Here is a 57,427-nt window from a genome sequence, read left to right as displayed (position 1 = left end):
CCGCTGCCCACGCAGAAACCGGTTCTCGGGACCCTGCGGAGCACGGCACTCCCCTACGCACAGCACCGAATCGCGAAACGCAGTGCACAGCAGCGCCGAGTGCCCGATCTTGTCCACCAAGTCCTCGAGGACCCCCTCAGCGGCCAGCAGCAGCGGGTCCGTCAAACGGATCTGCAGATCCATTTCGATGATCCGCGGGCCGAGACTGTAGTAGCCGTTGCGCACCGCGGTGAGCAGTCCCGCTTCGTGCAAGATCTTGAGGTAGCGGTACCCGGTGGACCTGGAGGTTTCCAGCGCCTCGATGATGTCGGCCGTCGACCATACGGGCTCTGTTTCGCTGAACAGCCGCAAAACGTGCAGCATCTTGGCCAGGCTGCTCGCGCTGTCCGCAGTCCGTGATTCGGTCACGATATCGACAATATCCCACCATGTGAGATACTGCCAATTTCACCTTCCGGCGGACCCAGGCAGACGCGAAGGCCTGGAGCAGCGTCCCGCTCCGTCCAGGCACCCCGCACCAGCCTCCGAGGTTACGCGCGCGGGACCGCCATGTACTTGTACTCGAGGAATTCGTCGATCCCTGCCCGTCCACCCTCGCGGCCCAGCCCCGAGGCTTTGATGCCGCCGAAGGGCGCCGCCGGATTGGAGACGATGCCGGTGTCCAAGCCGACCATGCCGCCCTCGAGTGCTTCACCCACCCGGAAGCCGCGGTCCACGTCCTTGAGTGAACAGGTCGCCAGCGAGTCCCCACGGCGTGTCATTGGCCAGCCGGACAGCCTCTTCCTCCGTGTCGAACGGGACAACCGGAGCTACCGGCCCGAAGATTTCTTCGGTCATGAGGTTCGCCTCCGTGGAGACGTCCGAAAGGACAGTCGGAGCGTAGAAGTAACCAGAGCCTTCCGGGCGGCTGCCGCCGCGGACGACCTTCGCGCCTTTGCCCACGGCGTCGTCAACAAGAGCCTGGACCTTCCGCAGAGCCTTCTCCTCGGCGAGCGGTCCGACCTCGGTGCCTGGCTCGGCGCCGTCACCGACCGTCAGTGCACCCAGCCGGGCGGCGAGACGGCGGGCGAAATCGTCTGCGACGGAGCGCTGAACATAGATCCGGTTCGCGGCAGTGCATGCCTCTCCCATCTTGCGCATCTTCGCCGCGACCGCGCCTTCGACAGCGCGGTCCAGGTCCTCGTCTTCGAAGACGAGGAACGGTGCGTTGCCACCGAGCTCCATCGAGGAGCGCATCACGTGCTGGGAAGCCTGTTCGAGCAAACGGACACCCACCTGGGTCGATCCGGTGAAACTGATCTTGCGCGCGATGCCGCTCGACATCCACGGCGACACCACAGAGGACGGCTTGGTCGTGCACACGACGTTGAGGACGCCCGCCGGAAGGCCAGCCTCGACCAGAATGTCGACGAGCGCCAGAGAGGAGAGCGGGGTCAGGTTGGCGGCCGGCGCGGCCGTACTAAGTCATGCCGCGAGGTTGATCGCGCCTCGACCGCCAGCACGCCGCCGCGCGGCAGCACGGGGATCCGCCAGTTGCCAAGGTCCTGGGATCACCGTGTTGCCAGCGATAGGACCGCCTTGCAGCTCGGCGTCGGTGTAAGAACACGTTCTCGATGACGGTGCCTGCGCGTCAGCCTCCTACTGCCGCGAACGCCCCCTTCTGCCGAATGGCGGATGGGGACTGTTCCATGATCGGCACCTCCTCGCGGGCGTCGCCAGCTTCAGCGCGCAGCCGCGCCAGTTGCCTCAGCTTGCGCATGACGTCGGACACATCGTCGTAGATCCGGGCGATGCCCTTCATCTTTGCCCCAGCCGCGCCGGCGAGTCACCTCGGGGACGCCGTCCTCGGTGAGCCAGGTGGTGTGGGAGTGGCAGCCTTCGTGGAAGGTGAACCAGGGCAAGATCGCCAGCACGTGATCACGAGCACTCGGGTTGTCGGTGTGGACGCGTTCGAGGCTGGCCGCCAGTAACACTGCCGGAAGTTCGCCCGCCCCCATGGATGCCCTCCGGGGTCCGAAGACGAACAGATACGCGTGGCCGTCGAGCAACAGCTCGTAGAACACCGCGATGCTCGGTGGCAGCTCCACCCATCGGGTGTCCGCTGGGGGCCTTGGTCCGGCCCTTACCGTCCTGCCGCACCCTCGACGTCGCCGCGACGAGGGAACAGGGATGACTGCCTCGGTCTCGGCAATCGGCTTGCCGTACTCCTTGAGTACACCGCCCACCTCCTTCAGTGGCGCCTGGATGCCAATCGCCTTCTTCTGGGCGTCGTACTGCTGCCCGGCCAACTCGCCCCATCGGCCAACCGGTGTAGAACGTACAAACGTTACGTGTTCGGGCAGAACTGCGGCTGTCCAACACAGCCGGGCGCAGTACTGCGACAACGGCTTCACGACGTCCACGAGCCTTCAGCCGCGTGGACCGCCAGTATCGCGGCACTCAAGCACTGTTGTGGGCCAACGCCCAGACGTAGTACCACTTGTCCTCGCGAAGAGCGCGGGCGTTGTTGTCGGCCGCTGCGTTGATGACGCCCCACACGCCGCCGCTGACGCCGAGGGCCGTGATCGCTGCCTGCAAGGCTGGGCCGTAGACCGCGACGAGGATCGCCGCGACCGATCCGAGGGCCGCGCCGCTGGCGGCCACCGCACGCTTGCGCCGGACCTTCGTCATCTCGGCACGGGCCGCCCGGACCTCGTCGTTGATCCGCAGTCCCAGTTTGAGCATCTCCCTCTCCGATTGGGTGTCGTTGAGGGAATCGTCCAATTCCAACAGGCTCCGCCGGAGGAAGTCGCGGAAAGCCGAGTACGAACCGAACTCCTCGATTGTGATCTTGCTGAAGTCTCGCAAGTCGACGCCGGCAAGAAAAGGAAGTTCGGTTTGCAGGACAGGGCGGACGAACTGGCTCTTGATCGGCTCCGCCCCGGAGGCATCGATGGCCCGGCCATCCCTGACCAGGTAGTCGATGGCTTTCACCTGCTCTGGACGGACACTGCGCGGGATCTCCTTCATGCGCCCGTCACGAGACCGCCGGAGTTTGGCGGTCGAGTAACTAGGCAGGTACCAAGCCAATCCCGCCTTGAGCAGCGGTTTGGCATCAATGATCCATTGCCCGAGACCGGGCAGGTCCGGGCAGAACATCCCGTACGTCTCCGACCGGGAAGCGCGGTTTTCCCACTCCCTTGCATCCGAGATGGCGCCTATGTCGACCTCTACGCCGAAGGCCGGGGCATGCTTGCGCGGCCCCGTTGCGCCCCTCAGCCTGGAACGGGGCATTGTGAGGTCGTGGAATTGCCCAGTCCAATCATGAGAAAGTAGCAGGGTGTCGGAAACAAGCGTTGCCTGCTTGGTGATCCGAGCGAAGCTGGCAGTGCAGTCGGAAATCGACAGACCGACATGGAAACGGGATCGAGACAACTCCTCCTGCCGGACCAAGCCCTTGGCCTGATCGTTCCAGAGGAAATTCCCGTATTCCCTCGCGACATCTTCCAGACTTGGGAAGTTGACACGGAAGAAGCGCTTCATGAGATCCGCGACTACCTCGTCCTGGACGACTCGTCGGCGACCGAACATGCATTGCATCATACCGAACCGCGCCGGCGCCCGCACCCGCCGCCAGAAGGACGCGGACCAGCTCCAGCCGCTGCTCGGAGATCCAGTGATCCCAGCAATCGCAGGGCAACGCACATCCCGACACACGAACCCGTACGGCGGGGCAGTCGTGCGGGTCGGCCGCACCTTGCGGTTCTCGTCGTCGGGACCCATTCCAGGATCGGCGCGTGTCCAGCGTTGCAGATCAGCAGGTTGTTGCGCCGTGCCATCGGTCACCGAATGAGATGGCGAAGGTGTTGAGTACGGCTTCCAGCGCATCTGTCCATCGGGCGCGGCCTGTGCCGGTCAGGCGAAGGCTGCAGGTCACGGTACAGAAACTTCATCGCCTGCCTGCTCAGTCGGGAAAAACCCGCGAGCGCGAATCGCTCGCCGATAGCGGGCGTTGAGCGGTTCGATCGCGTTGCTGAACAAATCATGCGTCGGATCTCGATGTCGTAGTCGAGAAACGGCAGTCCCACATCGAACAGGGAGTTCCGGCGATCTTCGCCGCAGCCTGGGTGCTCGCGTCTGCAATTCGGCACGATCTAGTGACCGCACACCGCTACGGGCTCGCCTCCGAAGGAGCGAACTCCAGGATGGTGTTCAGACCGCAGGAACGTACTCTCATGCCGCTTATCGGGTTGTCAACGAACACCGCGTTCGCCAACCTCCGGACGAGAACCTGTTCCACTTCAGCACTGCTGTCGGCCGCCCCGCGACTGGCGACATGGTGGTCCCTCGGCCTTGGTAACCGACAGATCGAAGCCACTCCAGCCGACGGGCGGGCAGCTCTCCACCGGCTGACCACGTGAGTCCCGCTGATGTCGATACCCGCCCTCCCCTCCGCACACCCGCTTCGTCCGGAGGAACCCATGACGGACCACGACGCACCCGAGCAAGGACTGACGCCAGCACAGAGAATCCTCCGCGCGCGCATCGCCGCGAACGCGTCGTGGGCTCGGACCCCAGATCGAACTCGACGAACCGCACCCGCACGAAAAGCAGCGCTTGACCGCTTCGAGAAGCTCGTCGACCCGACGGGAGAACTCAGCATCGACGATCGGACGAAACGAGCAGCACACGCGAGGAAGGAACACTTCCAACGGCTGGCGCTGCTCAGTTCGCGTGCACGCCGTCGCGGATCCTCCAACTACCCGAATTCACAATGACTTCCTCACCGGTGCGATGGCACGCGTGGGCGGCATGCGCGAACTATCCAGAGCTTGACTGGCATTCCACGGAACCCAGTGACGTCGCAGCATGTCGGCAAATCTGCCTCTCGTGCCCGGTCCGAACGGCGTGCCTCGACGAAGCACTGGACGATGCGACCCTTGGGGACTTCGCGGAGGGCTCACCCCTGACGAGCGCGAACTCATCACCGGTCCGGACCGCGTTCGCATCCTTCCCCCGCACGGGACCAACGCGCGCTACGCGAAGCACCGCTGCCGCTGCGGCGTTCGCCGGAAAGCCGGTCCGCTTCCTCCCCGGCGGTCAACGATCCCGCTGCCCCTCTTTCTTCAGGTGCGTCCGGAAGAACCCGTCGACCTTGCGCCAGAAATAGCCGTCGTGGATCGAGTCGTAACCGTGCGGCTGCCCCGGCAGGACGACGAACTCGTGTTCTTTCCCGGCCCGGATCAATGCCTCGGCCATCTTGATGCTGTCGGTCCAGGTGGCGTGGTCGATCGTCCCGCAGACGAGCATGAATTCCGCCGCCAGCTGCCCGGCCAGCGGGTATACTTCAGCTCGGCGATACGCTTCGGCGTCGTCCTGCGGGAAGCCCAGATAGCATTCGTAGAGCACCGAGGAGTACGGGTCGAATCCCGGCGCGGAAGACACCGCGGCGGCGTAGACGTCCGGCCGTTCCGCGGCGAGGCGGAATGCGGAATATCCGCCCCAGCTGTGCCCGACCACCCCGGCCTTCGCGTCGGAAAGGAAGGCGTGCCGCGCTTTCAGCTGCTCGACCGCGGCTGCGTGATCGGGTACCAGGCCGCGGGCCCAGTCACGGTGCACCACGTCGTGGAACGCCTTCGAACGCTCCGGAGTGCCTCGCCCGTCGACCACGAAAGCGACGTAGCCCAGTTGCGCGAGCGCATGCGGAGCCCGGCTGAACGGGCTGTCGAAAGAATGCGGCGCGACCGAGATCTGCGGGCCGCCGTAAACGTATTCGATCAGCGGATATCGCTGGGACTCGTCGAAGCCGGCCGGGAAGTACAGGGTCCCCCACAGTTCGGTTTCCCCGTCCGCGGCGATGACGGTGAACTCCCGCGGCGGGGTCCACTCCAGGTGCGAGGTGTCCGCTGCCGAAAGCTCGCACAGCAGCGAACCGTCCGCTTTGCGCAAGACGCTGCGGGGGGCTTCGGCGGGGGTCGACCAGGTGTCCACGAACGCCGAGCCGTCCGGCGCGAACATCATCCCGTGCACCCCTGGCTGCTCGGACAGCTGCTCGACCGGGCCGCCCGCCAGCGGCACCCGCGCGAGATGCAGGTCGTAGGGCCGCTCCTGGTCTTGATGTGCGGTGAAGTAGACGTACTCGTCGTCGACCCGGTGCACGTAGTCGACCGGCAGCTCCCCCTCGGTCAGCGGCCGGAGCAGAGTGCCTTCGAGGTCGTAGAGGTACAGGTGTTTCCAGCCGGAACGTTCGGACAGCCACAGCAGCCGGGTGCCGTCCGGAGTCAGGAAGAGACCGATCTTCCTGCCGAAGTACACGTCGTGGTGAATGCGCAGGAAGGTCTCGCTCTCCTCGCTGAACAACGGCCTGGTCGCGCCGGTCTTCGCGTCGGCGAGCAGCACGTCGGCCCGCCGGCAGTCCCGGCTCAGCACGAACACCACCAGACGGTCGCCGCTGGGCAGCCAGGCCGCGTGCACCGGGTAGGTGTCGGTCGTGTCGCCGAGGTCCAGCTGCACCGGTGCGCGGCCGTAGATGTCGAGCACATGCAAGGCAGTGCGCTCGAGATGCCCGCCTGCCTGAGCGTGGTAGCGACGGACCACTTCGTCCTCGCGTTTCAAGTTGTGCAGTTGCGGAGACTGGTGCACGCCGCGGTTGTCGACCCGGTAGACGGCCAGGCGCGACCCGTCCGGGGACCAGTTGCACACCGGGAAGGCGAGGCCCAGCACTGCCAGCTGCGGGTCCACCAGGTCGAAGCAGTACTCGTGCTCGGGGGTGCCGTCGGTGGTCAGCGGAACCGACCGGTTGTCGGCCGTCGAGCGCAGCACGACGTTGCCCCCCGCGGTCGACGCGAACGCCGTGCCGTCCGGCGACGCCAGTTCCCGCGCCTTCACCGGATCAACCAGCGGCACGCTGCGGAAGAACTCCCGCGGGGTCTGCCGGACGCTGTCGGCGCTCCCCTGGTGGATGTCCGACGGGCGCTCGCCGGGCGCCTTGGCGACCTCGCCGCGATCCAGATCGACGAGCACCTGGACCCCGCCGACCGTGCCGGCCACCGTGCGCGGACCGGCGAAACCGATGTGCTCGAACGGCAACCCGCGTCCGGGCGGGGTCTGGCCGGTGGCCTCGCGGACGGCCTCGCGCAGTGCCTCGACGTCGGCGATCAGCGGCCGGTTGTCCCCCGTCGCCAAGTCGACCAGACGACCGGTGCGGTCTTCGGCCGTGCCGTCGAGGTAGGCGAGCGCCGTGCCGTCCGGAGACCAGGCGGGCAGGATCGCGCCTCCGTGGACGAATTCCGCGGTACCGTTGATGAACCGATCGAATCCGGCGTGGCCAGCAGTCATCGGGAGGTGCTCCTCTGCGATCGGGCGAAGCGGATCAGACCGGGAAGGTGGTCGGGACGGTCGCCGCCTTCCGCGCGGCGGCGAACTGCGGGCCTACCGCGGCGAAGAAGGATTCGAGATCGCCGTCCGCGGTCAGCTGATCGTCCGCTTCCTCGCCGTTCTTGCTGCGCGCGTAGGCCGTCAGCGCCACCCGCCAGTCGCCGCGCAGCCGCACGTCCGCCCGCGGCGCCGGAACGAGCGCGAACGCCGAGCCGTCCGGGCCGAGCCGCAGTTGCCAGTACACGGTCGCACCGTCGTCCGGGCCGCCGTCGAGTTCGTAAGCGAGCACGTACTCCCGCGACAGCTCCCGGGCCGCGGCCGCCACCTCCGCCGAACTCGCCAGCAGTTCGTTCATCGTGTCGACGTGTTCCTGGGACATGAACTCCACCGCGACCTCCTGCGCACGCCTTGGTTACCGGAAATTCTCACGCCCCGCCCGGCCCGGGCGCAGCCGACGATTGCCGAACGTTCGCGCCCCCGCGGAGCTACAACTGTCGCGCGACCGCCGGGGCCGCGCGGCTCACCTCGCCGAGCGCTCCGCGATGAACCGATCGACGTTGTCCTCGACCGCGTCCAGCGGCAGCGTGCCCGCGCCGAGGACCACCTCGTGGAAATCGCGGACGTCGAAGCCGGCGGCGAGCGCGGTCTTGGCGCGGTCGCGAAGTTCCCGCAGTTTCAGGCAGCCGAGCCGGTAGCCGAGCGCCTGCCCCGGGATGTCGGTCGAGTAGCGCAGCGTCTCGGTGCGGATCTGCTCCGCCGATTCCATGGTGGTCGCCGCCATGTACTCGCGGGCCTTCTCCAGCGTCCAGCCGAGCAGGTTGAGGCCGGTGTCCAGCACCAGCCGCTGGGCGACGAACCGCTGGTGCTGATACGCCCCGTACCGGTCCCACGGATCGTCGTACACGCCCATCTCGAAGCCGAGCGTCGCCGCGTATTCGGCCCACCCTTCCGAATACGCGGGCAGCATCATGGGCGCGAACTGCGCGCGGATCGGGTGCAGCCGCGCGTCCTCGGCCTGCCGGGCCAGGTGGAAGTGGTGGCCCGGCACCAGCTCGTGCAGGATCAGCGCGGCGGCGTTGATCTGCGACCGGGTGTCCAGCCCGGAACCGTTGTACCGGTAGCGGCCGGTCGGGTTCCCCGGGGTCGGCGGCTCGTACATCCCGTAAGACAGGCTCGGTTCGAGCGCCGGGTCGATCCGCTCGACGCCGTAAGGCGCGCGCGGCAGGACGGAGAACCATTGCCCGACGACCGGCTCCACGGCGCCGATGTGCCGCAGGTACGTGCTGGCGACGTCCTCGGCGGAGACGGCGTGGAACCGCGGATCCTTTTCGAGGAACCGCCGGTACTCCGCTTCGCCGCCGTCGAACCCCGCTTCGGCACGGACCTTCGCCATCTGCTCGGTGAGTTCCCCGACCTGTTCGAGCCCGAGCCGGTGCACCTCCTCCGGCTCGATGTCGAAGGTCGCGGAGCTGCGCACCAAATGCCGGTAGGCCGCTTCGCCGCCCGGATACTGCCCGAGGCCGACTTCGTCGACAGCGGTGTCTTCGGCCGGGCCGGCCAAGTAACCGAGGAGGTCGTCGAAGGCGGCCCGCAACTCGTCGGCGACGAGGCGGTCCAGCCCGTCGCGCAGCCGGCCGCGCTGGGCAGCGGACAACTGCCGTGTGCGGGCTTCGTCGATACGCACCCACTCTTCGGCCGCCGCGCGATGGCCCCGCACGGCGGCGACGAAACCGGGCAGTGCGGGCCTCGGCAGCCCCCAGCCGGCTCCGGCCTGTTCGGCCGTCTTGTCCTGGGCCGTGCGCACCCAACCGGCCGTGTCGGCGACCAGCGACAGGAACCGGTCCACATCGGACCCGTCGGCGAAAACGAACGACCGGAGGACCTGCTGGCCGTAGATGGACAGCTCGTAGGTCTGGTAAGGCGCGACCGGGAAGGACCACCACCACGAGTCCTCCGCGCGTGCCCATTCCCGGGCGATGTGCCGCAGCAGGGCCGCGGTGTCCCGGTCGGCCGCGGTGCTGTGCGTCAAGTCGAGGTTGTTCAGTCCGGCGAGGATGCGCGTGCCGACGGCGGCTTCCCGCGCGGCTTCGTCGAGTGTGCCTCGCGGCAGGTGTTCGACCGGCGCGCCGGTCCGCAGTGCGTAGTACGGCTCTGTCGTCAGCACATGCGTCCACGCGGCATCGGCCAGCTCCGCGACCGCCGAGGGCTCCTGCCCGCCGTCTCCTTGCGCCATTTCAGGCTCCTTTTCCGTCGATGTTCCGGAATCGCCGTTGTCGTTCAGGCCGTCCGCTCGTAGAGCGTGATCACCCGGACGAGAGCCGGGCGTCCGTCCGGGCCGGTGCCGTAGAACTGGACCGGAACCGAAGCACCCGGACCGCCGAGGTCCATGAGGAAGCGATTCCGCTCGCCGTCGACACAGCGCAACGGCAGGGGTTCGGGCTTGCTCGCCGGGCTGCCCATCACCTTCTCCCATTCGGCCAGCTTCGGTTCAGGCGTCACCTGGAGGCAGAGCCGGCCGTCGTGCACGTCCACCGAAACCTGCCCGTGCGGGGCCTGGTACCGGCCGATGAACCGCTCGGAGTCGATCTCGACCGTGGTCGCCGCCGCGGGCACCGGCTCCGGGCCGCGCACGTCGAAGCACTCTTCGAGCACCTCCGCGCACAGCGTGGAATGCAGCTGAGGCCCGGTCGCACTGTTGGTGAGCACCGCCAGTACCGCCTTCTGCCCGGGGAGGACGAAAAGGTTCGACGCCATGCCGAGGTTCCCGCCGCCGTGCGACAGCACCGGGTCGGGGCCGCCGCGGACGATCGCCCAGCCGAGCCCGTAGTTGCGGTACATCGGGAAGCATCCCCAGAAGTCGTCGAACTGCGGCTCGCGCATCCGGTCGAGCGCCGCCCGGCTCAGGATCCGGCTCCCGTCGGGGGCGGTGCCGTCGAAATGCATCCGCCCGAACCGGATCAGGGCTTCGACGTCGAGCCACAGCCGGGACCCCGCCGGGCCGTTCTCCGGGCCGAGCCGCAGCCGGGGCACCCGCGTCACCTCTCCGGTGTCCGGGTCGACGGTGTGCCCCGCGGCGGCCGAGCGCAGGACCATCTCGTCGGCGTCGGCGGTCGCGTTGAGACCGAGCGGCTCGAGAATGCGGGTGCGCAACGCGGCGTCGTAGCTCTGCCCGGTGCGCACCTCCACCAGCCGTCCGAGCGTGCTCATCCCCATGTTGCTGTAGGACCACCGCTCGCCGGGCTCTCCGACGATCGGCAACGCACCGATCTCCGGCATCAGCCGCTCGAGCGCGTCCTCGCCGGGAACCAGGTCCGGCATGTAGTTGGCGGGCAGGCCGGACGAATGGTTCAGCAACATCCGCACGGTGATCGCCGCGAACCGCCCGGGATTCGTGTGCCGGAAATCGGGCAGGTACGTCCGGACTGGTGCGTCGAGGTCGAGCAGCCCCTCGTCGACGAGGGTCATCGCCAGGGACGCGGTGAACACCTTCGTGATGGAACCGGCCGCGAACAACGTGTCCGGGCGCACCGGGGCGCCAGTCGCCGCGTTGGCCGTCCCGGTCTCGGCGCGGACCAGCGTGCCGTCGTGCCACAGCGCGGCGGACGCGCCCGCGACGGAAAACTTCCCGGCCAGCGCGGAAAGCCGGTCGGCGAGTGCCTTCGAGGTCATCATCGCCCGACGATAGGACGGCGCGGGCGCCGTCCGCACTCGACGCGAGTCAGTCCTCGCCCGGCGATGATTCGACAGCTGTCGCGCGTCGAACGCCGCGCCGGGCCGCATACTCGTCGCGACCGGCGAATACCCGTGCGCCGCGGCAATCTGGTACTGCTTGTCCGGCCAGGCCGGCACGGACGAGAACTGGCGGCCGATCGTCCATAAAGGACACTCCGGTCGATGAAATGCCCGATTGGCACCAGAATGGCCATTCTTTCAAGACTGTGAGGGGCACCCTGAGGGAATCAGATTCCCTCAGGGTTCCCCTCACGGACGACTCGGCGGCTGCCTTCGGAGAGAACGCCGGCAGCCCGCGTCCGCTACGCCCAAGCGCTCATGACGTGCTTGATCCGGGTGTAGTCCTCCAGGCCGTACAGCGAGAGATCCTTGCCGTAGCCGGAATGTTTGAACCCGCCGTGCGGCATCTCGGCCACGAACGGAATGTGCGTGTTGAGCCACACCACGCCGAAGTCGAGTTTCGCCGACATTCGCATGGCGGTCGAGTGGTCCCGGGTCCACACCGAGGACGCCAGGCCGAACTCGACGTCATTGGCGAGTCTTGTCGCCTCGGCCTCGCTGTCGAACGGCTGGACGCTGATCACCGGGCCGAAGATCTCCTCCTGGATCGCCTCGTCGTCCTGGCGCAGGCCGGAGACGACCGTGGGAGCGTAGAAATACCCGACGTCTCCCACGCGATGGCCGCCGTGGTGGACGACGGCATGAGGCGGGAGGCGTTCGACGTAGCCGGCGACCCTGGCGAGCTGGTCCGCACTGGCGAGCGGGCCGTAGAAGCTGTCGGACCGCCCCGGCCCGGTGGGCGTCGCCGCCGCTCGTTCCGTCAGCGCCGTCACGAACTCGTCGTGGACTTCGCGGGCGACGAGCACCCGGCTCGCGGCCGTGCAGTCCTGGCCCGCGTTGAAATACCCGGCTTCGGCGATCGCGCGGGCCGCGGCGGGGAGGTCGGCATCGGCGAACACGACCGCCGGGGCCTTGCCCCCTAGTTCCAGGTGCACCCGCTTGACGCCGGCCGCGGCCGCCTCGGCCACCTGTTTGCCCGCTCGGACGGAACCGGTGATCGAAACCATGTCCGGACGCGGGTGGGCGACCAGGGCACGCCCGGTATCCCGGTCGCCGAGGACGACGTTGAACACCCCTGCGGGGAGGAACTCGGCCGCGATCCCGGCAAGCAACGCCGTGCTGCCCGGCGTGGTGTCGGACGGCTTGAGCACCACGGTGTTCCCCGCGGCGAGCGCGGGCGCGATCTTCCAGACCGCCATCATCAGCGGGTAGTTCCACGGGGTCACCTGTGCGCACACCCCGACCGGCTCGCGCCGGACGAACGAGGTGTGGCCGGGCAGGTACTCCCCCGCGGCCCGGCCTTCCAGCACCCGCGCCGCGCCGGCGAAGAACCGGAGCTGGTCGACGCACGGTCCCAGCTCTTCGGTCAGCGTTGTCGCGAACGGCTTTCCGGTGTCCGCGCACTCCGCCTCGGTCAGCTCGTGCGCGCGGGATTCCACGGCGCCGGCGATGTCCAGCAGCGCTCGTTGCCGGGTCGCCGGCGTGCTCCACCGCCAAGTCTCGAAAGCCTTCGCGGCCGCGTCCATCGCCGCGTCGACGTCGGCCGGGCCCGAGAGCGGCGCGGTGGCGTGGATCCGCCCGGTGGCGGGATCCACAATGGACAGTTCACGGCCGTCGAGCGCGTCGGCGGGCTCGCCGTCAATGACGTTGCGGATCGTGCGCAAGCGGGTCACGAGATGCCTTTCGGGTCACGGGGCTTCCTCTCGTTATCGCACATCGCCGGAGCTGACGCAAGGGAGATAGCCCTTGTCATAGTCAATCTTATTGATTAGCGTTTGCGGGCAGCTGACCTGCGCCGAAAGGACTCTCCCGTGCCCCAGCTGGACAACGACCTGACTCTGCACCGGCTGGCCGAGCTGGTCTCGGCCGAGACGCCGTCCGCGCACGCGGAGGGACTGCTGCGGTGCTACCGGCTCCTGCGGGAATGGGGGGATCCGCTCTTCGGCCGCCCGGCGGAGATCGTGACCGTACGCGGCACGCCGCACCTGTTCTGGCGCCCCGTCCGCGAGCCCGCCGTGCTGCTGCTCGGGCACGCGGACACGGTCTGGCCGCTGGGCACCCTGGCGGACCGCCCCTTCCGGGCGGCGGACGGCCGGGCCACCGGACCGGGCGTGTTCGACATGAAGGCCGGCCTGGTCCTGGCACTGGACGCGCTCGCGCTGGCAGCCGACACCGCGCACGTCGGGATGCTCGTGACCGGCGACGAGGAGATCGGGTCACCGACTTCCCGGGCGCTGATCGAGAAAGCCGCGGCGGAGGCGGCCGCGGTCCTCGTGCTGGAACCGAGCCTTGGCGGCGCGGTGAAAACGGCCCGGAAGGGCGGGGCCTTCTACAGCGTGGACATCACGGGGCGGGCATCCCATGCGGGGCTCGAGCCCGAGTCCGGGATCAACGCGCTGCTGGAACTGGCCCACCAGACGCTGGCCGTGCACCGGCTCGGCGATCCGGCCAAGGGAACCACCGTGACGCCGACTGTCGCGACCGCGGGCACGGTCACGAACGCCGTGCCCGCCGCGGCGTCGCTGCGCGTCGACGTGCGGGCTTGGGAAAAAGCCGAGCTGGACCGGGTGCACCGCAGGCTCGGCGAGCTGACGCCGGTCGTGCCCGGCGCGTCGATCACGCTCAGCGGGGAAATCAACCGCATGCCGCTGGAACAACAATCGTCGCGGGACCTGCTCGCCCTTGCCCGCCGGATCGCGGAGCGCCAAGGGCTGGGCGACGTCGCCGAAGCCGCGGCCGGCGGCGCTTCCGACGGGAATTTCACCGCGGCGCTGGGCATTCCGACGCTCGACGGCCTCGGGCCGGACGGCGACGGCGCGCACGCCCGGCACGAATGGGCCGACCTGGCCTCACTCGGCCGCCGGGCCCGCCTCGTCGCCGGACTGCTCGACGCCCTCGCCGATCCCCTCCCGCCGGCGGCGTGACCGCTCCGCCCGCAGCTCGATCGCGTCGAGCATCATCTCCAGGCCGGTGTCGAACGCCACCGGCGAGCTGAGGCTCGGCAGCAGATCGGCATGCGCGGCGATGGCCGGGTACTGCTCCGGGTCGAGGTGGCGGTATTCGACCTGCCACGCCAGCTCGTCCCTCTTCCGGACCTCGGGGTCGAGCGCCTGGAAAGCCGCTTCCAGGCTGGCGACCGAGCGGACGAAGTTGCCCAGCGCGCGCTGGACCACGACCGCTTCGGCGGGTTCGAGCCCGGCCCGGTGCAAAGCGTCCAAAGTGAACTCGACGTTCGAGAACTCCACCGGCCGCCGGGTCGTGCGCATGACCATCTCCTGTGCGAACGACGCGTAGCGCACGTAATGCTCGCGCACCCGCTGGGAAATCGTCCACAGGTCGGCCCGCCAATCGTCCGTCGGGCTCACCGTGCCGCCGTAGGAGCGGGCGCGCAGTCCGTCGACCAGTTCGAGGAACAGCTCGTCCTTGTCGCGGAAGTAGCGGTACACCGAGGTCGGGTGCGCGTCCAGTTCGGCGCCGATGGCCTGGAAGGTGAGCCCGCCGAGGCCGTCTCGCAGCGCGATCGTCTCCGCGGCCTCCAGGATCGCCTCGCGGCTGAGGCTGTCCCGAGGCCGGCGCGCGCGGCCCGTCTTCGGCGGTTGCTTGCCTTGCCGTGTACCTGCCATCCACCCCTCCTCGTTGTGCGCCGCATTCTCGCACGCCGTCCCGGCCGTCGCGGCAGAGCTGTAGTCAATAACGATGACTATAACCGTGCCCATACCCCTTGCAAACCTTCTGACGTGCCCTTACAGTTCCTCCACATCGCGCTGCCGTCGTCCGGCACCTGCGCGCTCAGTCAGTTCAGGGGGCCGAAAAGAAAGGCCGCAACATGACGACCCGGATCACCTCGCGACACCGCGCCTGCCTGGCGGGCGCCGCGTCGGCCGTCGCCTTGCTCGCGACGGCGTGCACGAGCGGCGGACTGCCAGGGGCGAACGCGAACGGGACGGGCCCGGCGGTCCCGGTCCGCCAGGGCGGCGCCATTGTGATCGGAGCCGAGCAGGAACCCGACTGCGCGGACTGGATTTCGACCTGCGCGGGGTCCATTTGGGGCACCTACCTGATGGACGTGCCGACGATTCCCCGTGCGTTCGTGCCCCGCAAGACCGGCGGTGCCTGGGGCCCGGTCCCCTCCCCCGTACTCGCCGGCGAACCCGCCGTCGCCACCGCGGGGACACAGCAGAAGGTCACCTACCGGATCAACCCGGCCGCGGTCTGGTCGGACAAGGAACCGATCACTTCCCAGGACCTGAAGTACACCGCGCTGCAGATCCGCGACGGCAAAGACGTGCTCGACAAGACCGGGTACGACCGGATCGCGTCCGTCGACACCCCCGATCCGAAGACCGCCGTGGTGACCTTCAACGGCCCCTACGCCAACTGGCGCGCGCTTTTCAGCGACACCGTGGGGATCCTCCCGAGCCACCTGCTCGCCGGCAAGGACCGCGACGCGCTCATGAAGGACGGCTACAGCTTCAGCGGCGGCCCGTGGAAGATCGATTCCTGGAAGCGCGGCAGCTCGGTCACCCTGGTGCCGAACCCGAACTACTGGGGCGAGAAACCGAAGCTGGACAAGGTGACCTTCCAGTTCACCGCCGACACCGCGGCCGCGTTCCAGGCCTTCAAGAGCGGCCAGCTCGACGCGCTGTACCCGACTCCGCAGCTCGATTCGGTCGACCAGATCAAGAACGGCGTGCCAGGCGCTCGCTCCACAGTGGACCCGCAGTCGGGCAACCTGGAAGCGCTCTGGATGAACAACGGCAAGTTCCCCTTCGACTCGGCCGTGTTCCGTCAGGCGGTGTCCTACTCCGTCGACCGGGACGCGATCGTCAAGCGGCTCTACGGCGCGCTCGGCGTCACCAAGTCCGCGCAGAGCTTCCTCACACCGATCCTGCCGCAGTACAGCGGCGCCGACTTCAGCCAGTACCGCCTCGACCTCGCCAAGGTCGCCAGCCTGATGCAGGGGGACGGCTGGGCGAAAGGCCCCGACGGCATCTGGGCCAAGAACGGCAAGCGCGCGGCGTTCTCCGTCGCGTCGCTCGCCGGGAACAAGCGGCGCGAGCTGACCGAGCAGATCCTGCAGCAACAGCTCAAAACCGCCGGGTTCGAGCTCACCATCGCCAATACCACCGCGGCGGAGCTGTTCAGCAAGGCCGCCCCGAGCGGCAATTACCAGCTCGGCCTGTGGACGCTGGTGGACACCTTCCCGCAGCCCTCGCTGGGCCAGTCGTTCAGCACCGCCACGATTCCCTCCGCGGCCAACGGGAATTCGGGGCTGAACCTGGCCCGGATCAGCTCCCCCGAACTGGACCGCGCGCTGGGCACGCTGGACACGAGCCTCGACCAGGGCGCCCGGATCGCCGCGGCCAAGCAGGGCGACCGGATCCTGGCCCGCGACGCGAACTCGCTTCCGCTGAGCGCGATCCCGAACGTCCTGCTCTGGAACACCAAGATCGGCGGCCCGCTGTCCATCAACCCCAGCAGCGGTCCCTGGTGGAACCTCGAGCAGTGGGGTCTCGCCTCCTGAGCCGCCGGAACTTGTCACAGGCCAAGGAGGTCTGATGCTCACGTACGCATTGCGGCGCCTGCTGTACTCCGTGCCCGTCGTGCTCGTCGCGTCCTTCCTGCTCTTCTGGGGGGTGCGGATCGCTTTCGACCCGCTGGCGAAGCTGCGCGCGATCCCGGACCCGGGAGTGGTCGCCCGCGAAACCGCACGGCTCGGTCTCGACCGGCCGGTGCCGGTGCAGTACTGGTTGTGGCTCAAGGCATTCGTCTCCGGCGACTGGGGGATCAGCACCCGCACCGGCGGCGACGTCCGGGGCATGGTCTTCCCCGCGCTCGGGACGACGGCGCAGCTGGTGGTCTGGGGCGCGTTGTTCGCCGCACTGGTCGCGCTGGCCGTCGGCGCCTATTCCGCGGTGCGCCAGTACTCGGCCGGGGACATCGCGCTGACCGGGCTGTCCTACCTCGGCGTCGCGATGCCGCCGTTCTGGCTCGGGCTGATCCTCATCCAGCTGCTGGCCGCCTGGCCGCAGCAGCAGTTCGGCACGGCCGACCCGCCGCTGTACTTCGTCGGCCTGCACTCGGTGTCCGGCGGCGGCGTGGCCGACTACCTGCGCCATCTGGTGCTGCCGGTGCTGACCCTCACGGTCAGCCTGGTAGCCAACTGGAGCAGGTTCACCCGCGCGACGATGCTCGAAACGCTCGCCAGCGACTACGTGCGGACTGCCCGGGCGAAAGGCGTCCCGCGGGGACAGGTGGTCATCCGGCACGCCCTGCGCACCTCGCTCGGCCCGTTCGTGACCGTCGCCGCGGTCGACGCGGGCGTCCTGTTCGGCGGCCTTGTCGTCACCGAACAGGTCTTCGCGATCCAGGGCATGGGGCGGCTGTTCCTGGACTCGCTGCTCGCCGGGGACGTGTTCGTCCTGGTGCCGTGGATGCTCGTGATCGCGGTCGCGGTCATCGGATTCAACCTGCTCGCCGACATTTCCTACGCGCTGCTCGACCCCCGGGTGAGGTTGCGATGACCCGTTCTCCGTCCCGCTCGCAATGGCAACTGGCCCGTCGCCGGTTCGTGCGGCACAAGCTCGCCGTGACCGGCCTGAGCGTGCTGGCCGTCCTTCTCGTCTGCTGCTTCGGCGCGGACTGGATCGCACCGTTCGCGCGCAACGCCCAGGACCTGGCGCTCGGTCCCGCCGGGCCGTCCGGCGCACACTGGCTCGGCACCGACGAACTGGGCCGGGACTACCTCAGCGAACTCCTGTACGCCGGCCGGATCTCGCTGGCGATCGGGGTGTCGGTCGCGCTGCTGGCGACCCTGCTCGGCACCGCGCTCGGCGCGCTGGCCGGCTACTTCGGGGGCTGGGTCGACGAGGTCGTCATGCGGGTCACCGACCTGTTCCTGGTCGTCCCGGCGATCGTCGTGCTCGCTCTCGCGCTGCAGGGGTTCGGCAAGTCTCCCGTCACGATCGTGCTCGTGCTCTCCGCGCTGTTCTGGACCTATGTCGCGCGGGTCGTGCGCGGACAGGTGCTTTCTTTGCGGGAGAAGGAATACATCGCCGCGGCGATCGTGCTCGGCGCGCGCCGGCGGCGCGTCGTGGTGCGGCACATCCTGCCCAACCTCACCGGCGTCATCGCGGTCAACACCTCGCTCGGCGCGGCCACCGCGGTGATCATCGAGTCGACGCTCAGCTTCCTCGGCTACGGCGTCCAGCCGCCCGAAACCAGCTGGGGCAACATGCTGAGCCAGGCATCCGGCCTGATCGGCACGGACAAGGTGTACCTGCTCTATTTCCCCGGCCTGTTCATCCTGCTCACCGCGCTCGCCATCAACTTCGTCGGCGACGGCCTTCGCGACGCGTTCGACCCCCAAGGAGCCACGCCGTGACCCTGCTCGAAGTCGACGACCTCACCGTGCGCTTCCCCACCGACGACGGCCTCGTCACCGCCGTCGCCGGGCTCTCCTTCCGGATCGAACCCGGGCAGACGCTCGGCGTCGTCGGCGAATCCGGTTCCGGCAAGAGCATCACGTCGATGGCGGTGCTCGGCATCCTGCCGCGCCGGGCTCAGGTCAGCGGGTCGATCCGGTTGCGCGGCCGGGAACTGCTCGGGCTCTCCGAACGGGAACTGCGCCCGGTGCGGGGCAACCGGATCGCGATGATCTTCCAGGACGCGCTCGCCGCGCTCAACCCGGTCCGCACGGTCGGCGAGCAGATCGCCGAAGCCATCCGCGTCCACGACTCCCGCCCGAACCGCGCCGAACTGCGGCGGCGCGCGGTCGACCTGCTCGACGTCGTCGGCATCCCCTCTCCGGCCGACCGGGCCCGGCAGTACCCGCACGAACTCTCCGGGGGCATGCGCCAGCGCGTGATGATCGCGATGAGCATCGCCAACGAACCGGAGCTGCTCATCGCCGACGAACCCACCACCGCGCTCGACGTGACGGTCCAGGCCCAGATCATGGACGTCGTCGAACGGATCCAAGACCGCACCGACGCGGCGATCCTGCTGGTCACCCACGACCTCGGCGTCGTCGCCGGCGTCGCCGACCGCGTGCTGGTGATGTACGCGGGCACGAAGGTCGAAGAAGGGCCGGTCGAGCCGATCTTCTACGAGACCGCGCATCCCTACACCCGGGGCCTGCTCGCCTCGCTCCCCCGCCTGAACCGGAGCGAGCGCGGCGAGCTCTACCGGATCCCCGGGCAGCCGCCGAGCCCGCTGCACCGGCCCGCCGGGTGCGCCTTCCACCCCCGCTGCCGCTATGCGCGGCCAGGCCAGTGCGACGTCGACGTCCCCCCGCCCGCAGAGGTCGGCGACGCGCACACCGCGTCGTGCCTGCGGGTCCATGAACTCGATGAACCGGGCGAGGTGCCGGCATGACCATCCTCGACGTACACGACCTGGTCAAGGAATACCCGGTCCGCTCCGGGCTCCGGCGCAGGCAGACCGGCTCGGTGCAAGCGGTGTCCGGGATCGGGTTCACCCTCGATCGCGGCCGGACGCTCGGCCTGGTCGGCGAAACCGGGTGCGGGAAAAGCACGCTCGCGGGCTGCCTGGTGCGGCTGATCGAACCGACCGCGGGCCGGGTCCTGCTCGACGACGAGGACTTCACCGCGCTCGGCCCGGAGGCGCTGCGGGCGGCGCGGCGCAGGATCCAGATGGTCTTCCAGGACCCCTACGCCTCGCTCAATCCGCGGATGACCGTCCGCTCGATCATCGGCGAAGCCCTGGAGATCCACGGCCTGCACCGCGGCCGGGAACACCAGCGCGTCCAGGAGCTGCTGGAGCTGGTCGGGCTCGACCCGGACCACGCCGGCCGCTTCCCGCACGAGTTCTCCGGCGGCCAGCGCCAGCGCATCGGCATCGCCAGGGCGCTCGCCGTCGACCCGGACGTCATCGTGCTGGACGAACCGGTCAGCGCACTCGACGTGAGCATCCAGGCCGGGGTGCTGAACCTGCTGGAACGGCTGCAGGACCAGCTCGGGCTGGCCTACCTGCTCATCGCGCACGACCTTGCCGTCGTGCGGCACGTCAGCGACGACGTGGCCGTGATGTACCTGGGCCGGATCGTCGAACAGGCGCCGGCGGACGAGCTTTACGAACGCCCGCAGCACCCCTACACCCAGGCGCTGCTGTCCGCGGTGCCGGTGCCCGACCCGCGGGCGGAGCGGGCCAGGACGCGCCTGGTGCTCTCCGGGGACCTGCCCAGCCCGGCGAACCCGCCGTCCGGCTGCCGCTTCCGGACCCGGTGCTGGAAAGCCACCCAGGTCTGCGCGGACGAAGCACCGCAGCTGCGGACCGACGACCGCGGCCACCAGGTCGCCTGCCACCACAAGGAGTTGCGTCATGTCATCTGAGCCCGCCACCGGCTGGAGGACCCGGTTCGAGGTCCCGATCCGGGTGAGCAGCACCCGCTGCCCGGGCGCCACCGGAGTCGAACTCCTCCTGGAGATCGGGAAAACCGGCCGCGAAGTGTCCTTTTGGGACCCCGCGACCGGCGCGATCACCCCCGTCGGCGGGTTGCCTCCGCACGTCGACTGCCCGGCTCCCGGACCGCACGGCCGCTCGGTGCTGATGCTGAAAGACGAAACGGGCGCCGAGATCGGGCACCTGTGGTCCTTTCCGGCCGACGGCGGCCCTGGCACCGACCTCACCCCGGACCTGCCTGGCTACGCACTGCGCGGCATCGACGTCGCCGAGGACGGCTCGGCGATCGTGATCGCGGCAGCCGACGAGGCAGGCTTCGGGCTCTGGCTCCTGCGCCCGGGCCTCGAACCGCGCCACCTGTACCAGTCGCCGTACGAGGCGTGGAACAGCCGGGTGTCCGCCGACGGCGCCTACGCGAGCATCAACACGACCGACCACAATCCCGGTGTCCGCCGCTTCGCGGTCACCGTCTCCGACGAACACGGCACCGTCGTCGGAGTGCTGTCCGACGGGCCTGAAGCGCCGGTGCAGGGCATCCGGTTCTCGCCGGCGCCGGGTGATCCCCGGATCCTCGTCAGCACCGAGCGCACCGGGTTCGCCCGGCCCGCGGTCTGGCACCCGGTGACCGGGGAGCGGGTCGACGTCGACGCGCCGGACCTGGCCGGGGACGTGGTCCCGCTGGACTGGTCCGACGACGCGAACCTGCTGCTGCTCGCCCACGTCGACGAGGGCATCCACCGGCTGTACGAGTTCGACCTGCGCTCGGCGGAGCTGACCGCGCTGGACCACCCGGACGGCGCGTACTTCAGCCCGGACGTCGCCTCGCCGCTGCCCGTCTACTGGACCTCCCACTACGGTCCCGGCCGGGAGATCCGCCTGGTGCGCCAGCGGTTCGACCTGCCTATGGAGGTGCTTGTCCTGGACTCGCCGCGGCAGGAACCGCGGACGCTGCTCGCCTCCGCGCCGGTCGTGGCGGGCACCGCGCTGGGCTCGGAGCGGATCGCGTCGCGCGACGGGACGAAACTGCAGCTCTGGGCCGCGGCCCCGCGGACAGCGACCGGTCCGGTCCCGACGGTGCTGTCCGTCCACGGCGGCCCGAACCTGGTCACCGTCGGCGCCTACGAACCGGCGGCACAAGCCTGGCTCGACGAAGGGTTCGGCTATGCGGCATTGAACTACCGCGGCTCGGTGACCTTCGGCCGGGAATTCCGCGAGGGCTTCTGGGGCGCGGTCGGCGACCGGGAGCTGGAAGACGTCGAGGCGGCCAGGAACTGGTTGGTGGACAACGGGATCGCGTCGGAGGTGTTCATCACCGGCGCGTCCTACGGCGGGTTCCTGACGCTGCTGAGCCTCGGCCGGCTGCCGGGCCTGTTCGCCGGCGGGCTCGCGTCGGTGGCGATGGCCGACTGGCGGCTGGCCTACGACGACATGGCTCCCGCGTTGCAGGCCGCCTGGCGCGGGTTCATCGGCGGCACCCCGGAAACGGCGCCCGAACGGTTCGCGCACAGCTCCCCGCTGACGTACGTCGAGCACGTCCGGGCTCCGGTCCTCATCAGCCAGGGCCGCGCGGACTCCCGGACCCCGGCGCGCCAGGCGAGCGAATACGTCCGCCGGTTGCGCGCGGCGGGCGGCGACGCCCTGCTCGACTGGTTCGAGGGCGGACACGAGACCACCAGCACCACCGCGATGGCGGAAACCATGGACCGCGAACTCGGCCTCGTCCGCCGCGCGCTGCGCGGCGAACGCTGGTCCTGACGGGAACGGATCTTCCCTCTCATGAACGTCAACGCTTCTCTGCGCGACGCCAGCCCGGAACCGTACTGGCTGCAGGATCCGGCCCGCCCGCGCGCCCGGCCCGCGCTGGTCGAGGACACCTCGGCCGACCTGGTCGTCGTCGGCGGCGGCTACTCGGGCCTGTGGACCGCCCTGCTGGCCAAGGAACGCGACCCCGGCCGCGACGTCGTGCTGCTCGAAGGCGACCGGATCGGCTGGGCGGCCTCCGGGCGCAACGGCGGGTTCTGCAGCGCCAGCCTCACCCACGGCCTTCCGAACGGCCACCGCCGGTGGCCCGCCGAACTCGCCCTGCTCGAACGGCTCGGCCAGGAAAATCTCCAAGCCATCGAGGACACCCTGACCCGCTACCGCATCGACTGCGACTGGCAGCGCAGCGGCGAGATCCAGGTCGCCACCACAGCCCACCAGCTCGCCGAGCTCCACGCGTCCGCCGAACTCGCCCTTCGCTACGGCAAGGACGTGGAAGTCCTCGACGGCAAGCGGATCCGCGCCGAGGTGCACTCGCCGGCCTTCCTCGCCGGGTTGTCCGATCCCGCCGGCACCGCGCTCGTGCATCCCGCCAAGCTCGCGTGGGGTCTCGCCGCCGCGTGCGAGAAGCTGGGCGTCCGGATCTTCGAGCGCAGCCGCGTCACGTCGCTGGACGACGACGGCAGCGGCGTCACCGCCCGGACGGGGTACGGCACCGTCCACGCCCGCCAGGCCGCGCTGGGCACCAACGCCTTTCCCGCGCTGCTGCGGCGGATCCGGCCCTACACCATCCCGGTCTACGACTACGCGCTGATGACCGAACCGCTGAGCGAAGCCCAGCTGGCCGCGATCGGCTGGCAAGGACGGCAGGGACTGGCCGATGCCGGCAACCAGTTCCACTACTTCCGGCTCACCGCGGACAACCGCGTCCTGTGGGGCGGATACGACGCGGTTTACCACTACCGGGGCAGGGTCCGCGCGGAACACGACACCCGGCCCCAGACCCACCGGACGCTGGCCGCCCACTTCTTCCGCACCTTCCCCCAGCTCGACGGCCTGCGCTTCAGCCACGCCTGGGGCGGGGCGATCGACACCTGCACCCGGTTCACCGCCTTCTACGGCATCGCCCGCGGCAAGATCGCCTACGCCGCGGGCCATACCGGGCTCGGGGTGGGCGCGACCCGGTTCGCCGCCGACGTCATGCTGGACCTGCTGGCCGGCGTGCCCACCGAGCGCACCAGCACGAGGATGGTCGCCACCAAACCGCTGCCGTTCCCGCCGGAACCGCTGCGCTGGACCGGTGTCCAGCTCACCCGGCGCTCCCTCGCCAGGGCCGACCGCCGCGGCGGCAGGCGCAATCTCTGGCTCAGGGCGATGGATCTCGTCGGCTTCGGATTCGACAGCTGAGCCCGCCGCCCCGAAGACTGACTGCCATGGACGCCCGCCAACTGCGTTACTTCCTCGCGGTCGTGGACCACGGCAGCGCGAACAAGGCCGCTGCCGCGCTGTACGTCGCGCAACCTTCGCTGTCCCAGGCCATCCGCGCGCTCGAACGCGATCTCGGGCTCGACCTCTTCCACCGCGCCGGGCGCCGCCTCGTGCTCACGGACGCGGGCGCCGCGCTGATCGAGCCCGCGCGCCAGGTCGTCCGGGGGCTGGCCGCCGCGCGGTCCAGTGTGGACTCCGTCGCCGGCCTGCGGGTCGGCCGCGTCGAGATCGCGGCCATGCCGTCGCAGGCCGTCGACCCGCTCGCGCGGATGGTCAAGGCGGTCACCGACGCGCACCCCGGTCTGTCCGTCGCGATCCGGGCCGCGTTCACCGCCGACGACGTCGTCCGGCAAGTCCGAAGCGGACAGACCGAGCTGGGCCTGCTGGCCGCCGCGGGCCCGCTGGCCGCCGCGGGCGTCGAGCTGCATCCGCTCGGGCGGCAGCGCTTCGTGCTCGTCTGCCCGGCCGACGGCCCGTTCGCGCCCGGCGCGGTGGTGCGCCACGAGGATCTCGCCGGGCAGCGGCTCATCGTCGGCCAGCACGGCACCGGGATGCGCCACGTGGTCGACGAGATCCGGGCCGCCGGGATCGAGCTGGCCGAGGTCGTCGAAACCGAGCACCGGGAAGCCGTCCTGCCGCTCGTGCTGTGCGGAGTCGGGGTCGCGGTGCTCGCCGACTCCTGGGCGCCGCTCGCGCGGCAGGCCGGTGCGCTGGTCCTCGACCTCGAACCGGCGCGGCACCTGGAACTCGCGCTGGCCAGCCGGACCGGCGGGCTAACCCCGGCGGCGGCCGCGTTCCTCGCGACCGCTTATAGCCAGGGCCGATAACGAGGGGTGGAACTGCATCTTGGACGCGGCCCCCGCACAGATGATGGCATCGACGCCATGCTCACCCACCGCATCGCGCTCATCCCCGGCGACGGGATCGGGACAGAGGTCACTCCCGCCGCCTGCCGCGTGCTCGACACTGTCGGCAGGCGCCACGGCGTCACGTTCGTTTACGACGAGTTCGACTGGTCGTGCCGGCGCTACGCCGAGCTGGGCGCGATGATGCCCGAGAACGGCCTCGACCGGATCCGTCACCACGACGCGATCTTCCTCGGCGCGGTCGGCGCCCCGGCGGTCCCGGACCACGTTTCCCTGTGGGGCCTGCTGATCCCCATCCGCCGGAACTTCCGCCAGTACGTCAACCTGCGGCCGGTCAAGGTCTTCGAGGGCGTGGAGAGCCCGGTGCGGCGGGCGCGGGCAGGAGAGGTCGACCTCGTCGTCGTCCGGGAGAACGTCGAGGGCGAATACAGCGAGATCGGCGGCAGGCTCGGCCGGGGCTTCCCCGACGAGATGGCGGTCCAGGAAGCCGTGTTCACCCGCGCCGGCACGACTCGCGTCGCCGAGTACGCCTTCCGGCTCGCGCGGCGGCGCCGGAACCGGCTGACCTCGGCCACCAAGTCGAACGGCATCGTGCACACCATGCCGTTCTGGGACGAGATCGTCGCCGGGACCGCCGGCGCGTACCCGGAGGTCGCCTGGGACTCCGAGCACATCGACGCCTTGTGCGCCAAGGTGGTCCTCGACCCGGCGCGATTCGACGTCCTGGTCGCGTCCAACCTGTTCGGGGACATCCTCAGCGACCTGACCGCCGCCGTCGCGGGCGGGATCGGCATCGCGCCCGCCGCCAACCTCAACCCCGAGCGCGAGTTCCCGTCGATGTTCGAACCAGTGCACGGCTCGGCCCCGGACATCGCCGGGCGCGGGATCGCCAACCCGCTCGGGGCGATCTGGACCGCGGCGCTGCTGCTGGACCACCTCGGCCACGGCGACGCCGCCGCCGAAGTCGAGGCTGCCATCGCCGGCGTTCTCGCCGAGACGCCGCTGCGCACGCCCGACCTCGGCGGCACGGCCACGACCGAGGCCTTCACCCGAGCTGTCCTGGACTTCACCACCGCCTGAACCGGAGCCCCGATGAGCGTCCCACTCCCCCCGGCCTTCGCCTACCACTCCGTCGATGCCGGCGGGGTGCGCATCCACTGCGCCGTCGGCGGCGACGGGCCGCCGCTGCTTCTCCTCCACGGCTATCCGCAGACCCACCTGATCTGGCATCACGTCGCACCGCTCCTCGCCGCCACGCACACCGTCGTGCTCGCCGACCTGCGCGGGTACGGGGACAGCGACAAACCGGCGCCAGGTGACGGCGACGCCGAGTACGCGAAGCGCGCCATGGCCCACGACCAGCTCCTGGTGATGAACGACCTGGGGTTCGAGCGGTTCGGCGTGGCCGGGCACGACCGCGGCGGCCGGGTCGGCCACCGGCTCGCCCTCGACGCGCCCGAAGCCGTGTCGGCATTGGCGGTGCTGGACATCGTCCCGACCCGGCACACGTTCGAACAAGCCGGCATGGAGTTCGGGCTCGGGTACTACCACTGGTTCTTCCTGGCGGCCGGGCACGGGATCCCCGAACACCTCATCGGCGCCGACCCGGAGTTCTGGATCACCGCGCGGATGACCGCCCGCCACCGCGGCGGCACGCCGTTCGAGCCGGCGGCTGTCCGGGAGTACGTCCGGTGTTTCTCGGACCCGGCCGCGATCGCGGCGTCCTGTTCGGACTACCGCGCGGCCGCGGGCATCGACCTCGAGCACGACCGCGCCGACGCCGGCCGCCGGGTGACGGCGCCGCTCCTCGCGCTGTGGGGAGAGCACAGCTTCGTCGGACGCAGCTACGACGTCCTTGCCGTGTGGCGGGATTACGCGAGCGACGTCCGGGGACGGGCGCTGCCTGCCGACCACTACCTGCCGGAGGAGCAGCCGGAACTGGTGGCCGCGGAGCTCCGTGAGTTCTTCACCGGCTGAGCGCCGCGCAGCATCTCCACACTATGTGTCGCGTTCGCCGATCTTACCCGGCAGCGAGGACGGCGGCATGTAGCGCTCGAACCACTGCAGCATCCGCGTCAGGAAGTCGATCTGTGCGGGGAAAGCCCGCACGCCGTGCCCTTCCTCCGGGTAGATCGCCAGCGTCGACGGCACGCCGTGCGCGAGCAGCGCCTGGTGGAACTCCTTGGCCTGGCCGGGCGGCGTGCAGTTGTCCAGCGCGCTGGCCACGTTCAGGCACGGCGTGCGCGCCTTGCTCGCGTGCAGGACCGGGCTGCGCGTGTGGGCGTTGGTGCCCGCCTGCTCCGGATCCGCGCCGAGGAAACGGTTGCCCCACGCGGCGATGTTGCTCGTGAAGCTCTGGCTGTACCAGTCCGTGACCGGCGAAATCGGTACGGCGGCGGCGAACCGGGTGTCCTGGGTGACCAGCCACGACGACATGAACCCGCCGTAGCTGCCGCCGATCAGCCCGACCCGGGAGCCGTCGACGAGGCCGCGCTCGACCAGTGCGTCGATGCCCGACAGATAGTCGTGGGTGTCGGCGCCGCCCATGTCGCCGACGACCCGCGCGGCGAACTCCTGCCCTCGGCCCCCGCTGCCGCGAGGGTTCGGGCTGAGCACGGCGTACCCCTGCTGCACGAGCAGCGGAACCCACGCGTAGCGCATCGACCACGAGTTCTGGTACGCCCAGATCGGGCCGCCGTGGATGCTCACCACCAAGGGGAACGGGCCGTTCCCGGCCGGGCGGCACAGGATTCCGTCGATCTCCAGCCCGTCCGGTGCCGTCCAAGTCACGGCCTCGGCCGAACCCGCCGCTGACCGGAGGAATTCGGTGCCCGGATGAGCGACGGACGCGAGCGTCCGCGAACCGTCCGGGCCGCTCAGCACCAACTGCGGCGCCAGCTCGTAGGAGTCCTGCACGGTCACGACCCGGCCGTCGCCGGTGAACGCACCCTGCGGGTAGAAACCGCCGCCGCAGCAGGACAAGTCCGTCGAGAACACCTCCTCGGCCTCGCCGCCGTCGACCTCGATGATCCCGGCGACCGAGTCGAGGCGGCGCTGCCCGACGTAGCCGAGTCGCCCGGCGTCGAGCCATTCCAGCTGCGTGACGTCCGTGCCCCGCGTGCCGGGCCGCCGCACCGCACCGGTCGCCGGATCGACGAGCAGCACGTCGCCCGCGACCACCCACCGGTCGCTGCACACGGCTTCCACGACCGCCACCCACGCGCCGTCCGGGGAACCGGCGGGCAGCCCCAGCTGCACGTCGCTGCCGAGCAGTTTGCGCGCGTCGCCGGTGAGATCGATCAGGCTCAGGTGAGCCGTGTACCACTCGTCCTCGCCCGGCGCGTCGGAAGCGACAGCGACGACCCGGTCCGGCCCGCACCACGCGGCTTCCCAGCAGTTCAGCCCCTCCGGCGAGACCTGGGTCAGCTCGTCGCTCGCGACGGTGTAAACCCACAGGCTCCGCCACCCCGCGGCGTTCGTCCCGTCGTCCAGCTTCGGGAACCACGACGGCTTCTCCCGGACCTGCTTGGAGTTCGTTCCCGAACCCTGCCCGCCGGAGAGCTCGGCTCCGAGCCCCGCCACCCCGAGCAGCACCCTGCTGCCGTCCGGGGACCAGCAGGCGTACTCCACCGTGCCCGGGACCTCGGGAGCCGGCCGCGCTTCGCCGAAGCCATCGCTGGCGAGCAGATACAGCTGGAATACCCCGGCTTTGCCGCGGTCGGACAGGAACGCGAGCGTGCGGCCGTCCGGCGAGAACCGGGCGGACCTGGACGAGCCCTGCCCGGTGACCACTGCCCGGAGCTTGCCGCCCTCCGCCGTGTACACGGCCGTCCGCGGCAGCCCTTCCAGCTCGTCGAACACGGCACCCGTCACCACCGTCCGCGCACCGTCACGCGTCACGTGCGGCTCACGGATCGAATGCGGGAGGCCGAAAGCGGGCTCATGGACCGCACGCAGATGCTCCGTGACTTTCTGATGGGCCGCGGTGGTCGCCAGGTCTTCCACTCGGGATTCCTTCCTTCGCAGCGGCGGAACGCCGAGCCGGGCACCAGAGCCGCATCGGGCACGGCGTTGTACGGGACCTATCTTGGGCCCGAGCGGTGACTCAGGACAGCCGACAAGTGACAACGATTGTCCCGGCGGGGCACGACGTCTGTCGTCCGCGCCGGGTCGGGCAACCTCCGCTCGACGCCGCAGTGTCGCGTCCTGCCGAAGGATCGCGTCACAACCGGAAGAGCTTTTCGGCGTTGCCATGGGTGATCTTGTGTTTTTCCTCGCTGTCCAAGGAAAGCCCGTCGAGGAAGGATCGGGTGCCGTCGAGGGTGAGGTACGGATAGTCGACCGACCGGATCAACCGGTCGAGGCCGACGGTGTCCCGGATGAACTCGAAGTGCGCCCGGTGGAACATGCCGCTCGGGGTGATCCACGCGCGGACAAGCGGGTCGCCACCCTCGATGCCGATCTCGGCACCGGACTCAGCGCTGCCGAGCTGGCCACCCTCAAGGAGCTGCTCACCCGCGTCGCCGAAGCCGCACCGCAGGCCGGGGTGCGACGGCCGCGGGCCAAGACCTCCTGAGGGCCGTCAAACAGGAACTTAGACGCTAGCGGAAATCCACCACCACATCGAATTCACGCATAACATCCAGCACTGCATTGACAAACGCCACGCCTAGCACCTTTTCAGAAACTTCGAAATCTCCCCACACGACGCCGCTCAACGGCTTGAATTCACGACTAGACCTGATGCAATCAGCAAGCGCGTCCAGGCTGGACCCGAAGTATCCGCCAGGACCGTTGACTGCCTCGCCGAGCGCGCAGTAGAAGCCAGCCGTAGTCGAAAACCGAGAGCCATTCAGGTCGGCTACCTCGTTGGCTCCGTAGCGGACTGCGTCATGCCCGGTCGCGAACCACGAGTTCTGGACGACGTGAAGCCACGCCTCATGGCCACTGACGGAAAGGGATCTCCACCCCTCACGCTCAAGAGGGGCCTCAGCCGCCCACCTGCGCCAGATATTCCCGGCTTCGGGGAATTCAAACCGACTGCCGAAGAACCGAAATGGCACGCGCGACTTGACACCGCTCCGCGATTTGGCGTCGGCGAATATCACCGATCCGATGGGGTACTCCCCGATCTTGTCTCCGCGAGCGTTCATGACATCGAGGACCGCGTCGTCGACTCGCTCAACCTCACCATCCTCGGAGACGAAGCCCGCCAGCGGCAAGAACGAGTGACTTGGGCGCTCGGCGGAGTGAAAGAAGCGGCGGCTGCTGGCATGGCGGGCGACGGCGCCGGTAGGCACGAAGTATGGCGGCAGAACCGAAACCGCTGTCTGACATGTTGCCTTCGTGAGGACGGATCATGCCTGCGCCGACGTTGAATCACCAGGCCACCGGCTACGACGCCGCCCAGGCGTACGGCCTGGCTCGCATCGCCGAACTGGCTTACAAAAACCGCGAGGAGATCGAGGCGACCGCCAAGGAATGGGGGTTCGACCGGGTCCGCCATCACCACTCGACGTTCACGCCGCCGTTCGCGCTCAGCGACACCCAGGCGTACACCATGGCCAGTCCGACCATGGTGATCACCGCGTTCCGCGGGACCGAGCCGGCGCAGCTGCGGGACTGGCTGTCGGACATCGCCACCCCGCCCTGGCCGGGTCCGGCCGGCACCGGGCTGGTCCACTACGGCTTCGCGGAGGCGATGCGGGCGGTGTTCCCCTCCGTGCGCGATGCCGTCTCCGAACTGCGCGACGCCGAGCAGACGGTGTGGTTCACCGGGCACAGCCTGGGCGGGGCGCTGGCCATGCTGTCCGCCGCCTGGCTGCATTTCGAAGACCCCCGGCTTTCCGCGGACGGCGTTTACACCTTCGGCCAGCCCCGCACCTGCGACCGCGACTTGGCCAAGGCCTACGACGACGCGCTGGCCGGGCGCACCTTCCGGGTCGTCAACAACAACGACATCGTCGCGCAGGTGCCGCCCGAGCCGGTGTTCCACCACGTGGCTTCCCTCCGCTACATCGACTCCGCCGGCAAGGTCCGCGACTCCATGCCCGTGGTGTCCAATCTGCTCGACCGCGGCAAGGGCCTGACCGCCGACCTGCTCGCCCCCGCCGGCGACGGCGTCCGCGACCATTTCATCAAGGCTTACGTGAACGCCCTGCAGAACAATCTTCCCGGGGTACCGCGCCAGAATCGGGCAGAAAGCTCTGGGCTGGCAAACCCCCTTAAACGAGGACTTCCGTCCCTCTGAGCAGAGGATCAGGCGCGTTTTGCCCACGACCGGGGCTCGCCGAAGGTCACCGGGTCCACGTCGGCCACGTCCACGGTGAATCGCCACTCGGTGACGCCCCGGTACTCGTCGCCGGGGTTGGCGAACTGCAGGCAGATGTCCCAGCTGTCGCTGTCGGGGCGGCCGTACGGACTGCGGACGACGGCGAGGTCGCGCAACTCCAGGTCGCGTGCGGCGGCGAAGGCCACCGCGCGGGCGGGTGGGATCAGGTCGACGGCCGTGTGGTTGAGCGCGCGCTGAGGTGCGTGGCGGCCCGGGTTGCGCAGGGCGCCGGTCACCGCGTTCACGAAGTCGCGCAGGGCTGCTTCAACCCTGCCTACGAGGTGCGGCGGCGGCGCGATGGCCGCGACTGTCGTCCGGATCCGGTCGGCGACCGACCATGCCGACAAGCGGGCCGGCGCGGACAGCGTGAGCACTGGCACGACTCCGCCGCCGAGGGGGCGCACGTGTGTCCCGACCGCGGTGCCGGCCACGGAGACCAGGTCGACGGCGCGTTCCTGCGCGGCCAGCACCGCGATGAGCTTCGCGAAGATGTCGGCGCGGTACGGACCAGACGGAATGAGGGCGTGCTGCGGAGAGCCGTCGACGTCGACTGTCCACATGAGAGCGACGGCGGCCTCCGGGTGCGCGGCCAGGTACTCCGCCATCCACCGCGGATCTTCCGGACGAGCGAAGCGGTCGCGGTCCTGGCGTGAGGCGAAGCCGTACCCCAGGCGTCCCAGTGCGAACACCGGCGACACCGGCATCGGCAGCAGGCTGGGCACCACGTCGTCGGCTACGGCGGCTCGGGCCGCGGCCGCCAGGTTCACCTTGCCGGCGAGGCACCGGGCGGGTTCCCCGGCGCTGTCGGTGAGGCCGCAGGGGGTCGCGGTGGCCACGAGGGCGTCGCGCACGCCGAGCGGGTCGGCTGGCAGTCCCCTGCTGACCCGCGTGCTGGCCAGCAGTGCCGCGATGCCCGTCACGACCGGCGCGGCAACGCTCGTGCCTTTGCGCCGCCGGGTGCCGCCGGGGACGGCGTGCTCGAACTCGCCCGGCGCGACCACGGCGTGCGGCAGGTAGGCGCTGCCCCAGTTGCTGTAGCGGAACACCGTCCCGTCGTCGGCGTGCGCGCCCACGGCCAGCACGCCGGGCAGGATGGCCGGTGCCGCCAGCGTCCGCCCGCCCTCGTTGCCGGTCGGCGTCACGATCAGCACGCCCGCCTCGACAGCAGCCGCGACCGCCCGTTTGAACAGCGGATCCGCATCGCCCGACAGGGTCGGCAGCGCGACCGAGCAATGGATCAGGTGCGCGCCGGCCGCGACGAGGGCCTCGATCGAGCGGGCCAGGTTGAGCGGGTCGAGACCGTCGGACTCGACCCGCAACGCGGGAACCACGACACCGCGGCACCGGGGCACGAACCCCGGTGTCGCGCTGTCGTGCCGCCCGAACAGCACGGCCGTGATGAACGTGCCGTGCTCGACCGGAGGCCCGGTGTCCCGGGCCGAGCCGAGCCAGCGCGGTTCGAGCACCTCGATGTCCGCGCCGCGCAGTGCCGGGTGGCCGAGGTCGGGCCTGCCGTCGAGGACGCCGACCACGACGTCCGGATGCCCGGTCGACTCCCGCCACAGCTCCGGAACGCCGGGGATGTCGCGCAGCGCGGTCATCCGTCCGACGACCCCGACTGGGCGAGCCGGTGGAACGCGGGCACGTCGAACGACTGCGGATCGTTGAAGTTGTACCCGTGCACGAGGTGGACGTAGAGGCGGTTCCAGCGCTCCGCCGACGACGGGGAGTACCGCCGCAGCGCCTCGCGGACCACGTAAAGGTCCTCTGACCGCACGAGTTCCGGCCGGCGCACCGGCGGCGTCTGTTCCGGGAAGTACGACATGATTCGCCTCCAGCTCAGGACTCGCGCCAGCTGCGGACCGAACCGACCGTGACCGGGAAGACGTCGCTCACGTCGACCGTGTACCGGAACACGAGCCGGGCGAGCCGGGTGTCGGTCGGGTTGAAGAAGCTCAGCTTGATGTCCCAGGAGTCGCTGTCCGGTCGTGCGTACGGGCTCTTCTCGACGCCGAACTCGTCGAGCACCAGCTTCAGCTTCGTCGCCTGGGCGAACGTCTGGCCCGCCTGGAACGCGTTGGTCGCCGCGTAGTTGAGCGCCCGGTCCGCCGAAGCCTTGCCCAGGTTGCGCAGCTCGAAGTAGATCCGGTTGAGGAAGTCGCGCAGCGCCTCGCGGACGTCTTCCGGCTTGGGCCCGGCCGGGGCTTGCTCTTGGCGGAGGCCGACCTCGTCGTCCGGGCCGGCCTCCACGGCGGCGGCCGCGAGCTGCTTCACGTCCCAGCCGACCAAGCCCTCGGTCTGCTCGAGCTCGACCACCGGCACGACCTGCCCGGAGAACAGCCGGACGGTGCGGCCGGTGACCTTGCCGGGCAGCGCGATGCGCTCGATGAACCGCCGGGTGCGCTCGCCGCTGATGATCGGATGGGCCGCCTCCGCGCATTCCAGGCCCTTCTTCGCGCACTCGGTCAGCGACGGGGCCTGCTCGATCAGCTTGTTCTTGTCCTTGGCGGGCTTGCCGAACTCCGGCGCTTTCCCCCACGCCGCGTCCGCGGCGTTCTTCGCGTCCAGCACCGCCTTGAGCCGGGGGTCGTCCGGCTTCGCGTACTTGCGCGCCGTGATGCACATCCACTTCGCGTGGTACAGCACGTTGTCCGCCTGGTGGTAGGCGTCCTCGGCGATGCTCTTGAACTCCGGGTCCTTGGCGTCCTCGATCAGCTTCTTGAGGTTCGCCAGATCGTGCGGCTCCTTCTGGAACTTCCGCACCCGTTGGAGCCTTCGATCGGCCTCGGCCGCGTCGTCCACTTCCGATTCGGTGGTCGTCGTCGCGGCCACCTGGCCGTCCAGCAGATCGACCAGGCGCTGATAGACCTCGGGCCCGAAGCCGCCGATCCCCTCGATCGCGTAGACCGGCGTGAGCTCCAGGTTGAGCGTCCAGATCAGGCGGTTGGACTCGGACGGTTTCTTCCGCAGGTAGTTCACGAGCTGTTTGGCGTCGTACGGGTTCGGCGGCGGCTTCGGCTGCGCGCCCGGCTCCGGCTTCTGGGCGGCGGCGAGGGCCTGCTTGAACGAGTCGCGCCGCGCCTCCGTGCCGAAGTCGTAGCCGAGCGCGCCGATCGCGTACACCAGGGAACTCGGTTCGGGCTCCGGATCGACGGCCGACGGGACGACCTCCTCGCGGTCGGGCTCCGGCTCGTAGCGGTGCACGACCTGGTGCGGCACCGCCGGTCCGGGCTCCGGGGCGACGTCCGAGCACGCGCACGACTGGACGACCTCGGGCTCGGGCTCGGCGGGGGTTTGCGCTTCTTCGATCTGAGTGGTCACGAGGTTTACCGCTCTTTCGATGTCGAGTGTTCCGGTGAGGAGGCGTAGGCAAGCGGCCGGATCGTCCGAGCCGCACGGCGTCGCGGTGGCGAGCAACGCGTCGCCGATCCCCGGCGGGTCCGGCCTGCGGCCCGCGGCGACCTGGAGGCTGAGCAGCAAGGCCGCGACGCCGGCGACCAGCGGGGTGGCGAGGCTGGTCCCGCTGCGGCGGGCGACACCGCCGCCGGGCACCGGGCACAGCAGGTTCTCGCCCGGTGCGAGCAGGCCGCGCCGCTGGTACTCCGCGCCCCAATTGCTCACGTCCATCGGCTTTCCGGAGTCCGCCAGCGCACCGACCGCGAGCACGGACGGCAGCGCGGCGGGCACGTGCGCGCAGAAGCACCCGTCGTTGCCCGCCGCCGCGACGACCAGCACGCCGCGCTCGGCGCACCGGCGGACCGCCCGTGCCAGCAGGTCGTCGGCGCCGCCGGCCGCGGACAACCGGCCCGCGCTGACGTTGACCACGTGCGCGCCCGCTTCCACCGCGGCCTCGATGCCCCGGGCGAGGTCGAGTTGCGTGGTGCGCGGCCTGCGGTCGGAGAACACCGGCACGGAGACGATCCGGCAGCCCGGCGCGACCCCGGGAGCCGGACCGCCGTGCCGCCCGGCGAGCACACCGGCGACGGCCGTCCCGTGCGTACCCCGGGCGCCAGGCGTCGCGTCGGCGGTCCAGAGCGACCCCGCCGTCGTCAGCGCGACCCCGGCCAGCGCCGGGTGGCTGTTGTCGACCGCTCCGTCGACAACAGCCACCCGGATCCGGTCGTCTCCGGTGGTGCGTGCCCACAGCGCGGCCAGGCCGGGGATCGCGGAAAGGTCAGCCACGATGCCCCCGCTCGGTGTCGCGACGCGGGCACTGGATCATCGGGCGTCGTCGCCGGCGAACGGGATGTTCTTCCACGTGATGCCGCCCCAGATGGACTGGTCGACACCCTCCTCGGTGGTGGCCGTGCCCGCCGCCGGACGGCTGACCGGTTCGACGATCTCCGGTGCGAGGGCATTCTCGTGCTCGAACATGCGAGTCTCCTTTGTTGACGGGAATTCCGGCAAGAACCGGACGGGAGAAGACGTTATTTATGCCGGGGAAATACGTCAATTACCCGACTGGGCGGCGCCTCGCCAGGAATAAGTTTCACGTACCCTTGGGGGAATATTCTTTCTTCCCGAGTCCGCCACGTTCGGAAGGCTGGCGCGAAGACCGCGACAGGATTTCATTTGACCTCGCGGACGTCATTCGAACGAGGGTCGCCGGTGACCGGCTGAACCCCACCGTGGCAACGGATTCCACCCTGTGGAGACCCCGAGGAAAGCGTCGTTCCCGGCCTCCGATTTCGCCGGATCGCGAAATCCGGTTATTGCGCGACGAGTCGTTTTCGTTCGAGAGTTCAACCACACACCGTGACCACCGGCCGACGCCCATCGAACGACCCGCTTCACTCTTGCGGCCTACGACAGGCAGTGGTGCCAAGTCAGTATTGATGACTTGATGGCTGAGTGGTTATTCATTTCGCCATTCACGCTTCCGGACCAGCTGTCCCATGATTCGGGACGTTTTTCTTAGTGCGCGATGGGACCACGTGCAAGCCGTCGCGAGGCGAACCCGCACCCGCGTGCCAGACAAGGGTGGCTCTCCCAGTACCTGTATCGCCAAGGTCTCCCAGAAGTCCAGGACGCCTGACAACCTGAACGAAACACTCCACAAGCTGTCAGAAAAAGGACCCAAACACCCCATGGCGGACACCCACTTCACCACTCACTCAGACCTTTTCGACCTGAGCGGGAAGTACGCACTTGTCACCGGCGGCACCAAAGGCATCGGGATGATGATCGCGCGCGGCCTCCTGCAGGCAGGCGCCCGCGTCATCATCAGCTCACGCACCGAAGACGCATGCACCAACGCACAAAAACTGCTGTCCGAATTCGGCGACGTTCAAGCAATCCCCGCCGACCTCTCCACCCGCGACGAGTGTCAGCGCCTCGCCGACCTGGTCCAAGCCGACTCCGACCGGCTGGACATTCTCGTCAACAACGCGGGCGCGATGTGGCGCGAGCCGCTGGAGACGTTCCCCGACGAGGCCTGGGACTCCGTGCTCGACCTCAACCTCAAGTCGCCGTTCTGGCTCGTGCAGGCGCTGCTCCCGGCGCTTCGCAAGGCGGGTGCCGCCGACGATCCCGCGCGGGTGATCAACATCGGCAGTATCGCCGCCATTCACGTGGCCGAGTCGCCCAATTACTCGTACGCCAGCAGCAAAGCGGGGCTCCATCAGCTCACCAGGGTGCTTGCCCGGGAATTGGGCCCACAGCACATCACGGTGAACGCGGTCGCCCCGGGACCGTTCCCGTCGCAGATGATGGCGGTCACGCTTGAGGCTGTCGGCGAGCAGATCGCGGCAAAGGCCCCGCTGCGCCGGCTTGGTCGTGACGACGATATGGCGGGTATCGCCGTGTTCCTCGCCAGCCGGGCCTCGGCTTATCTGACCGGAACGATTATCCCGGTGGACGGCGGCATCGCTTCGACCGCGTCCGGTACCTGAGGGGTACCGGCAGGTCCTCCCTTCGTCGGTGGACAGGGCTTATGGTGAAGGGGTGGCCAAGATCGATCTGCGCACCGAGATCAAGGAGTTCCTGACCTCGCGTCGCGCGCGGATCACGCCGGAGCGGGCCGGGCTGCCTGCTTATGGCGGCAACCGGCGGGTCAAGGGCCTGCGGCGCGAAGAGGTAGCGCTGCTGGCAGGGGTCTCGGTCGATTACTACGTGCGCATGGAGCGCGGCAGCCTCACCGGTGCCTCCGACGGGGTGCTTGACGCGCTGGCCTCCGCCTTGCAGCTTGACGAGGCCGAGCGCGATCACCTCTTTCACCTCGCGCGGCAGTCCAGGACACCCGGCGGTCCGCGGCGGCGGCGATCAGCCGGGACAGTGCGTCCGGCGCTTCAGCGGATGCTCGACGCTATTACCGAGGCGCCAGCGTGGATTTGCAATGGCCGTTATGACGTGCTGGCCACGAATCACCTTGCCCGCGCGCTGTATTCGCCGGTGTTGGCCGACCCGCGACGGCCGGCCAACACCGCGCGGTTCGTGTATCTGGATCCCGAAGCGGCGGAAACGTTTTTCGTCGACTATGACCGCGTCGCCTGCGATGTAGCCGCGAAGCTGCGCATGGAAGCTGGGCGCAATCCGCATGACGAGGAGCTGATCGCCCTGGTCGGTGAATTGTCGACCCGCAGTGAGCTGTTTCGGCGGCGGTGGGCGTCGCAGGACGTCCGGCTCCATCGGTCCGGACGCAAGCGGCTGCACCATCCGGTAGTGGGCCAGCTTGACCTGGACGTCGAGTCGATGGATCTGTCTGCCGAACCCGGTCTGCTCCTCACCGTTTACACCGCGCCCGCTGGCACGCCGGCGGCGGACGGGCTAGCGCTGTTGACGTCGTGGGCGGCCAGCCAGGAACAGCCAGCGACCGAGAGCCAAGCAACCAGCTGACCGTCCTACATGGCGTGCTCCCAGCTGCCGCGGGTGTCGACGTCCGCGGCGTCCGCCAGGGCCTCTAGCTCCGCGATCTCCTCGTCGGTGAGCGTGATGCCTTGGGCACGAACCAAACCGTCGACATGGCCTGCCTTCGTGACTCCGATGATCGGCGTGGTCCCCTTGGCGATGGCCCAGGCGATGGCGACGTCGGCGGCGGACGCGCCCCGGGCCTCGCCGATCGCTCCCATCCGGTCCGTGAGCGTCTGCAACTGGGGCAGGATGCCGTTGTACACCGCGGCCCGGCTGCTGCCCTCTGGCAGCGGACGGGTCCGGCCGGTCAGCGCGCCTTGTTCCAGGACTAGGTAGGCGAAGAACTGCACGTCGTGTTCGCGACAGTGGTCGAGAATGCCTGCGCGCTCAGAACTCCGGTACAGCAGGCTGTAGTGATTCTGGACCGCCTCCACCCGGAAGCCCGCCTCGCCGAGGATCTGATCGGCGAGTGCGATCTCCTTCAGATTGTGGTTCGAGACGCCGACGTGCTTGATCCGGCCGCTCCGCAGCAGCGGAATCAGCAGCGGCGTCCAGCGGGCGACGTCGGCGGGGTTGTGGATCCAGTACAGGTCCACGTAGTCGGTGCCCAGTCGGTCGAGGCTCTGCTCCAGCATGCCTGCGACCAGATCGTCGCCCGCGGCCTGCGGGGTGAACTTCGTCGACAGCTGGTACTCGCTGCGGGCGTAGCCTTTCAGCGCCTGAGCGAGGGCCGTCTCCGAGCGGCCCATGCCGTACACCATCGCGGTGTCCCACAAGGTCAACCCGTTCGAGTGCGCCTTCTCGACGACCTCTCGCAGGCCGTACTCGGTCAGCTGGCTGCCGAAATAGCCGTCGCCCGCCTTGCCGCTGTCTCCCCACGCCCAGGTGCCCAGCGCCGGCGTTTTGTTCGTCATGTCCCGGTCTCCCATCGTTCGGCTCCTACGAGACCGCGACGGCCGCCGCTGGAGAAGGTCGCTCTTATCGGGGGTACGACTTCAACCCCCCTCGCGCCGCGATCGGCGGTTACCGTGAATGGCATGGACCAGCCGCCCGGAAACCGCGACGACATCCGGCACTTCCTCGCCAGCCGGCGCGCCAAGATCACTCCGGCGCAGGCTGGACTGCCGACCAGCACCCGCCGCCGGGTCGCCGGGCTGCGGCGCGAGGAGGTCGCCGTCCTCGCCGGAGTGAGCACGGAGTGGTACACGCGACTGGAGAAGGGGCACATCGGCGGCGTTTCGGAGGACGTGCTGGACGCGGTCGCTCGCGCCCTGCGGCTGGACGACGACGAACGCACCTACCTGTTCGACCTGGCCCGGTCTTCGCGGCGCGCGCCGTCGCGGCGGAAGGACATCGAGGTCCCGCCACGGGTCCAGTGGCTGCTCGACTCCATGACGATGTCCTCGGCGTTCGTGCGCAACGGCCGCACAGACGTCGTCGCCAGCAATCCGCTGGCCCGGGCCCTGCACGCGCCGATGTTCGACAGCCCGACCGTCGACAAGCACGGCCGCGCCAACATCTCGCGCTACATCTTCCTCGACCCCAGCGCACAGCATTTCTTCGCCGACTGGGACGCCGCCGGCAATGCGACCGCCGCCCTCCTGCGCGCCGAGGCCGGACGCGAGCCCCACGATCGGGCACTGCGCGAACTCATCGGCGAACTGTGCACCCTCAGCCCGGAATTCCGCGGCTTATGGGCGGTGCACGACGTCCTGATCCGCCACGACGGCGTCAAACGACTCCAGCATCCCGACGTCGGCCATCTGGAGCTGACCTTCCAGTCGCTCGACCTGCCGTTGTCCGGCCGGGCCGTGCACAACCTGGTCACCTATACCGCCGAGCCTGGCACTGCGTCCGAGGAGCGGCTCAAACTCCTCGGGTCCTGGCATCGAAGCTCGATGACTGACTCTCAGAGCTTCACGTGACCGTCATCACCACTGGACGCCGGGGGCCCATGTGAAGAGAAGACTTGCCATAACCCTCGCCGCAGCACTGACCGTGCTCACGCTGACCTCCGCCGCACCCGCGGGCGCGACTGGGCGCTTCGACCGGGAACTCCAGGCGCGCATCGGCCGCGCCCAGGCTTACGCCGACAGCAGGCCGGGCGTCACCGGGATTGTGCTGCGGGACCGGTGGACCGGTGCCGTCTACCGGAGCAAGGCTGCCGGGACGCTGATCTGGGCCTGTTCCACGCCGAAGCTGGCCATGGTCGTGGATCTGTTGCTGCGCAACGACTCCGGGGCCATCCGGCTGAGCGCCGAAGACCGGGAGCTGATGCACCGGATACTCAACTCCAGCGACGACACCGCCGCGCACACGCTGTGGACCCGGTACGGCGGGGAGGCCGAGTTCGCCAAGCGGTTCCCCTCCTACGGCATGACCGACATGCGGTTCACCGACCAGCATCCGCACCACTGGGGCTGGATCCTGACCACCGCGAACGACCTGGACCGGCTGGTCAACTACGTCCTGACGCGGCTGCCCGAGCGGCACCGCGACTACCTCGTCGGCGAGATGCGCAACGTCGACGTCAATCAGCAGTGGGGCGTCTGGGGTGCGGGTGCCGCCGCGCGGCCGGGCAACAAGGACGGCTGGTCCGACGACAACGACGACGGTTCCTGGATCATGAACTCGGTCGGTTTCGTCGGACCGCACCAGCGGTACACGCTCGCGCTGATGAACAACACCATGGTCGTCCAGGACGGGTACGAGACCGGCAAGGAGACCACCACCAAGATCAGCGAGATCTTGTTCAAGGGGTACTTCGGGAAGTGACCGCGGTCAGCCGTTGCCGCCGAACTTGGTCCAGACCTTGCTGGCGGCACCGGCCACCGTCTCGCCGACTTCGGTGAAGACCTTCGTCAGCGGGTCGGCGGAGGCGGTCCAGGAGTCCTTGTACGACTTCGCCGCGGACTTCAGGTCGTCCTTCCAGTCCGCGGTCGGAGTGTCGTCGTCGCGGCGGAGGTAGTCGCCGGCCAGGATCGCGCGGTAATCCTCGGACGCCGCCCATTTTTGCAGCTGCGTCGCCCGGACCACGGCGAACGGATGGGTCTCGGTCTCGACGTATTTCAGCTTGAGCAGGCTGTCCCGGATGTCCTCGACCGACTCGTATTCCGCGCCCTGCCGGAGAAACGACGGGATGTCGATGCGGGACGGGTCGAGCCCGCCGGCGAGCTGGATCTGCGCCCGCAGCGCCTCGGCCGGGTCCTGGCCGCAGAGCAGTCCCGCGCGGTCGCACGACAGCTCGGCCTTGCGGTACCACTCGCTCAGCGCCGCGATGATCGCCCGGATGCCGAGCGCGCTGACCGGCGTCCAGGACATCGACAGCTGGAGATTGATCAGGCGCACCATGATGGTGCGGTAGACCGCGTGCCCGGACAGCACGTGCCCCATCTCGTGCCCGAGGACGAACCGCAGCGATTCGTGGCTCATCTGGTCCACGAGCGCGGTGCTGATCCGCAGGAACGGCTCGTCCATGCCGAGCGCGGCCGCCTGCAGCCGCGGATCCTGGTAGACGAACAGGTTCGGCACCGCGGGCAGATCCAGTGTTTCGGCGCATTCGTGGCGGAGCCGGTCGAGTTCCGGGTACTGGCGCGGGCCGACGCGAATCGACGACGCCAGCGCCATCAGCCGTTCGCCGCGTTCGTTGTAGAACCCGGAGACCGCGCTGATCACCTGGGCGAATCCGGGCACCGAGCGCAACGTGGCGAGCGCGCCGCGGTCCACCGGATGTTCGTAGGCTCTCGGGCTGATGCCCGGGAAACGGACGGCATTGCGCCGCGCTTCGATTTCTTCCGTCATCGCTCCCCCGTGAAGTCGTTGGCAGCAGCCTACTCAAAGCCGGTCACCGGACGATTCCGCGGTGCCGGGGTCCGGCGTTTCTGTTGCCTGTTCACAGAAACGCGGGGCATCGGGATAACAGAATTCCTGTTGTCCAGACCACTACGCGAGTACGGTGCCCCGCCATTGCGCATACGGCAGGCGGTCTCATGGGATGGGCCGATCGGAGTATTCATTTGCCGAGGCAATTCCCGCGGCCGGGGACTGGGTCGCGCTGCCGGTGCGGGTGCCCGATCGGCTCGCCGACGCGCCGCGTCCGACCGCGAGCAAGATCCGGCAGCCCGCACCCATCCGGCGGGCCCGGCCGGATTGGATACGATTGAGCACGACTGCGGGGGAGGCAGCGTGGCGCAAGGACCTGAAGAGCCCATCCCGGGCGTGGACCTCGACCGGCCCAGCGTGGCGCGGGTTTACGACTGGTATCTCGGCGGCACGGCCAACTGGGCCATCGACCGCGAGTTCGGCAAGATGGTCCTGTCGGCGTTTCCGGCCGGGATGTACTGCGCCCGGGCCAACCGCGCCTTCCTGCACCGCGCGGTGCGGCATCTGGTGCGCCTCGGCGTGCGCCAGTTCGTCGACATCGGGTCCGGCGTTCCGACGATGGGCAACGTGCACCAGATCGCCGACGAGGTCGCGCCGGACGCCCGCGTCGTCTACATCGACCGCGAGCCCGTCGCGGTCGCGCATTCGCGGATTCTGCTGGAGCGCCACGGCGATCCCGGACGGCACGCGGTGGTGCAGGGCGACCTTCGCGAACCGGACGAACTGTGGCAATCCGTCGCGGACACCGGCGTTCTCGACCTCGACCAGCCGCTGGCCCTGCTGGTGACCGCGGTCCTGCACATCCAGCAGCCCGGCCCGGACGGGCGCGACCTCGGGCCGGAGGCCATCGCGCGGTACCGGGAAATGCTGCCCTCCGGATCGCATCTCGTGCTGTCGCAGATCACCCACGAGGGGCTGCCCGACGACATCGCCGAGCAGTTGCACACGGTCATCGAGCTGTACGACACGAATGTCAGCAAGCACGTGCTGCGCTCGAACGCGGAAATCCGCGCGCTGTTCGGCGACTTCGAACTGCTGGATCCCGGCGTCACGTGGACCGCTGCCTGGCATCCCGAGGAAAGCGGACCCAATACACCGGTCATCGACTTCGCGGATCCGAGCGAAGCCGCGATGCTGGCCGGGGTCGCGCGCAAGCCCTGATCTTTACCGAAGCCGTTGTGGTGCAACGGGAAGGTGTTCACGGCCGCAGTTCGGCCCGCAACAGCATCGCGTTGCGGAAAGTCCCGTCGGGCGGTGCGGTCGTTCCGCCGTCGGTCGTCACGTAGAGGACTCGGCCTTCCTCGCCGGGAGCCCAGACCGCGCTGGACGGGCCGACCAGGCGTTCGTCGAACGGCTCCCCCGCGATGTGCCGGACTTCGCTGCCGTGCCGGGGCGCGAGCGGCACCCGGTCGAGCGTGTTGGCGCGATGCCTTGTGACGTAAGCGAATCCGGCTTGCTCGTCGAGGGCGAAGTCGTCCGCGTTGTCGATCGCGGCGACGAATTCCGCACTACCAGCCGGGTCCAGCGTGACCGGGTCGACTGGCACCCGCATGAAGACTTTCTGCGCGGTCGAGGTGTAGTAGAGGTAGCCGGTCCGCGCGCTGTACCGGACGCCGTTGACGCCCGGCTGTCGCGGCGGGGCGACCTCGGCGTCCGGGTCGTCGGCCATGGTGTCGTGAGCCAGCCAGACCCGGGCCTGCGCGCTGCGGGCGTCGGCGTCGAGGTCGACTCGCCAGATCAGCCCCGCGAAGCAGTCCGCGACCGCCACCGTCGACGGGCCGAGCAGGCAGCTGCCGTTGAGGGCGCGCACCCGGTCGTCGAAGGTGAAGACGACTTCCGGCGACACTGGTTCCCCGGGGGTCCAGCCGGCGAGGTCGAGCCGCACCAGATGCGATTCGTGCGTGGTGTATCCCTCGGTCAGGCTGATCAGGAAGACGTCCGGGCGCACCTCGACGATCCCCGTCACCGGGTGGTCGAACCGGTGCACGAGAACCGGGCGCTGCGGTTCCGGCACGATCCACAGCTCTCGCTGCAGAAGCACGGTGACCAGCACCGAACCGTCCGCGCGGACGGCGAGGTTCTCCGGGAAGTACTTCGCCGGGAAGGACGCGACCGGGGTCAGGGTGACGTCCGGGACCGGGGTCATCGGCATGACGGTGCTCCGTTCTGAGCGGAAAAGAGGACGGACATCCGCTTTTCTTTCACGCTATGCTCCGGTCCAGCGAGTGTCAAGGCGAGGGAGCGGGCGATGCCGAGGGTGAGCCAGCAGTACAAGGACGACCAGCGGGGAGAGATCCTGGCGGCCGCGCGCCGCTGTTTCCTGCGGGACGGCTTCCACCGCACGTCGATGCAGGACGTCTTCGCCGAGGCGGGCAAGTCCGCGGGCGCGGTTTACCGGTACTTCCCGAAGAAGGAGGACATGATCGTCGCCGTCGCCGCGCAGAACCTCGACGACGTCGCTGGGGTCCTGCGCGCCGTGCTGGCCCGCGGCACCGGTGAGCACGGGGTCGGCGAGGTGATGGCGGAACTGCTGGAGGCGGTGCTCGATCTGCACCGCGACCGGCAGCTGGCGGGCATGGCGGTGCAGGTCTGGGCGGAGGCGCAGCGCAATCCGCAGCTGGCCGACCGGCTCACCGCGGCGACGGTCGAGATGAGCGCCGAGATCGCCGCCCTGGTCCGGGGCCGGGAGGACGCCGATGCGCTCGCGCAGGTGATTTTGTCGCTGCTGCCGGGGTTTCTGTTCAATCTGGCACTGTCCGGACCGGACGCGGTCGCCGGATTCCCGGACGCGGTCCGTGCGCTTTTCCCTGCGGCGAGCCGACCGAGTGACCTGTTCGTCCCATCCGACGTCACTCCGGTCCCCTGGCGCAACGGAGCGGGCACTACCCGGGAACTCGCCGCCGAAACCGGCCCCGACGGGGAAACGTGCTGGCGGATCAGCGTCGCGGACCTGCTCGAAGACGCGCCGTTCTCGGCTTTCCCCGGGATGGACCGGCTTTTCACCGCCCTCGGCCCGCTGCGGCTGACCGTTAACGGCGAGCCGACGGACCTCGCTCGCGGCGACCAGCTCCGGTTCGCAGGCGAGGACGAGGTGACCGTCAGCCTCGATCAGCCGACCCAAGCCCTCAACGTCATGACCCAGCGCGGGAGGTACCGGGCCGAGGTCGTACTCCGCACTCCGGACTCGCGCCGCACAGCCGACTCGACTGCGACGGTCGACCTCGGCGAGCAAGTCGCCGATATCGTCCTCCAGGACGGGAAACCGCTGGCATGATGCAGCGATGACGCGTACCGCCCGGCGCATGTTCGAGCTGCTGGAACCGATTTGCCTCGTCACGTTCTTCGCGGACGAGTGCAATGAGGAGCTGGCCGCACTCGGGCACCGCACCTACTGGGACGGCTATTTCGCCAGCCGTGCCGCACCGTTGGGGCGGGTGCCGGCGGAGGTCGTGAACGCGGCCTTCTACAACTTCGCCGACGGAGAGGTCGCGCGGCACATCCCGAGCGCGTGGGCAACGATCCCGCCGGAAGCGTCCGTCGCCGCGCGCGAACGGGGCAGCGCGGCCTCGCTGCGGCGGATCCTCGGCGAAGAGCTGTCCGGCTCCCCCGGTTTGGTGCGCGCCGCCGACCTGACCACCAAGGCCGCGACGAGCGCGCCCACCGAGGGCCGCGTGATGTACGCGGGGATGCGGTCGCTGCCGGTGCCGAGCGATCCGGTCGCGCGGCTGTGGCATTCGGCGACCATGCTGCGCGAACACCGGGGCGACGGGCATATCGCCGCTCTCGTCGGCGCGCGCATCAGCGGGGCGGAGGCGCACATTCTGTCCGCGCTGGACATGGACATCCACCCGCCGGAGTCGTTCGGACGCGTCCACCATCTGCCGAAGCAACGGCTGACCGCGATCATGAACGGCTTGCGCGAACGCGGACTCGTCGACGCCGACGGCCGGTTCACCGACGCCGGACGCGAGCTCAAGCAACGCATCGAAACGCTGACCGACGAACTCGCCGCTCCGCCGTACGACGCGCTGCCGTCCGCTGAACTCGACGAACTGGTCGCCGCGCTGGAACCGATCACCGCGCGGGTGGAGGCTGCCGGGTCACGGTAGGACGTAACGGGCCCGCGCCTCGCCGCGACTTCGGAGAATCCGAGCCACAACGAGGTGTCTCATGTCCATTGCCAAAGCCTTCGCCACCACGACCCCGACAACGGAACCGACGAGCGGCAACCTCGGCGACGCGGCACCGGCGGGCACTAAGAGCGTCAGCGACTTCGTCACCGTCCAATCGCTGACCAACTTCGCCGCCATGACCGGTGCCGTCTCCGCGGCATGGGGCGGCGCGCAACGGCTCTGGAATCCGTTGCACGGCCAGTGGTTCCCGTTCACGCTGTGCGCACTGTTCGGACTGGTCTCGCTGCTGGCGTCGCGGCCGGGCGATCCGGCGCTCGACGCGCAGGGCACTCCGTTGGCTCAGCAGTCGGCTCCGGTGGTCCGGTGGCTTCAGCCGTCGTTTATCGCGATGGTCAACGTGTTCGTGCTCTACGGGGCGGTGGTGGGAGCGACCGCGGCGATCAAGTGACCGCGGTTCCGGAGTTCCCTGCCCGGCAGTATTTCCCTCCCGTCCGGGCTGACGGCCATCGCCTGACGGGGCTGGCTGGCTCCGGACGGAACCAGCCAGCCGCCAGGGCTATTGGCCCCAGGTTTCGATGTCGGGTGCGGCCATGTCGGGGGTCCAGTACCAGTGGGTGAGGACTCCGTCGGTGGTGCGGCCGTACACGTTCTGCTGGCCGGGTGTCGCGAATCCGGTCGGGTTGGCGCCGAGGTTTCCGCCCCAGGAGACGTAGTGGGGTTCGTTGTCTTCCGGGGTCCACCACCAGTGCCCGAGCTGGTCGTCCGGAGTCCGGGCGAACACATGCTGCTGGTCGTTCCACACGTAGGCCACCGGATCCCCGGTCAGGGTCTGCGGGAGCGGTTCGATGGTGACGCCGTCCTGCGGAGTCCAGTAGTAGTGCGCCAGCGTGCCTTCCGGGGTGCGGGCGTAGACATGCTGCTGATCCCCGAACGCATACCCCGCCGGATTCCCGGCGATCTGCCCGCCCCACGTCGTGTACTGCGGCTCGTTGTCGGCCGGAGTCCACCACCAATGCCCCAGCTGCCCGTCCGGAGTACGCGCGAACACATGCTGCTGGTCATGCCACACATACGCCACCGGATCGCCCGTCAGCTCCTGCGGGGCCGACTCCTCCACCACATCCTGGTTCTGCGGGGTCCAGTAGATGTGCCGCAACCGGTTGTCCGTCCCGCGCGCCAGCACATGCACCTGATCGCCGAACGCATAACCCGACGGGTTGCCCCCGATATCCGTCGCAGCCACCTCGAACACCGGATCCGCGTCATCCGGACGCCAGAACCAATGCCCCAGCCGGTCCCCGGTCAGCAGCGCGAACACGTGCTGCACATCGCCCGACACCAACGCCACCGGCTCGCCCACCAGCTCGCCCGGGTACGACTCCGATTCGATCGACTCCCCGGTGTTGTACGAATGCAGCAGCGAGCCGTCCACACCGCGCGAGAACATGTGCTCCTGCGACCCGTACCGGTACGACGCCGACGCGGCGATTCCCGCATCGCCCGGCGGGGCGGGCACGTCGTCGACGACGTTGTTGTAGCGGAAGGCGCGGTAGCTTCCGTTGGGGTGACCGTCGAGCGAGGCGTCGCTCATGGACGCGGTGAGGTGCCGCACCGGCGTCGAACCGAAGCTGTAGTAGGAGAAGCGGCCGTTGCCGTCGAGCCACTGGTCGAAGATGAACGTGTGCTCGGTGATGTTGTTGAGGATGTCTCCCGGCTTCAACTCGCTTCGCGGGATTTCGTGGGAGAAATTGGGCAGGGTGAACGTCGACGGGTCGGCGTTGATGTGCCAGGCCATGGAGACGTACCCGGAGCAGTCGCGCCGGTAGCTCCGGTCTCCGCCGGGGCCGGGCGACCACTCTTTCTGGTTGTAAGGTCCCGGTGGGTGGTCCACCCAGTACTGGGCGCGTTCGATGATCTCGGCTCGGGTGATGGGACCGCCCAGGTCCGAGGCCTGTGCGGCGGGCGCGACGGACAACGCCTGGACTCCGACAGCGGCCGAGGCCACGACGGCCACGGCCATCGCTCTCTGCAGGAATCGGCGGCGGCTCGATAACCGGTTCAACACGGTGGAATTCTTTCTTTCGACAGGTTCAGCGACCGGACCTTCCCGAAACTAGGGCAGCCGCCTCCTCATGCTCTTCACCTTCGATGGGAGCGGATTCGGAGGTTGTTTCCAGGTCTCCCCGAGAAGCTGTGCACGCAAGAGGGAGACGCTGGAGGAAATGTGAACTGGCAACGAAAGACCGTCAAGCTGGGCGGGACGGCCGCGCTGCTCGGGGCGCTGGTCGTCCTGAGCCCGGGGGTGGCCGCCGCCGGGGTCCCGCCCGCCGCGCCGGGGGACGTGGCCGCCGCGGCGAAGAACCTGAATTGCGCGGTGCCGCCGACCCGGGACCTCGAGATCACCAAGCTCGTGTACCGGGTGGGGCTCAGCCGGAACGTGTCGGACAAGGTGATGCTGGCCGCGTTCGAGACCGGCTGGGTCGAATCCCACATGAACAATCTCAACTGCGGCGATCTGGACTCGCTCGGCGTTTTCCAGCAGAGACCCAGCGCGGGATGGGGAACGCCGGAACAGATCATGAATCCGGAGTACGCGGCAACCCAGTTCTTTTCCCACGCGCAGGCCAACGAGCCGCGGTATCCGAACTACACCGCTGGCCAGCTCGCGCAAAGCGTGCAGATTTCCAAGTACGGGGAAAAGTACGACCTAGCTGAATCGATAGCGGTCGCGATGCTCGACGAGGTCCGCGGGAGCGTCCAGCCTCCGCCGGGCGACGCGGGAATCGCCGCGTCGGCGTCGTACCGGTACGGGTCGCAGGAGCACATGTTCTCGCGCGGTGCGGACGGCTCGCTGCTGCATTCGTACAACACCGGCGAACAAGTGGAATCGGAGTCGTATCCCGGTGAACTGGTCGGCGAGCCGGTCGCCTTGGTGTCCGGGGACGTCCAGCACGTGTTCGCGCTGCTGACCGGGGACCGGCTGGGCCACTGGTTCTGGCGTCCGGACGACGCGGACCCGGTGTTCGAAGTGGCTGCGACGGATATCGGGGGCAACCCGTCGGGGTACGCGTTCGGCGATCAGGTGCACGTCCTCGCCCGGGGCACCGACAACCGGCTGCGCCACATCTACTGGACCCCGCAGAACACCGACGTGGTCGAGGAATCCGCGGAACAGGAACTGTCCGGCGATCCGGTGGCGTATGTGTGGCACGACCAGCAGCATGTGTTCGCGCGTACTCCGGACGGGCAGCTGGGGCATTGGTGGTGGACTCCGGCCGACAACGAGCCGCAGTACACGACTTGGGGCGGGCAGATCGCGGGCAACCCCGCCGGATACGCCGTAGGCGACCAGCAGCACGTCTACGCCCGCACCCCCGAAGGCACGCTCGCGCATTACTACTGGACCCCGCAGGACGGCGTCCAGATCGAACCCCTGCCCCAGACCCTGACCGGCGACCCGGTCGCCTACGTCTGGAACGACCAGCAGCACGTGTTCGCCCGCACCCCCGACGACCAGCTCGGGCACTGGTGGTGGACCCCGGAAGACAACGAACCCCACTACGTCTCCTGGGGCGGCAACCTCGGCGCCAACCCGACCGGATTCGCCACCCCCGCACAACAGAACGTCTACGGCCGCACCACCGACGGAGTCCTCACCCACTGGTACTGGACCCCCGACATGGCCGCACCCGACATCGAAACCTGGGGACAGTAAAGGAGCACACCGATGAAGGCATTACGCCGGATCTGGACGGCGGCGGCACTGGCCGTGCTCGCCGTGTCCGGAATGGCCGCCAGCGCGGGCACGGCCGCCGCCGAGCCCACGACCACGCTCAGTTTCGTCGCGCACCAGGACGACGATCTGCTGTTCATGAATCCCGACATCGCCTCGGACATCCAGGCGGGCTACAACGTGTGGGTCACGTATCTCACCGCGGGCGAATTGCCGTGCGCCAGCCATGATCCGTGCGGGATGGACTACGCGAACATGCGGATCGACGGGGTGCGCGCGGCATACGCGCGAGCCGCGCACACCGCGGACGACTGGACCTACGAGCTGATGCAGTTCGGCGATCACCAAGTGCCCGTCGATCACCTGAACGGCACCAATCTGCATTTGGTTTTCACCTATCTGCACGGCGCCGCCGGGCCGGAGGACAACTGCGGCGACCTCTACCGCATGCTCAACGACGACGGCTTCGAGGCCATGCCGATCGATGACCGCCCCGGGTACCGGAAGGCGGACTTCCTCGGGATGATCAACGGGATCATCGACTACGTCAATCCCGACTACATCCGCAGCCAGAGCACCATCGGCCACCGGGACAAGAACCCGGCCGGCGAGTCGAAGCCCGACCACGTCGACCACATCGCCGGAGCCATCCTCGTGGCCGACGCGGACGTCGACGAGAACGGCAACACCCGGATCCGCCGCGACGAATACCAGGGGTACGTCATCCAGTACTACCCGGACAACGTCGACGACGGCTGGCGGCAGGAGAAGCAGGCGATGTGGGACCAGTACAAACCCCACGACCCGGTGATGGGCCCGAACACCTGGGACGAGCTGGCGGGCAAGCAGTACCGCCCGCTCGGCCGGATTTTCGAGGCCGGAACGCCCTGGGTCCCGCCGGGCGACTTCAGCTGCGAACAGTGAACCGCCCCAACCGGACGGAATGACCAATGCCAGGGACTTGAGCTCGGGTGGCCTCAGCCTGCCGACCGTCCATAAAGGACACCCCCGCTAACGAAAAGCCCGATTAACGCCAGAATGACCGTTTCTTGAAGTCCGTGAGGGGAACCCTGAGGGAATCAGAGTCCGTCAGGGTTCCCCTCACGGACGGCACGCCCAGGGCGGGTCCGCCCGGCCCGTCCCTTCCCGCTCGCCGGAACTACGACGCCAGGACTATCGCGCACTCCGACTTAATTCCGATTCATGCCCGCTCGGCAATGCCTTAGCCTCTTTCGGTGGCGGACCGGGGAGGGCTCAGGGAATGGCGTTGGAGTTCCGGGTGCTGGGCGAGGTCGGCGCGACCGCGGACGGCGAGGTGCTGGCGGCCGGGCACGCGCGGCAGCGGCTGGTGCTGGCCGCGCTGCTGCTCGACGCCGGCCGCGTCGTGCCCGCCGACCAGCTCGTCACCCGGGTGTGGGGCGAGCATCCGCCGTCGCGGGTCGCGAACGCGCTCCAGACCTACATCGCCCGCCTCCGCCGGGTGCTGCAGCCGCACGGCGGGAGCATCGAACGCCGTTCCGGCGGCTATGTCATCCCGTTGCCGGGCCCGGACGCGCTTGACCTGAACCAGTTCACGAGCCTGGTCGCCGAGGCCCGCGCCACCGCCGACGACGGCGAGGCGACGCGGCTGTACGAGCAGGCCCTTGAGCTGTGGCAAGGCGACGCGTTGCTCGGGCTGGAGTCGGCGTGGGCCGATATCGTGCGGCAGTCGCTCAGCCGTCAGCGCACCGTCGCCGAACTCGACTACGCCGATCGGCAGCTGCGCCGCGGCCGTCACGGCGACGTCCTCGGGCTCCTTTCCCGGCGCGCGGAGGAATACCCGCTGGACGAGCGCATCGCCGCCGCCTTGATGCGCGCCCTGCACCACAGCGGCCGCACCGACGAAGCCCTCGCCCGTTACCGGCAAACCCGCACGACGCTCCGCGACGAACTCGGCGCCGACCCCTCGCCGCAGCTGCGCGCGGTGCACGAGGACATCCTCGCCGCGCAAGCCCCCGCGCCCGCGGCCCAGCGGGGGTGGGCCGCGCCGGTCCCCCAGCAGCTGCCGCCCTCGCCGCCCCGGTTCACCGGCCGCGACGACGAAATCCGCCGCCTCGACACCCTCGCCGAGCGGCACCCCACCGTCCCGATCACGGTCCTGCACGGCGGCGGCGGAATGGGCAAAACCGCCCTCGCGCTGCATTGGGCCCACCGGCAGGCGACCGCGTTCCCGGACGGCCGGCTGTACGTCGACCTGCGCGGTTTCAGCCCGGACGGGGACCCGACGCGGTCCGACGTCGCGTTGCGGGGTTTCCTGCACGCGCTCGGCGTCACCGGTGCTTCGATCCCCGCCGATCCGGACGCCCGGGCCGCGCTCTACCGCACTCTGCTCGCCGGGAAACGCGTCCTCGTCGTCCTCGACAACGCCCGAGACACCGCGCAGGTCACGCCGCTGCTGCCGGGCGATCCGGGCTGCGCCGTCGTCGTCACCAGCCGCAACCGCATGACGAGCCTGACCACCACGCACGGCGCGACGCCGCTCGCGGTCCGGCCGCTGCCCGCGCCGCAGGCCCGCACCGTCCTGACCGGCAGGCTCGGCCCGGAAGCGCTCGCCGCCGACCCCGACGCCGCCGAACAGCTGGTCACGCGCTGCGCGGGTTCGCCGCTGGCGCTCGGGATCCTCGCCGCGCGCGCCGCCGAACACCCCGGCTTCCCGTTGGCCTCGCTGGCCGCCGAACTCACCGACGTGCGCGCGCTCGACGACGGCGACGCCAGCGTCTCCGCGGTCCTGTCGTGGTCCCTGCGCGCTCTCCCGCCGCAGCACGCCGAGGTGTTCGAGCTGCTCGGGCTCGCGCCGGGGCCGGACATCAGCGTCCACGCGGCCGCCAACCTCACCGGGCTCGCCCCGAACGCGGCCGCGGCGGTTCTCCGTGCGCTGGAACGGGTTTCGCTCGTGGAGCAGGACGCGCCCGGCCGGTACCGGATGCACGACCTCGTCCGGCTTTTCGCGAAGACCCACCTCAGTCTCCCCGCCGAGGAACGCACCGCGGCGCTGCGTCGCGTCATCGGCTACTACAGCGGCACCGCGCTGGCCGCGAACCGCGTCCTGCACCCGCACGGCATTTCCCCGCACGGCATCGACGCCGGACACGACCATCCCCATCCCCAGCAGCTCCCGGATTCCGACGAAGCCCTCGGCTGGTTCGACGCGGACCACGACTGTCTCCTCGACGCGCAGCGCACCGCCTCCGCGCAAAACTGGCACCGTCCCGTCTGGCAGATCGCCTGGGCGTTCACCGCCTACCACTACCGGCGCGGTTTCCTCCACGAAGACCTGGCCGTCTGGGCCGCGGCGGTGCACGCCGCCGACGCGCTGGGCGAGCCGGAAACCCGCGTCCTCGCCCATCGGCGCTACGGGCTCGTCAACGCGCGCACCGCTCAGCACGACAACGCGCTCAAGCACCTCTCCAAGGCACTGGAGCTGGTCGACCTCCGCGACATCCGCGTCCGGGGGATCATCGAGCACGATCTGGCGCAGGCCTGGGGTTTGCACGGCGACCAGGGCACCGCGCTCCGGCACGCACAGCGGTCGCTGGAGCTGTTCCTGCCGCTCGGCAACCCGGCGTGGGAAGCGCAGGCGCGCAACGGCGTCGGCTGGCATCTGACCTTGCTCGGGCGCCACGACGAGGCCCGGCCCCATTGCGAGCGCGCGCTGGAGCTGTACCGGGAGGAGAACCATCCGGCGATCGCCGACGTGCTCGACAGTCTCGGCCTCATCGAGCACCACACCGGCCAGCACGCCGACGCGGTCCGGCACTATCGCGAAGCGCTGGCCAGCTACCGCGAAACCGGCAACACCTACCTGGAAGCCGACACCCTCGAGCACCTCGGCCACACCCACCGCGAGATGGGCGACGACGGCAAGGCGCGCACCGTCTGGCAGCTCGCGCTCGACCTGTTCCGCGCGCAGGGCCGGCTCGCGCAGGCCGCCGCCGTCGAGGCCGCGCTGGCCCGGCTCGGCACCGGGAAAACCTGGCCCGCACCGCGCTGAACCGCGCATTCCAGCGGGCTTCCAGAACCGTTCCACGCTCGGCGGACACGGTCATCGTGGTGCTCGGTGCGCCCGTGAGGGACGCCCGCCCGCGATGAGGGGAGACATCATGGAGTTTCGGGTGCTGGGACCGGTGCGCGCCACCGACGGCGACCGTGCGGTGCCGTTGGGCGGGCCGAAGCCGCGCACGCTGCTGGCGCTGCTGATCGCGGCCAGGGAGCAGGCGGTTTCGGTCGAGCGGATCGTCGCGGTGTTGTGGGGCGCGGAACCGAATCCGCCGGCGAAGGCCGCGGTGCACAGATACGTGTCGATGCTGCGAAGATCCCTGGCCGCCCACCCCGCGGGGACGGAGCTGATCATCCGCGATCCGGGCGGCTACCGGCTCGACGCGCCGTCCGGCAAGGTGGACCTCTGGGTGTTCCGCAGCCGTGCGTCCGAGGGCAGACGGGCGCTCGCCGAACGCCGTTACGACGACGCGGCCGCGCTTTTCGGCGAAGCGCTCGCACAGTGGCGAGGCACCGCGCTCGGCGGCGCGGACGGCGATTGGGCGCAGGCCGAATGCGACCGGCTGGCCGGGGAACGGCTGGGGGTGCTGGAGGACAGCTTCGAAGCGCGGCTGGCCGCCGGACAGCACGGCGGTGTGCTGGACCACCTGGTCGCGCTCGTCGCGGAGAACCCGCTGCGGGAACGGCTTCGGTGTCATCTGATGGTGGCGCTGTGCCTGGCCGGGCAGCGAGCCGACGCGCTGGCCGCGTATCAGGAAGGCAGACGGGTGCTGATCGGCGAACTGGGGGTCGAGCCGAGCGCGCAGCTGCGGGAGCTGCACCAGCGAGTGCTGAACGGCGATTTCGGCATCGCTCCCGGTGCCGAACCCGGCGCGGTGCCGACGACGCTGGTGCCGCGCCAGCTTCCGCCCGACACCGCCGATTTCACCGGCCGGTCCGCGGAAGTCAGCCGCGTCCTGCACTGGATCACCCAGCCGCCCGCGTCTGGCTTGCGGCTGTGCGCGATTTCCGGGCAAGCAGGGGCGGGCAAGAGCGCGCTGGCTGTGCACGTGGCGCATCAGACGCGGTTCGACGGCGGGCAGCTTTACGCCGATCTCCGTGGCGCGCAAGGAGATCCAGCCGAGGTGCTGGGCCGGTTCCTGCGGGCGCTGGGCGTCGCGGAGAACGCCATTCCGGCGGAACTGGACGCGCGGTCCTCGCTGTATCGCACGCTGCTGGCCGATCGCGCCACGCTGATCGTGCTGGACCACGCGGAACGGGAAGACCAGGTCCGGCCGCTGCTGCCCGGCGGGACGGCCGGCGCGGTGCTGGTCACCAGCCGCGTCCGGCTGGCGCTGGAAGGCGCGGAACAGCTCGACCTTCCCGCGTTCGACCGGCAGGACGCGCTCGACCTGCTCGGCACGCTGGCCGGCCCGGAGCGCACACGCCGGGAGGCCGAGACCGCGAGCGAAATCGTCCGGCTGTGCGGTTTCCTGCCGCTGGCGGTGCGGATCGCGGGCGCCCGGCTGGCCGCGCGACCAGCCTGGCCACTGCCCGAACTGGCGCGGCGGCTGCGCACCCAGCGGCGGATCCTCAGCGAACTGGCGATCGGCGACCTCGATGTCCGAGAGAGCCTCGCGCGCAGCTACGCCGAACTGGGCGAACGCGAGCGGACCGCGTTGCGCAGGCTCGGCTGGCTCGGCTTCACGGACTTCTTCCCCTGGCTGGTCGGGGTGCTGCTCGGCGAGCCTCCGCAGTACGCCGACGAAGTCGTCGAGCGTCTGGTGGACAGCCGGCTCGTGGAGGTCGCATCCGGCCCGCTGCGGTACCGGCTGTGCGATCTGGTCCGCGCCTTCGCGTACGAGCGGGCGGAGCAGGAGGAACCGCGGTCGGCGCTGTTCGCGGTCGCCGACCGGGTGACTAACGCGGAGCTGACGGAATCGGCTCCCCGGAGGCGGATCAGCGTGACGCAGTTGAGTGTCGCGCCTTAGCGGTGCCGCTGCAGGAGCGTACGCCCGCTCAGCTTCCGGTCCGCCGCCAGCAGATACGCCACCGGCGACTTCGCCACCTGCTCCCGCCGCGCCTTCATCTTCCCCGCCAGATACGGCGCCAGCGTCACCGCGACCGCCGTGCCCGCCACCGCCAGCTGCCCGCCCGCCGCGGCGATCCCGCCCAGCACCGTGCCCGCCGCGGCATTGAGATCGATCTTCTGCACCAACGTGCCCGCAGTCGCCTCCACCCCGATCCCGCGCAGCGCCTTGCGCAGGTCCTCCAGCTGCGGGCGCGTCTTGGTCTCGTACTGCGCCCGCAAATGCGCCGCCGCCACCTCCAGGTTTTCCGCTTCGGCGACGGCGCGCAGTTCCGGGCCGAGGCTCGCCACGTGCGCCTGGAACGCGGCCAGCTCGGCGCGGTGCTTCTCCCGGAACCCGATGAGCTTCCCGATCGGCACCCGGTCCACATAGGACGGTTCGAGCACCGCTTCCAGCGCCAGCTGCAGATAGGCGCTCTCGACGTTTTCCACCGCGGGCACCGAAACGTAATCGTCGAACACCATCGACACCAGCCGGTCCAGCGCACCGGTCGCGTGGTGCATGCGCGGGTCGTCGGTGACCGGCGAGAGCGCTTCGCGGTCGCCCATCGCGTCGGCCAGCACCGCGAGGTAGATCGAGGCCAGTTTGGGGTCGAGGCCGACCCACGGGCCGTCCATCGGCACCGCGAGCCCGATGTCGACGAGCGAATCCCGCAGGCCGCTGGTCATTTTCGCGCCCGGGGCGCCGACCGGGACCGCGGTCAGCAGCGCACCCGGCGGCGTCCATTTCGTGTAGTGCTGGGTGAACGGCGGCTCGTACCCGCGCCATCCGGCCTGCCGCAGCTCGCCGTTCGGCAACCGGCGCACCTTCGGCTCGTCCAGTCCGTACCGCTCCAGCAAAAACGCGGGCTCGGCGTCGAAGATCTCGCCGAACGACTCGGCGACGACGTCCAGCACGGCCGGGCTCGGCGCGGTCTCCACGAGGAAATCGGTCTCGGCGCGCAGCTGCCGGACGAGGTCGCTGTCCCGGTCCGCGGCCGCGGCCGGGCGCATCCGGGCGAGATGGTCCCAGGTCAGCAGGGCGAGCTTGAGCCAGTTGTCGTGCTGGACGTGCGTCCACGGGTAGTACAGCGCGAGCGACGGCATCCCGGCTCCTTCACCTGGCCTCGGCGATCCGGCAAGCTGGACCGGTGCCCATGGAATCAGTGATCGGCAGCCCGGCCAAGAACCAGTTCGAATGGTTCCTCGACGCGCACCGCGAGGCGCTGCGCCACTGCCTCGACGGGCTCACCGAGGAGCAAGCCCGCAGGTCGCTCGTGCCGTCCCGGACCACGCTGCTCGGCCTGGTCAAACACGCGGCCTTCGTGGAGAGGGTCTGGTTCGACGAGGCCGTCACCGGCCGTCCGCGCGCCGAGATCGGGATCCCGGAGACGCCGGACGAATCCTTCATCCTCACCGACGACGACACCGTCGAGTCCGTCCGGCGGGCCCACCGCGAGGCGTGCGAGAACGCCCGCAAGGCCACCGCAGCGCTGGAGCTGACCGACCTGCTGCCCGGCAACCGGCGCGGCCCGTTGCCGCTGCGGTTCGTGTACCTGCATGTTCTGCGGGAACTGGCGCAGCATTGCGGGCATGCGGACATCCTCCGGGAGCAGATCCTGGCGAACGACGCCGCGCCGCGAGAGTAATCCGGCGTGGCTCGAAGCCTCCCTGCCGAAGGTCCGTGAAGGACCCGCTCCCCCGCTCGCGCCGGAGTTTGGTCGTCCGTGA

General features: G+C 69.5%; 48 protein-coding genes and 2 pseudogenes (1 of these 50 only partly in view). 27 read left to right on the top strand and 23 right to left on the bottom strand.

Translation table 11 applies throughout. The annotated features are described in order from the left end of the window. From ACFSVL_RS16605 to ACFSVL_RS16585, 5 genes and pseudogenes are all read right to left on the bottom strand, one after another. On the bottom strand, window positions 1-363 hold the 5' portion of the coding sequence (locus ACFSVL_RS16605; protein WP_378305061.1) for an IclR family transcriptional regulator. The gene continues 417 nt to the left of window position 1, outside the view; 363 of the gene's 780 nt are visible here — the first part of the coding sequence; the start codon lies at window positions 361-363; the stop codon falls past the left edge of the window. A 167-nt stretch (window positions 364-530) separates the two neighbouring features. Then, window positions 531-1,449, bottom strand: a pseudogene (locus tag ACFSVL_RS16600) (aldehyde dehydrogenase family protein); the annotation flags it as partial. A 181-nt stretch (window positions 1,450-1,630) separates the two neighbouring features. Then, window positions 1,631-1,801: a hypothetical protein gene (locus ACFSVL_RS16595; RefSeq protein ID WP_378305059.1), complete on the bottom strand. Its 171-nt coding sequence runs from the start codon at window positions 1,799-1,801 to the stop codon at window positions 1,631-1,633. Between the two features lie 638 nt (window positions 1,802-2,439). Further along, the gene (locus tag ACFSVL_RS16590) at window positions 2,440-3,570 is read right to left on the bottom strand and encodes a hypothetical protein (RefSeq protein ID WP_378305057.1); all 1,131 of its coding nucleotides are present in this window, start codon (window positions 3,568-3,570) and stop codon (window positions 2,440-2,442) included. Window positions 3,571-3,793: 223 nt separating this feature from the next. Next, window positions 3,794-4,061, bottom strand: a pseudogene (locus ACFSVL_RS16585) (transposase); the annotation flags it as partial. Window positions 4,062-4,753: 692 nt separating this feature from the next. Here ACFSVL_RS16585 and ACFSVL_RS16580 point away from each other — a divergent pair. Then, window positions 4,754-5,149, top strand: a complete 396-nt coding sequence (locus tag ACFSVL_RS16580) for a WhiB family transcriptional regulator (RefSeq protein ID WP_378305055.1) — start codon at window positions 4,754-4,756, stop codon at window positions 5,147-5,149. On the opposite strand, the gene ACFSVL_RS16575 is transcribed toward ACFSVL_RS16580, so the two are convergent. The 5 genes from ACFSVL_RS16575 to ACFSVL_RS16555 form a co-directional block, all read right to left on the bottom strand. Further along, complete coding sequence (locus ACFSVL_RS16575) at window positions 5,080-7,317, bottom strand: S9 family peptidase (protein WP_378305053.1); 2,238 nt, start codon at window positions 7,315-7,317, stop codon at window positions 5,080-5,082. The genes ACFSVL_RS16580 and ACFSVL_RS16575 overlap by 70 nt on opposite strands. A 34-nt stretch (window positions 7,318-7,351) precedes the next feature. Then, window positions 7,352-7,735, bottom strand: coding sequence for a hypothetical protein (locus ACFSVL_RS16570; RefSeq protein WP_378305052.1), 384 nt, complete (start codon window positions 7,733-7,735; stop codon window positions 7,352-7,354). 141 nt (window positions 7,736-7,876) lie between these two features. Further along, the gene (locus tag ACFSVL_RS16565; protein WP_378305050.1) at window positions 7,877-9,589 is read right to left on the bottom strand and encodes a DUF885 domain-containing protein; all 1,713 of its coding nucleotides are present in this window, start codon (window positions 9,587-9,589) and stop codon (window positions 7,877-7,879) included. 44 nt (window positions 9,590-9,633) lie between these two features. Next, on the bottom strand, window positions 9,634-11,028 hold the full coding sequence (locus ACFSVL_RS16560; RefSeq protein ID WP_378305048.1) for a serine hydrolase domain-containing protein: 1,395 nt from the start codon (window positions 11,026-11,028) through the stop codon (window positions 9,634-9,636). Window positions 11,029-11,390: 362 nt separating this feature from the next. After that, window positions 11,391-12,812: a gamma-aminobutyraldehyde dehydrogenase gene (locus tag ACFSVL_RS16555; protein ID WP_378305387.1), complete on the bottom strand. Its 1,422-nt coding sequence runs from the start codon at window positions 12,810-12,812 to the stop codon at window positions 11,391-11,393. A 147-nt stretch (window positions 12,813-12,959) separates the two neighbouring features. Here ACFSVL_RS16555 and ACFSVL_RS16550 point away from each other — a divergent pair, with 147 nt between their 5' ends. Further along, window positions 12,960-14,072: a M20/M25/M40 family metallo-hydrolase gene (locus tag ACFSVL_RS16550; RefSeq protein WP_378305046.1), complete on the top strand. Its 1,113-nt coding sequence runs from the start codon at window positions 12,960-12,962 to the stop codon at window positions 14,070-14,072. On the opposite strand, the gene ACFSVL_RS16545 is transcribed toward ACFSVL_RS16550, so the two are convergent. Then, entirely contained in the window at window positions 13,998-14,771 is a 774-nt protein-coding gene (locus ACFSVL_RS16545; protein WP_378305044.1) for a TetR/AcrR family transcriptional regulator, read from the bottom strand. The two genes, ACFSVL_RS16550 and ACFSVL_RS16545, sit on opposite strands and share 75 nt — an antisense overlap. Before the next feature lie 203 nt (window positions 14,772-14,974). On the opposite strand from ACFSVL_RS16545, the gene ACFSVL_RS16540 reads away from it, so the two are divergent. Genes ACFSVL_RS16540 through ACFSVL_RS16495 form a run of 10 tightly spaced genes read left to right on the top strand, consistent with a single transcriptional unit; the run spans window position 14,975 to window position 26,663 of the window. Beyond that, window positions 14,975-16,672, top strand: coding sequence for a peptide ABC transporter substrate-binding protein (locus ACFSVL_RS16540; RefSeq protein WP_378305042.1), 1,698 nt, complete (start codon window positions 14,975-14,977; stop codon window positions 16,670-16,672). Window positions 16,673-16,706: 34 nt separating this feature from the next. Continuing rightward, window positions 16,707-17,672 carry an ABC transporter permease gene (locus tag ACFSVL_RS16535; protein WP_378305040.1) on the top strand — a complete coding sequence of 322 codons (966 nt, stop codon included), beginning with the start codon at window positions 16,707-16,709 and terminating at the stop codon, window positions 17,670-17,672. Continuing rightward, the gene (locus tag ACFSVL_RS16530; RefSeq protein ID WP_378305038.1) at window positions 17,669-18,532 is read left to right on the top strand and encodes an ABC transporter permease; all 864 of its coding nucleotides are present in this window, start codon (window positions 17,669-17,671) and stop codon (window positions 18,530-18,532) included. The genes ACFSVL_RS16535 and ACFSVL_RS16530 overlap by 4 nt, the downstream gene beginning before the upstream one ends. Then, a complete protein-coding gene (locus ACFSVL_RS16525) occupies window positions 18,529-19,524 on the top strand; it encodes an ABC transporter ATP-binding protein (RefSeq protein WP_378305037.1) in 996 nt (331 codons plus the stop codon). Before ACFSVL_RS16530 ends, ACFSVL_RS16525 begins: the two co-directional genes overlap by 4 nt. Continuing rightward, window positions 19,521-20,501 carry an ABC transporter ATP-binding protein gene (locus tag ACFSVL_RS16520; RefSeq protein ID WP_378305035.1) on the top strand — a complete coding sequence of 327 codons (981 nt, stop codon included), beginning with the start codon at window positions 19,521-19,523 and terminating at the stop codon, window positions 20,499-20,501. The genes ACFSVL_RS16525 and ACFSVL_RS16520 overlap by 4 nt, the downstream gene beginning before the upstream one ends. Then, the gene (locus tag ACFSVL_RS16515) at window positions 20,491-22,326 is read left to right on the top strand and encodes a S9 family peptidase (RefSeq protein WP_378305033.1); all 1,836 of its coding nucleotides are present in this window, start codon (window positions 20,491-20,493) and stop codon (window positions 22,324-22,326) included. Before ACFSVL_RS16520 ends, ACFSVL_RS16515 begins: the two co-directional genes overlap by 11 nt. A 21-nt stretch (window positions 22,327-22,347) precedes the next feature. Next, window positions 22,348-23,739, top strand: coding sequence for an NAD(P)/FAD-dependent oxidoreductase (locus tag ACFSVL_RS16510; RefSeq protein WP_378305031.1), 1,392 nt, complete (start codon window positions 22,348-22,350; stop codon window positions 23,737-23,739). A 26-nt stretch (window positions 23,740-23,765) separates the two neighbouring features. Continuing rightward, window positions 23,766-24,647, top strand: a complete 882-nt coding sequence (locus ACFSVL_RS16505) for a LysR family transcriptional regulator (protein ID WP_378305029.1) — start codon at window positions 23,766-23,768, stop codon at window positions 24,645-24,647. Between the two features lie 57 nt (window positions 24,648-24,704). After that, window positions 24,705-25,766 (top strand): tartrate dehydrogenase, encoded by a 1,062-nt coding sequence (locus ACFSVL_RS16500; RefSeq protein ID WP_378305027.1) that lies wholly within the window; start codon window positions 24,705-24,707, stop codon window positions 25,764-25,766. Window positions 25,767-25,778: 12 nt separating this feature from the next. Next, window positions 25,779-26,663, top strand: a complete 885-nt coding sequence (locus tag ACFSVL_RS16495) for an alpha/beta fold hydrolase (protein ID WP_378305025.1) — start codon at window positions 25,779-25,781, stop codon at window positions 26,661-26,663. Between the two features lie 21 nt (window positions 26,664-26,684). Here the strand turns inward: ACFSVL_RS16495 and ACFSVL_RS16490 are convergent, their stop codons facing one another. Further along, the gene (locus ACFSVL_RS16490) at window positions 26,685-28,691 is read right to left on the bottom strand and encodes a S9 family peptidase (protein WP_378305023.1); all 2,007 of its coding nucleotides are present in this window, start codon (window positions 28,689-28,691) and stop codon (window positions 26,685-26,687) included. A 217-nt stretch (window positions 28,692-28,908) separates the two neighbouring features. Beyond that, window positions 28,909-29,094: an amidohydrolase family protein gene (locus ACFSVL_RS16485; protein WP_378305021.1), complete on the bottom strand. Its 186-nt coding sequence runs from the start codon at window positions 29,092-29,094 to the stop codon at window positions 28,909-28,911. Here ACFSVL_RS16485 and ACFSVL_RS16480 point away from each other — a divergent pair. Further along, window positions 29,086-29,262, top strand: coding sequence for a hypothetical protein (locus ACFSVL_RS16480; RefSeq protein ID WP_378305019.1), 177 nt, complete (start codon window positions 29,086-29,088; stop codon window positions 29,260-29,262). The genes ACFSVL_RS16485 and ACFSVL_RS16480 overlap by 9 nt on opposite strands. 25 nt (window positions 29,263-29,287) lie before the next feature. On the opposite strand, the gene ACFSVL_RS16475 is transcribed toward ACFSVL_RS16480, so the two are convergent. Next, window positions 29,288-29,986 (bottom strand): barstar family protein, encoded by a 699-nt coding sequence (locus tag ACFSVL_RS16475; RefSeq protein ID WP_378305017.1) that lies wholly within the window; start codon window positions 29,984-29,986, stop codon window positions 29,288-29,290. A 59-nt stretch (window positions 29,987-30,045) separates the two neighbouring features. Here ACFSVL_RS16475 and ACFSVL_RS16470 point away from each other — a divergent pair, with 59 nt between their 5' ends. After that, window positions 30,046-30,936, top strand: a complete 891-nt coding sequence (locus tag ACFSVL_RS16470; protein ID WP_378305015.1) for a lipase family protein — start codon at window positions 30,046-30,048, stop codon at window positions 30,934-30,936. An 8-nt stretch (window positions 30,937-30,944) separates the two neighbouring features. Here ACFSVL_RS16470 and ACFSVL_RS16465 read toward each other — a convergent pair whose 3' ends face one another. The 4 genes from ACFSVL_RS16465 to ACFSVL_RS16450 are packed head-to-tail and all read right to left on the bottom strand — an operon-like array spanning window position 30,945 to window position 35,391. After that, window positions 30,945-32,618, bottom strand: a complete 1,674-nt coding sequence (locus tag ACFSVL_RS16465; RefSeq protein WP_378305013.1) for a S8 family serine peptidase — start codon at window positions 32,616-32,618, stop codon at window positions 30,945-30,947. Next, window positions 32,615-32,842: a hypothetical protein gene (locus ACFSVL_RS16460; RefSeq protein ID WP_378305011.1), complete on the bottom strand. Its 228-nt coding sequence runs from the start codon at window positions 32,840-32,842 to the stop codon at window positions 32,615-32,617. Before ACFSVL_RS16460 ends, ACFSVL_RS16465 begins: the two co-directional genes overlap by 4 nt. Window positions 32,843-32,856: 14 nt before the next feature. After that, window positions 32,857-35,199, bottom strand: a complete 2,343-nt coding sequence (locus ACFSVL_RS16455; RefSeq protein ID WP_378305009.1) for a cyanobactin maturation protease PatG family protein — start codon at window positions 35,197-35,199, stop codon at window positions 32,857-32,859. 36 nt (window positions 35,200-35,235) lie between these two features. Then, complete coding sequence (locus ACFSVL_RS16450; RefSeq protein WP_378305007.1) at window positions 35,236-35,391, bottom strand: hypothetical protein; 156 nt, start codon at window positions 35,389-35,391, stop codon at window positions 35,236-35,238. A gap of 713 nt (window positions 35,392-36,104) precedes the next feature. Between ACFSVL_RS16450 and ACFSVL_RS16445 the strand changes: the two genes are divergently transcribed. Together ACFSVL_RS16445 and ACFSVL_RS16440 are read left to right on the top strand one after the other, a co-directional pair. After that, a complete protein-coding gene (locus tag ACFSVL_RS16445) occupies window positions 36,105-36,908 on the top strand; it encodes an SDR family oxidoreductase (protein ID WP_378305005.1) in 804 nt (267 codons plus the stop codon). 52 nt (window positions 36,909-36,960) lie between these two features. Then, entirely contained in the window at window positions 36,961-37,851 is an 891-nt protein-coding gene (locus ACFSVL_RS16440; RefSeq protein WP_378305003.1) for a helix-turn-helix transcriptional regulator, read from the top strand. A 5-nt stretch (window positions 37,852-37,856) separates the two neighbouring features. On the opposite strand, the gene ACFSVL_RS16435 is transcribed toward ACFSVL_RS16440, so the two are convergent. Further along, complete coding sequence (locus ACFSVL_RS16435; protein WP_378305001.1) at window positions 37,857-38,780, bottom strand: aldo/keto reductase; 924 nt, start codon at window positions 38,778-38,780, stop codon at window positions 37,857-37,859. Window positions 38,781-38,903: 123 nt separating this feature from the next. On the opposite strand from ACFSVL_RS16435, the gene ACFSVL_RS16430 reads away from it, so the two are divergent. Then, window positions 38,904-39,791, top strand: coding sequence for a helix-turn-helix transcriptional regulator (locus tag ACFSVL_RS16430; protein ID WP_378304999.1), 888 nt, complete (start codon window positions 38,904-38,906; stop codon window positions 39,789-39,791). 31 nt (window positions 39,792-39,822) lie between these two features. Next, a complete protein-coding gene (locus tag ACFSVL_RS16425) occupies window positions 39,823-40,641 on the top strand; it encodes a serine hydrolase (RefSeq protein ID WP_378304997.1) in 819 nt (272 codons plus the stop codon). 6 nt (window positions 40,642-40,647) lie between these two features. Here ACFSVL_RS16425 and ACFSVL_RS16420 read toward each other — a convergent pair whose 3' ends face one another. Continuing rightward, window positions 40,648-41,667, bottom strand: a complete 1,020-nt coding sequence (locus ACFSVL_RS16420; RefSeq protein ID WP_378304995.1) for a M48 family metallopeptidase — start codon at window positions 41,665-41,667, stop codon at window positions 40,648-40,650. 417 nt (window positions 41,668-42,084) lie between these two features. On the opposite strand from ACFSVL_RS16420, the gene ACFSVL_RS16415 reads away from it, so the two are divergent. Then, complete coding sequence (locus ACFSVL_RS16415; protein WP_449224380.1) at window positions 42,085-42,909, top strand: SAM-dependent methyltransferase; 825 nt, start codon at window positions 42,085-42,087, stop codon at window positions 42,907-42,909. Between the two features lie 37 nt (window positions 42,910-42,946). On the opposite strand, the gene ACFSVL_RS16410 is transcribed toward ACFSVL_RS16415, so the two are convergent. Beyond that, window positions 42,947-43,900 (bottom strand): hypothetical protein, encoded by a 954-nt coding sequence (locus ACFSVL_RS16410; RefSeq protein WP_378304991.1) that lies wholly within the window; start codon window positions 43,898-43,900, stop codon window positions 42,947-42,949. Between the two features lie 96 nt (window positions 43,901-43,996). Between ACFSVL_RS16410 and ACFSVL_RS16405 the strand changes: the two genes are divergently transcribed. From ACFSVL_RS16405 to ACFSVL_RS16395, 3 genes are all read left to right on the top strand, one after another. Next, window positions 43,997-45,022 carry a HutD family protein gene (locus tag ACFSVL_RS16405; RefSeq protein ID WP_378304989.1) on the top strand — a complete coding sequence of 342 codons (1,026 nt, stop codon included), beginning with the start codon at window positions 43,997-43,999 and terminating at the stop codon, window positions 45,020-45,022. 7 nt (window positions 45,023-45,029) lie between these two features. After that, the gene (locus ACFSVL_RS16400; RefSeq protein WP_378304987.1) at window positions 45,030-45,857 is read left to right on the top strand and encodes an SCO6745 family protein; all 828 of its coding nucleotides are present in this window, start codon (window positions 45,030-45,032) and stop codon (window positions 45,855-45,857) included. A gap of 61 nt (window positions 45,858-45,918) precedes the next feature. Next, window positions 45,919-46,329, top strand: coding sequence for a hypothetical protein (locus ACFSVL_RS16395; protein WP_378304985.1), 411 nt, complete (start codon window positions 45,919-45,921; stop codon window positions 46,327-46,329). A gap of 108 nt (window positions 46,330-46,437) precedes the next feature. Here ACFSVL_RS16395 and ACFSVL_RS16390 read toward each other — a convergent pair whose 3' ends face one another. Next, a complete protein-coding gene (locus ACFSVL_RS16390; RefSeq protein ID WP_378304983.1) occupies window positions 46,438-47,901 on the bottom strand; it encodes a hypothetical protein in 1,464 nt (487 codons plus the stop codon). Between the two features lie 204 nt (window positions 47,902-48,105). On the opposite strand from ACFSVL_RS16390, the gene ACFSVL_RS16385 reads away from it, so the two are divergent. From ACFSVL_RS16385 to ACFSVL_RS16370, 4 genes are all read left to right on the top strand, one after another. Continuing rightward, window positions 48,106-49,596, top strand: coding sequence for a hypothetical protein (locus ACFSVL_RS16385; RefSeq protein WP_378304981.1), 1,491 nt, complete (start codon window positions 48,106-48,108; stop codon window positions 49,594-49,596). A gap of 12 nt (window positions 49,597-49,608) precedes the next feature. Beyond that, the gene (locus ACFSVL_RS16380) at window positions 49,609-50,538 is read left to right on the top strand and encodes a PIG-L family deacetylase (protein ID WP_378304979.1); all 930 of its coding nucleotides are present in this window, start codon (window positions 49,609-49,611) and stop codon (window positions 50,536-50,538) included. A 337-nt stretch (window positions 50,539-50,875) separates the two neighbouring features. Next, complete coding sequence (locus tag ACFSVL_RS16375; RefSeq protein ID WP_378304977.1) at window positions 50,876-53,644, top strand: AfsR/SARP family transcriptional regulator; 2,769 nt, start codon at window positions 50,876-50,878, stop codon at window positions 53,642-53,644. Window positions 53,645-53,753: 109 nt separating this feature from the next. Next, window positions 53,754-55,619 carry an AfsR/SARP family transcriptional regulator gene (locus ACFSVL_RS16370; RefSeq protein WP_378304975.1) on the top strand — a complete coding sequence of 622 codons (1,866 nt, stop codon included), beginning with the start codon at window positions 53,754-53,756 and terminating at the stop codon, window positions 55,617-55,619. Here ACFSVL_RS16370 and ACFSVL_RS16365 read toward each other — a convergent pair. Further along, window positions 55,616-56,803 (bottom strand): DUF6236 family protein, encoded by a 1,188-nt coding sequence (locus ACFSVL_RS16365; RefSeq protein WP_378304973.1) that lies wholly within the window; start codon window positions 56,801-56,803, stop codon window positions 55,616-55,618. The genes ACFSVL_RS16370 and ACFSVL_RS16365 overlap by 4 nt on opposite strands. A 50-nt stretch (window positions 56,804-56,853) precedes the next feature. Here ACFSVL_RS16365 and ACFSVL_RS16360 point away from each other — a divergent pair, with 50 nt between their 5' ends. Further along, the gene (locus ACFSVL_RS16360; RefSeq protein WP_378305385.1) at window positions 56,854-57,345 is read left to right on the top strand and encodes a DinB family protein; all 492 of its coding nucleotides are present in this window, start codon (window positions 56,854-56,856) and stop codon (window positions 57,343-57,345) included. Window positions 57,346-57,427: the final 82 nt, after the last annotated feature.

The organism is Amycolatopsis silviterrae, from assembly GCF_042684085.1.
Classification (GTDB): Bacteria; Actinomycetota; Actinomycetes; order Mycobacteriales; family Pseudonocardiaceae; genus Amycolatopsis; species Amycolatopsis silviterrae.
The sequence above is the reverse complement of the archived record's forward strand: the minus strand, read 5'-3'. Positions and strand labels throughout refer to the sequence as shown.

Coding starts and splice junctions, on each gene's coding strand:
- ACFSVL_RS16595 (WP_378305059.1), bottom strand. CDS start 1,801: ATGAAGGGCATCGCCCGGATCTACGACGATGTGTCCGACGTCATGCGC.
- ACFSVL_RS16590 (WP_378305057.1), bottom strand. CDS start 3,570: ATGTTCGGTCGCCGACGAGTCGTCCAGGACGAGGTAGTCGCGGATCTC.
- ACFSVL_RS16580 (WP_378305055.1), top strand. CDS start 4,754: ATGACTTCCTCACCGGTGCGATGGCACGCGTGGGCGGCATGCGCGAAC.
- ACFSVL_RS16575 (WP_378305053.1), bottom strand. CDS start 7,317: ATGACTGCTGGCCACGCCGGATTCGATCGGTTCATCAACGGTACCGCG.
- ACFSVL_RS16570 (WP_378305052.1), bottom strand. CDS start 7,735: ATGTCCCAGGAACACGTCGACACGATGAACGAACTGCTGGCGAGTTCG.
- ACFSVL_RS16565 (WP_378305050.1), bottom strand. CDS start 9,589: ATGGCGCAAGGAGACGGCGGGCAGGAGCCCTCGGCGGTCGCGGAGCTG.
- ACFSVL_RS16560 (WP_378305048.1), bottom strand. CDS start 11,028: ATGATGACCTCGAAGGCACTCGCCGACCGGCTTTCCGCGCTGGCCGGG.
- ACFSVL_RS16545 (WP_378305044.1), bottom strand. CDS start 14,771: ATGGCAGGTACACGGCAAGGCAAGCAACCGCCGAAGACGGGCCGCGCG.
- ACFSVL_RS16540 (WP_378305042.1), top strand. CDS start 14,975: ATGACGACCCGGATCACCTCGCGACACCGCGCCTGCCTGGCGGGCGCC.
- ACFSVL_RS16535 (WP_378305040.1), top strand. CDS start 16,707: ATGCTCACGTACGCATTGCGGCGCCTGCTGTACTCCGTGCCCGTCGTG.
- ACFSVL_RS16530 (WP_378305038.1), top strand. CDS start 17,669: ATGACCCGTTCTCCGTCCCGCTCGCAATGGCAACTGGCCCGTCGCCGG.
- ACFSVL_RS16520 (WP_378305035.1), top strand. CDS start 19,521: ATGACCATCCTCGACGTACACGACCTGGTCAAGGAATACCCGGTCCGC.
- ACFSVL_RS16515 (WP_378305033.1), top strand. CDS start 20,491: ATGTCATCTGAGCCCGCCACCGGCTGGAGGACCCGGTTCGAGGTCCCG.
- ACFSVL_RS16510 (WP_378305031.1), top strand. CDS start 22,348: ATGAACGTCAACGCTTCTCTGCGCGACGCCAGCCCGGAACCGTACTGG.
- ACFSVL_RS16505 (WP_378305029.1), top strand. CDS start 23,766: ATGGACGCCCGCCAACTGCGTTACTTCCTCGCGGTCGTGGACCACGGC.
- ACFSVL_RS16500 (WP_378305027.1), top strand. CDS start 24,705: ATGCTCACCCACCGCATCGCGCTCATCCCCGGCGACGGGATCGGGACA.
- ACFSVL_RS16495 (WP_378305025.1), top strand. CDS start 25,779: ATGAGCGTCCCACTCCCCCCGGCCTTCGCCTACCACTCCGTCGATGCC.
- ACFSVL_RS16485 (WP_378305021.1), bottom strand. CDS start 29,094: ATGTTCCACCGGGCGCACTTCGAGTTCATCCGGGACACCGTCGGCCTC.
- ACFSVL_RS16470 (WP_378305015.1), top strand. CDS start 30,046: ATGCCTGCGCCGACGTTGAATCACCAGGCCACCGGCTACGACGCCGCC.
- ACFSVL_RS16465 (WP_378305013.1), bottom strand. CDS start 32,618: ATGACCGCGCTGCGCGACATCCCCGGCGTTCCGGAGCTGTGGCGGGAG.
- ACFSVL_RS16460 (WP_378305011.1), bottom strand. CDS start 32,842: ATGTCGTACTTCCCGGAACAGACGCCGCCGGTGCGCCGGCCGGAACTC.
- ACFSVL_RS16450 (WP_378305007.1), bottom strand. CDS start 35,391: ATGTTCGAGCACGAGAATGCCCTCGCACCGGAGATCGTCGAACCGGTC.
- ACFSVL_RS16445 (WP_378305005.1), top strand. CDS start 36,105: ATGGCGGACACCCACTTCACCACTCACTCAGACCTTTTCGACCTGAGC.
- ACFSVL_RS16435 (WP_378305001.1), bottom strand. CDS start 38,780: ATGACGAACAAAACGCCGGCGCTGGGCACCTGGGCGTGGGGAGACAGC.
- ACFSVL_RS16430 (WP_378304999.1), top strand. CDS start 38,904: ATGGACCAGCCGCCCGGAAACCGCGACGACATCCGGCACTTCCTCGCC.
- ACFSVL_RS16420 (WP_378304995.1), bottom strand. CDS start 41,667: ATGACGGAAGAAATCGAAGCGCGGCGCAATGCCGTCCGTTTCCCGGGC.
- ACFSVL_RS16410 (WP_378304991.1), bottom strand. CDS start 43,900: ATGCCGATGACCCCGGTCCCGGACGTCACCCTGACCCCGGTCGCGTCC.
- ACFSVL_RS16405 (WP_378304989.1), top strand. CDS start 43,997: ATGCCGAGGGTGAGCCAGCAGTACAAGGACGACCAGCGGGGAGAGATC.
- ACFSVL_RS16400 (WP_378304987.1), top strand. CDS start 45,030: ATGACGCGTACCGCCCGGCGCATGTTCGAGCTGCTGGAACCGATTTGC.
- ACFSVL_RS16395 (WP_378304985.1), top strand. CDS start 45,919: ATGTCCATTGCCAAAGCCTTCGCCACCACGACCCCGACAACGGAACCG.
- ACFSVL_RS16390 (WP_378304983.1), bottom strand. CDS start 47,901: ATGGCCGTGGCCGTCGTGGCCTCGGCCGCTGTCGGAGTCCAGGCGTTG.
- ACFSVL_RS16380 (WP_378304979.1), top strand. CDS start 49,609: ATGAAGGCATTACGCCGGATCTGGACGGCGGCGGCACTGGCCGTGCTC.
- ACFSVL_RS16375 (WP_378304977.1), top strand. CDS start 50,876: ATGGCGTTGGAGTTCCGGGTGCTGGGCGAGGTCGGCGCGACCGCGGAC.
- ACFSVL_RS16370 (WP_378304975.1), top strand. CDS start 53,754: ATGGAGTTTCGGGTGCTGGGACCGGTGCGCGCCACCGACGGCGACCGT.
- ACFSVL_RS16365 (WP_378304973.1), bottom strand. CDS start 56,803: ATGCCGTCGCTCGCGCTGTACTACCCGTGGACGCACGTCCAGCACGAC.
- ACFSVL_RS16360 (WP_378305385.1), top strand. CDS start 56,854: ATGGAATCAGTGATCGGCAGCCCGGCCAAGAACCAGTTCGAATGGTTC.